We start from the raw sequence: 57,671 nt of genomic DNA on the forward strand, positions 1-57,671 counted from the left end.
TATTCAATAAATCCATAAAGACCCTTATGCTTGAACATGCTTTTCACTTCGTTGACAAGGTTGTTTTCCACGTACGTGAAAAGAATTTTCGTTCTCAAGGGGCTTTGGTAAAACTTGGCGCCATCAAGGTAGACGAATATCCTGCTCCGGCAGACCCTAATAGTATACAATATGAATATGTTCTTTCCAAAACGACATGGGAGGCATAACTAAAGTTTTTGCACCAATAATTTGCAAAATCGACAACAATAAATTACTTTTGTTGCATTATTAATAAAAATGACTTATTCATTCACATACCACATGCATAACCATCATCGCCGTTTTGGCGATATGTAATATGATGTGTTTCTACGTGAAGCAATATACCCCAAGTTATCTTTCTTTTATTAATAGTTTTAACAAAGTAATATCTTTTTTAAACCCGCATGATACGATAAGTTACAGTTCGCTCATGCAAGCTTCTTAGCTTCAAAACATATTTGGATGAAAAATCTAAAAATCGCTATACAAAAATCAGGCAGACTTAACGAAAAATCTGTCCAATTACTCAAAAACTGCGGACTTGATTTCGAGAATTATAAAAGTTCCCTCATCACCACCGTTAATAATTTTAGTCTGGAAATATTATTCCTGCGTGATGACGATATTCCAGGGTACGTTGCCCAAGGCATCGCCGACTTAGGTATTGTCGGCGAAAATGTCATTGACGAAAGCCAAGCTGAAGTAACCTATCTACAGCGCTTAGGTTTTGGAAAATGTACCTTAAAAATTGCTATCCCAAAGGATTCTGAAATACAGGATTTAAAAGACCTCAACGGCAAATCCATAGCGACCTCTTACCCTGTTATCCTACAACAGTTTCTGGATGAATATCAGATTCAGGCCGATATACAAGGCATATCGGGTTCAGTAGAGATTGCTCCGGGATTAGGCTTAAGCGATGCTATCTGTGATATTGTATCAACTGGAGGTACTTTAAAGAGCAATGGATTAAAACCTTTTGCCGACGTACGCCGTTCGGAAGCTATCCTTATTGGTCGTGAAGGTCTGGAAGAAGACCCTATTCTTTGCGAATTGCTACAAAGGATTCAGTCAGTCCTGCGTGCAAAGGAAACCAAATATGTCGTATTAAACGTAGAAAAAATCAACTTACCGCAGATTACCGAAGTCCTACACGGTGTGAAAAGCCCTACAGTTGTACCTTTAGCGGAAGAAGGTTGGGTAGCGGTACATACCGTCATTACAGAAGACGATTTCTGGGGTAAAATCAATACATTGAAGGCAGCCGGCGCGCAAGGAATCGTCGTGATGCCTATCGAAAAAATAATTTTGTAAACATGCTGACCTCCTACATCTATAGCCAGCTTCAAGAGAGCGATATACAACGGTTGACTGCCCGCAACACCGATGATACGAATGCCATTCAAGACACCGTATTGCAGATTATCGACAGTGTACGAAACGAGGGCGATGCCGCATTGACAGCATTGGCAGCTAAATTTGACAAGGTCAACCTCGATCGGTTATATTTAGACAAGGAAGAAATCGAAGAATTGGCCATGACCATCACACGCGATCAACAGCGTGCCTTAGAAATAGCCTTTCAGAATATCCATAAATTCCACAGCACACAGCTACGCCGTGAGCGCAAAGTAGAAACCATGCCTGGTGTTAGTTGCTGGCGTGAAGTGCGCCCCATTGAAAAAGTGGGCCTATATATTCCCGGTGGTTCAGCTGTGCTTCCCAGCACGTTATTAATGCTTGGCGTACCGGCGCGTATCGCTGGCTGTAAGGAAATCGTGGTTTGTTCACCGCCACAATCCACTGGCAAGATCAATGGGTTTGTTGCCTATTGTCTTCACTTGCTCAAAATTGACAAGATTTATTTAGTAGGTGGTGCACAAGCGGTAGCAGCCATGGCTTTCGGTACGGAAAGTATCCCTAAGGTTGATAAAATATTCGGACCGGGCAATCAATTTGTCACCAAAGCTAAAAGCCTGATGCAAAGCCTGACCAATGTCAGCATTGATATGCCTGCCGGCCCATCAGAGGTCTTGGTAATAGCTGACGAAAGCGCAAACCCGGCCTATGTTGCTGCCGATTTATTGGCACAAGCCGAACATGGCCCTGATAGTCAGGCCGTATTGGTTGCCACATCTGCAACTATTGTGCAGGCCGTCAACGATGAATTGGCTAAACAATTAGCTATACTACCCCGTGCTGAGATAGCCAAAATGGCTATAGCCAACTCTTATGCCGTCATAACGGAAAACCTTCAGGATGCCATGGCATTCTCCAACAACTACGCGCCGGAACACCTAATCTTGGAAACCGACCAGTGGCAAACACTCACACGCAGTATCATCAATGCAGGATCGGTATTCTTAGGACACTTGACCCCCGAGAGTGCGGGTGATTATGCTTCGGGCACGAATCATACTTTGCCTACATCGGGTTATGCACGCTCCTACTCAGGAGTATCCGTAGACTCTTTTGTGAAAAAGATTACTTTTCAACATATTTCTGAAGAGGGACTCCAACAAATCGGATCTACAGTGGAAATCCTTGCCGAGTTGGAAGGTTTGCATGCACACAAAAATGCGGTAAGTATCAGAAAGTAAAAAAACTACTGGGGCATGCGACGCATGCCCCAGTAGTTTAACAGCAATTATATTGCACAGGAATGTAAAATTAGCTAATTTTGCACCTTCATTTACCAAACTTTGTAAGCACATACTTGTTCTAACAACTAAGTGGTAAATTTTATAACAAACGTACAGGCTCATTATGGCAGACTATCAAAAACATATCGTCGTGGTTGGCGGCGGTTTTGCCGGGATAAACTTCATCAAATCCTTAGGCAAAAATCCTCCCTTCCAAGTGACATTGGTGGATATCAACAACTACAACTTCTTCCCACCGCTTATCTATCAAGCAGCTACCGCTTTCATCGAAGCATCGAATATCAGCATGCCTTTCCGTAAAATGTTCAAAAAACACCAGAACTTTTCCTTTCATTTAGGAAAACTATTGAACATCCACCCGGAAAGCAATACGATCGTGACCGATACAGGCAATTTAACATACGATTATCTGGTATTAGCAACAGGGACGGAAACCAATTATTTCGGTATGGAAAATGTCAAGAAAAAGGCTTTCCCGATGAAGAACATCACCGATGCCTTGGCCATCCGTAACAAATTATTGCTTAATCTTGAAGATTACATTCAACATCCAGAAGATCCGAACCGCGACGCTTACCTCAATATTGTAGTAGCTGGTGGCGGTCCTTCCGGGGTGGAAATATCTGGGATGATTGCGGAATTAAGTGAACGCGTTGTGAAAAAAGAATACCCTGAGTTAGCAGGTTTGACACCAGTAATTCATTTGGTAGACGCGGGACCTGCCCTATTAGGCCCGATGAGTAGCGTTGCTCAAAAAGAAGCTAAAACTGTACTAGAGAAGCTGGATGTGAAAATCACTTTGAATGTTGCTGTTAAGGATTATGTCAATGATACGGTGATTTTAGGTGATGGTACCGAAATCAAAACCAAAACATTAATTTGGACCTCGGGCGTAATTGCGCGTGAATTACCGGGACTTCCTGCAGACAAGTTTGGCCGTGGTCGTCGTGTGTTGGTTGACCGATTCAATACAGTGAAAGGTTACGATAACATTTTTGCAATTGGCGACATCTGTTATCAAGATACGGATCCAAACTATCCAAATGGACACCCTCAATTAGCACAAGTAGCCATGCAACAAGGTGTTTTATTAGCTAAGAACTTAATTGCCAAAGATCGTGCTTTAGTTCTCAAACCTTTCAGTTACTGGGATAAGGGAAGTATGGCTATTATCGCCCGCTACAATGCAGTGGCCGATCTACCGAAATTTTCGTTTACAGGCCTTTTCGCTTGGTTTACCTGGTTGCTTATTCACCTTTTCCCAATTGCAGGTTTTCGTAATCGTTGGAAACTATTAGGAAACTGGGTGTGGTCCTTCTATTCGGCGAACTCTGGCCTGCGCTTGATCGTTCGAAGCGAGCGTAAACGTGATAACAAAGAAGTTAGAACCAATATACCTGGTTAATATAAAAAGGGGTGTGTAAAAAGGTTCTCGAAACTTAAAAACGCGTCATTGCGAGAAGCACAGCGACAAAGCAATCTGTGTTTTTGACATCATTCCCGCCTCAGGCGGGACTTCGTTACCTCGCAATGACGACGATGTTTAGCTTTTTAGACACCCCTTACTTCTTTGGATTCGCTCTCTTACGCCCTTCTTTCACTTGTCCTTCGATATCCTCTTTGTAGCCGGATTCTTTTTTCAATTTCTTAGTTTCCTGTTTATCTGGCACTGTATTTTTGGATGCTGTTTTGTTTTTTCCCTTTTTCATCATTATAATCGTTTTTTACTTAGAGAACCATTTATAAGAGGCTTTTGTTTGTTCTTGATAGATATAAAGAAATAATTTTCGTACCTTTGTAGCCTACAAATACATAACTGGGGTCGACCGGAATTGACAGGATAGCGATGGTTATGTAAGCATGCAGTGCGTTGTTAGTAGAGCACTTTAATCTGAACTTTCAACTTTATAACTGGCGAAGAAAACTACGCCTTAGCTGCCTAAGTTAGACTTAGCATAGCTATTTGTCCCGTTAGATCCTGTTCTTTGGTCTAACATCCGGGGCATCGAACAATAGAACTGGTCCCTGTGATTTTGCTAAGCAGGGATGAGAAACAGCAAATACGGAGAAAGGTACAGGTAAGCGACTCACCTTCCCTCTCCCGACAATTCAAGAGAAGCTAAGCATGTAGAAAGCGTAAATCATACTATGTTTGGACGAGGGTTCGAATCCCTCCGGCTCCACCAAAAAGGACATCTTTTTCAAGATGTCCTTTTTTATTAAGAGGGATGAGAACCCGATAAAAGGGTTCGATTCTGAGAAGGTTTAGGGTAGTGTGCGGGAATTGCGGGGCTAAACCAATCCCTCCGGCTCGTATTCACTTACTCCACAATAACATTTATACCAACCATATTCGCCTTATATTTAATCTTTTCGATCAGTCCGTAGTAACTCCAGTTACGTAGCAAGAATTCATCTTCTTTAGCGACTTCTTCTTTATTGGTTTGATTCACTAATAGCAGTGTACCCGCTTCAGTCTTGACACAGATATCTATTAGACGACGGCTATAGAGATGCAGTCGACTATCGACATAGCGTTTTTCCTTTTCGCTAAAATGCTCCAAACTTTTCAGCTTCTTCTTGCGTCCGTGACCACCTTTGTTAAATGCCGCAGCTTTTTGTATTCGGTGCCTCGCGGCCTGTATGGCCATTCGACGGTACAGAAATTCCTCTTTGTTTCCTATTTGAAAATTATCCTTGTCGATGGTTACGGTGATCGGGTGTTCGACCGAAAGCGAGGCTTCCGCAATGATATGTTCTTTGAGGTCATGCTGCTTCTTTGGCAGTTCGAGTGCCAATAATAAGAATATTTTACCCTTCACAATTTTGATGGAACTGGTGCATATCTTGATTTGCCCCACTAAAGCTCTTTGTAATAGAATTCTTTTATCAGATCGATCTTTACCAAGGTAAGTACGGAAAGGGATTTTGAAGAGTGTCAGTTTGAAATCCCGACCTTTCTCGTCATTACTCAGTTTCACCTGATCTCCACCGAACGGAATTGGCATATCTTTCCTATAATTGCGCAAAGACTTTTCACCCTTCCAATAGGCTGTTCGATCTGTGCTATAGGCCTTATTTAACGTCATGTTCATGGCCGAAATAATTTTCGACGGTAGTTTCCCTTTAAAATACAGCGATAGTATCCGATAAGTGGTATTCATTTTCGAAGAAGTGAAAATACCATCGGGATCTTTTTTAAAGTCTGCCAGTTTTACCTTGACATCATCGCGTAGATAGATCAGATCCTTGATCTGTTCTTGTACATATTGATGCGTCATCACCATGTTGGCACCACGGTAGACCATATCTTGCCATTCGAACAGTTGTTTGAAATAAGCCGAGCGCTGTTCTTTCTCGTCGCAATCTAGATAGATTTGCACTTTACGTGTTAAAATGATGGTATCTTTTTCCATAGTTTTATCTTTATGCGGTTTTCTTTGCTGTTTTTATTTTGGCATGTGCCTGTACAAAAAGCTTCTTGACCGTGGACGGATTGAGCTGTAATGCTGTTGAGATTTGCTCGAAGGACAATCGCAATTCGTAACGCATGTGAAAAATTTCTGCCTGCTGCTCATCAAATTCCCCCTGCAGCACTATCTTAGTAGGTCTATTCATCATCTCCATTTTTTGCGAACTATTGAATACAGCACGCAAGGTATCGATCGTTTTCTCTACCTGTAGGCTGACTTCGTAATCCGAAATCCCGCCGAGATAATAGGCGATACGCTCGTAGTTAAAGCTGTATTTTAAACAGAGTTTGATGAATAATTGCTGTTGTTGGTTAAGACTTGGCAAAAGGCTGCTCAGTTGATCCAGACGCTGCTGTTTTTCTTCCTCTAATTTATCCAGATAGACCAGGTCCATTTCCTCCTCTTCTTCCATTTCGTAACCGAGCAGAAATTCCTGATAATCCTCGATTGCATCCAAGCGGAGCAGACTTCGGTGAAATCTATTTCGTGTTTTATTGTAGAAAGCATGAATTGCCGATCTGACCTGTGCTTTTAAGAAGGTAAGTATATCCTCAATATCTTTAACTTGGTTGCGGAACAGCCATAACCGCAATAATGCTTCCTGAGCGATGCTTTCTGCTACACAGTCATCTTGCGTTGCACGAAATGTTCTTGCGAAAAGATAGCCGTAAAAACGCTGGTAGAAAAAATCCAATCCTCGTTCGTCTCCTTGTCGTAGCAGAGCGATATGCTTTTCTGTTTGCTGTTGTTGTAAAGTTTTGTTCATAATCAACGTTTTGGTTAATTACCTACACAGATCCCGGCCGGCTCTGACGGATTTTTTGGAAAACCGAGATCCTGTGATAGGTTTATATTAAAGCTGAATAGAACATTGACGTTATTGGTGTTGATTGAGTTTTGATCGACTTCGCAGCAAGACATTATGCAATATGTTCTAGTATATGCCTTTCTTGACTAATAGCTTGACCACATTTAATGTGTATGTATACTTATTCTTTTACTTTTGATGATTTTTCGCAATGACTTAAAATAATTGAGGATGGTATTATTAAAAAAACCACCGTCGTGTATAATCTATTTTATTCTAATCAAAAACCGACCTCTTTTTTATATTTTTTTAAAGGCTTTTCTAATGATGTGACACGGAGAGAGCCCAATTGTGTATGATAACTTTATGTTTCCCGATAGGGAGGCCACCCTTTGTATATACGAATGCATTAACCTACCGTCTATTGCACATAAATAGTATTTAGTGAGTGACTATTGTCCTCACCCTACGGCGTCACAAGCAGCCTCAAAGTTGTTTATTTATGGGTCGTACACGTACTTTCTATACAAAACCATATTCACTTAAAAATCGACAGGAATGACAGGAAGTCCGCTAATGTGTTTCTTTTGTTCGAGATAACGCGAGACATTGCGTATACGGTGTTTTGAAAAATATATGCAAAAACTTAAGGTTGTACGAAGTATTGCAATCCTGCTTATACAACAAGTTTATCAAGAGGCTTTGCTATATTCTCAATCTTAAATAGAGCCCACCTATGTGCTTCTTTTTGCTATCACAGTCGATCCGCAAAATCTATGTGGTACCGTCAAGAACGTTGTATATTTTGATAAAAGAATTTAGTGAGTGACTATTGTCCTCACCCCACGGCGTAACAAGCAGTCTCGTTATATTTATTATCTCAATCAAACCCTGTTTCGTTGTAATTACCATACACTACAAGACTCAATAAGTGATTGTGAATACTTATCATGCGATACAGTCGCATATCTGATAAATCCTCTTTTCAAACGAGGATGAGTGAAGTTCCTAAACTAATAAATGCTCCTATCTTCAACCGCTTTATATATCCTAATTTTCAAAAAAGTTCGTTCAAAATCTGACAGAAAGCCCGCCATTGTGTTTTTTGTTAAAGCTAACGAGGAACGCTTTGAATATACTCTATCGTAATATATGCCTGCCCAAACAAGGTCGTTAGATAGATTCCTGCTTACAAAGCAAATTTATCAAGAGGCTTTGCAGTATCTTCAATCTTAAATAGAGCCCACCATTGTATTCATTTCAAAACTAAATAGGAGTCTATTTGCGAAGACTATCGAGTACAAGCGCAAGGACATTGTATATTTTGACAAAAGAATTTAGTGAGTGATTATTATCCTCACTCTACGGCGTCACAAGCAGCCTCGTTATGTTGTCTTAATGTTTTTTAATTTTTCATTTTGACTTTTCAATTTCAATACCAATACGTCAAAGAACATCCAGCTATTGCTGTTCGTTACAATAATCCGTAACTTTAGACCAAAGTTATTTCATTACATATTATTTTCGGGTATGGTATTCTACCGATTTACCGGTAAAAAACCAGTCCATAATTTTCATTAATTATGAATACTATTTTTAAAGAAAAAAACGAAACCATGCATATCGGTCATAATATAAAACGCATCCGTGAGATCCAGGGAATCAAACAGGAAGCTTTCGGTCAACTTTGCCGCAATAGGTATTCTCAGCAGCGGATATCGGACTTTGAAAATATGGTCGCTCTGGACGAACCTCTTTTAGAAGAGTTGGCCGCTGCCCTAGGAGTAACACCTGAATTTGTGAAGTCTTTCAAAGATGAACATGTAATTTATAATATACAGCATAACAACAATTCGACGTTCAGTGATAACTCAATAGGCCTAAACGCACAACCCACCTTTAACAATGATGGTTCGGACAAACTGGTAGCACTGCTTGAAAAGTTTATTGAGGAAGACCGTGTCAAGACACAATCCATTGCTGAGCTAAGCAAAGCTGTATTGGATCTCACCAATGAGGTTAAAAAAATGAAAGAAGGGAAATAGATTTTTCTCATTCTAATGTTCACTAAAAAGGTGTGTTCAGCAGGAATGAACACACCTTTTTAATGAACGGTAACTGTATTATCAAAGTTCGAACGTGTAGTTTTATTGAAAAGTTATCTTCCCAATGCCTTACGACGTTCGATTTCGGCCTGTAAACTTTGGAACCAAGCTTGATATACCTGAGGTTCATAGATCATTTGCTCTTTTGTATCCTTATTGACTTGTCCCCAGTAACCGCTACGGCTTGACTCAGCACCTTCATACAGGGTAATCTTCACTTCCGTCACGGTTTCATTTACTTCTTCCACATAGAACATAGCTTTGGATGTATTCGCATCTTTGGAGCTACCCCATAAGGCGCGTTGCATATTGGCGTTTTTATTTTCTATACGCTTGCTGGCGTTGATTAGACCTGTTTCCTTATCGGCGCGATCGACGATGTAGCTTTCCGACTGTAGCAAACTGATAACTGATTTAAAGACAATATCTTGGTCAGATTCGAATTGTTTGGTGGTCATCATCTTTACCTCTGCAGGCGATCTGGTAACCATTTGCGTTGCACAGGAGCTGAATAGCATGATGACACACAATAGCGCAATAATTTTCTTCATTTTCATATGTATAAAATTTGATTTTTTAATGGCCATATGGATTATCCATCTTTTATTCATCGGTGTTTGTGTTTTTCAAACATGGATATTTCATATATGTTTTAAGGTTAATAAGCAGTGGATACCACGGAGTAATCCGCAACAACATCTTTTTCATCGAAGGTGATAATCAGATCAAAAGATTTGCTACTGCTGCTTTGACTGGCACGCTGCCCGGCAAAGAAGTCGGTTGATCCCGCTTTATGTTCAACAGACATCTTGTTGTAGCTCCAAACTTCACGGTTCGATTTGTTTTTTGAAACGAGATTCGGTGAGCCGAATAGTTTGAGGATCTCATCTTGTGTTGTTTCACCTTTGACAACTTTACTTTTGACCACGCCTATGGTCAGGTTACTTTTTTCAGCAGCTCCATCCGAGCCATACTTATAACTGTTGCATGCGCCCAGCGTTAAAATCAATAATCCTGAAAGTAGTGTTTTATACATCTTTTAAAATTTTTGCAAACATATTCCCTTCATTCGAACAAACATTACGTGTAACCGTAAGGAATGTTATTCCCTGATGGTTAAACTTGCTACAAAGTAAATGTTGTCGTATGCATCCTATGTACACAGGTCAGTAATCAACTGTGCACATACAGTGCACACAAAAATTGTATCTTCGCATATAGACAATAAATTAGTCAATGGCCACCAACAAACACGCAATTATCCGCTACGAAGCTTTAGATAGATGTTTCTCGAATAGAGGACGCAAGTTTTTTATCGACGATCTTATCCAATATGTATCGGAGGCGTTAACCGACTATACCGGCAAAGATTCTTCTATTTCCCGTAGACAAATCCTGAAAGACATGGACTTTATGCGCAGTGAAGCCGGTTTCCGCGCGCCGGTAGAATCTTGTAAGGAAGGAAAAAAGACCTACTACCGTTATGCTGATAGGAACTATTCATTGGCCATGCAGCAGATCAATCCAGTCGAAGCCGATCTGCTCAAAACGACACTGGATATGTTGGGAAGATTTAAAGGTTTGCCACAGTTTGACTTTGTTCAGGAACTGGCATTAAAACTCAAAAAGAGTTTTCAATTAGAAGATCTGGATGAATGTATTTTTTTCGACCAAAACGAATACTTGAAGAATCTCCACCTTTTAGGTGATTTGCTTAAATTCATACAGGAGAAACGCGTGTTACTCGTGCATTATAAATCTTTCAACCAGGATCAAGAAGAAGCTTTTTTGATTCATCCGTACTTTTTGAAACAGTACAATAAGCGGTGGTTTCTTTTCGGGCAGCGCGACGGCTTTGACTCTTGGACCAACCTGCCTCTTGATCGTGTGATTACTGTTGAAGCAACAGAAGGTATTGAATTTATTCCTCGGACGGAAACACATGACGACTATTTCGAAGATGTTATAGGTGTCAGTAAGCCTATTGGCGCCCAATGTCAGTTCGTCAAAATCAAAATTGAAAAATCGCTTTGGCCATATATTGAATCCAAGCCTTTGCACCCCTCTCAAACTGTAGTAGAACGTACGGATACCTATACGGTGATTCAGTTAGAGGTACTGCCGAATTATGAATTTTATGCTCAGATACTGGCGCTTGGGTCTGCAGTTGAGCTCTTAGAACCTATGGAGGTACGAGCTGTAATTCGTCAAAAACTAGAAGAAAGTGTTGAGAGATATATGAAATAATATCAGCTGTGCACATTGAGTGCACAGATTGCTTAGACCTTTATATCAATATGTCAAATGCAAAATTCGAAGTATTTGTGAGCTCTAGGAATTCACAATACTATTTTAGGTTAAAGTCCGGTAATGGTGAGATTATTCTCGGCAGTGAGGGTTATGTATCCAAACAAGGTTGTTTAAATGGGATTGCATCAGTCAAAGCCAACGCCCCATACGATAGCCGGTACGAAAGGAAAGATAGTTTTCAGAACTATACGTTTAATTTAAAAGCTATCAATGGTGAGATCATTGGACGTAGTGAAAACTATGTTTCATCTGCGGGTAGAGAAAATGGAATAACAGCGGTTAAACGAGATGCTCCTGTCGCTAGGATAGACGATTTAGCTTAATTAAGACTTGTCGTCTTCAGCGTAGTCGAAATGTATTTTAGCCTTTCTTACAATCTTTGACTACGCTCTGACAATAATTTGCTTTACGTTATAAACTAAAAAACAACTTATTTCTATGAATAGAAAAAGAACAGTATTTCTACTCGGCGCCGGCGCTGCACTAGATTGGCACAATGCACCAACTACCACATCACTAACAAATTTTCTTAAATGTGCAGGTCCTAAGAATGGTAAAGGAGAGTATATAACAAAATATATTTTTGATTATTTCAAGGATAAGTATACGGAAGAGTTGAATTTTGAGGGACTAATCGACATCGTCGAGCAGTGTCTGCAGTTTTGGTCCACAAAAGATTCTTCTTGCACTATCGCCAATTCGCTTATTCGTCCAGATGACGAATTTTGGAAAAATACTATCGATTATAAATATTTCAATCCCGAAAGAGATTTTGGTGGTGACCGTCAGCAGACTGAAGAATCTAAGTTTTTCGCAAAGTTGCTGATAAATATATTAGACGGAATTTCAGACAAAATACTTGGCTACAGCTTTTTATACGTATAATAAAAACAAAATCATTGAGGAGCAAGAGAATGCTGAAATCGTACATCTTGCAACCGAGTACATAAAGAAATTAATAAAAAACAACGTTTTACGTATTTATTCATTAAACTATGACCGCGTCATGCAAGCTGTATTCCAGGAAGCAGGCGTTAAGGTTTTTCAAGGCTTCATACCCGATGATATCGTGCCTAAAGAGGGCAATCAGTCACAATATCCCGATACAAAAAGGATTTTGACTTCGTTTGATGAACATTGCATATACCATTTACACGGTAATATTTACTGGAAACCGGACAACGTTAATCCTAATGGTTTAGATGGCTATAGTTTCCACAATGTTTATTTTCCACTTATACTTTCGAATAACGGCCACCAGCATTTCACTACGGAAAAGAACAAACCTCTTTTTCTGTCCAATATTATAACAGGATATAGTAAGGTTCAACGAACTAACCTTACACCTTTTAAACAGATGGCATCTGCTTTTGACATCGACTGCCATACAGCTGATGAAATCGTAATTGTAGGCTATTCTTTCGGCGATGATCATATCAACGACACTATTCGACAGGCCAAAAAGGCAAATCCACTACTCAAAATAATTATTATAACACCTGCAAGTAGTAAAGAATGTCAAAAACACTGGCAACGGAAAGTTCTGTTTGAAATTCTGTCACATATTGCAAGCATAAAAGATTTTGTCTTTGAAAATCAATTAAACTCAGTACATTCAAAACAATATTATACGACGATATACTTTCAAACCTGGAAGGAGTATATGGTTTCAAATCTTCAATCACATCCATAATAACAGCATTTTCAGTATATTTGGTAGCAATTGAAGAATATCAATCCAATAGAGAATATGGCCAGATCCAATTTCCAATTTTTAGAAGAAGAATATGCCTTGCTTTATAACTTAGCACAGGCTGCCGAGTACAACCTATATCAAGATCCGGCGACCTCCTTATTTAAGTTGCGTCAATATGGAGAATATATGGCCAAGCAGATATTCGAAACGTACGGAATGGAATTGCCAGAAGACACGAAATTTCAGAACCTTGTATATGTTCTGAGAAATCAAGGTATTCTTCCAAGTAATGTGATCGACCATTTTACCATTCTTCGTAAACAAGGCAATGATGCTGTCCATGAATATATAGGCACCACAGAAGGAGCTACATCATCACTTTTTTCGGCTTTTAAGTTAGGGAAATGGTTTTATGAGTCGTACTCCGTAAAAAATAGAGATATTTCTGCATTCCGTTTCAGTAAGCCGGAAAATCTAGATACCCGGCATGCCCTACACATCTTAGAGGAAGAAAATAAGGTCTTAAAGCAACAATATGAAAAGGCCATTGCAGCGCATAAACCAGTCAGTCTAGAGGAGCAACAAGCTTTCACGGAACGTGCCAAACGATCTGCGAACAAGCTTGATATGGACGAGGCGCAGACACGTGAGCTTATTGATGTTAATCTACGCAAGATGGGATGGGAAGCAGACACCAAATTGCTAAATGCTAAAACCCATAAAAGTCAACCAGAAAGAGGTCGTAATATGGCCATTGCGGAATGGCCCGTCAAAGGTGGCTATGCAGACTATGCACTATTCATTGGGACTAGTCTGTATGGTGTGATCGAAGCTAAAAAATATGGTCAGGATATATCTACTAATCTGGATCAAAGTAAACGCTATGCATTAAATATTGTACCTCAGGAAGGAGTCGATATTTTGGGCGATTGGGATGGCTATAAAGTACCGTTCCTCTATTCCACCAATGGAAGGGAATATCTGCAACAGATAGCGACCAAAAGCGGTGTTTGGTATTTGGATGTTCGTCAAAAGTATAACAATTCCAAATCCATCAAAGGATTTCACAGCCCGGAAGATTTGCAGAAGAAATTCGAGCAAGATATCGCCCTTGCTAATAAAAAACTTAAAGAGAATTCCCTGGATTTCTTACAGCTCAAAACAGGACTTAGCCTGCGTGATTACCAGATTAGAGCAATCCAAGCTGTTGAAAATGTGATTGTCCATCATCCAGATATAAACCGTGCTTTATTGGCTATGGCTACCGGTACAGGTAAAACCCGTACCATCATTGGTTTGGCTTATCGACTGATACAGACCAACCGTTTCAAACGTATTCTTTTTTTAGTCGATCGGACACTCTTGGCCAAACAGGCTTTAGATGGATTTAAGGATTATAAAGTGGATGATCTGAAAAGCTTTAGTGATATATACCATATTGATGGATTGAAAACAACTTGGCCGGATATCGATAGCCGCATTCATTTTGCGACCGTACAAAGCATGGTCAAAAGGCTATATCATAACGATAGTGAAGATAAAGCTTTGAGCATAGACGCCTATGACTGTATTATCGTGGACGAAGCTCACCGTGGCTATTTATTGGATAAAGAAATGGATGATGAAGAAATCTATTTCAAGAATCAGGATGATTATGTCAGCAAGTACCGTCAGGTGCTGGATTACTTCGATGCTTTCGCCGTCGGGTTAACGGCCACGCCTGCATTGCATACCACGGAAATTTTCAACAAACCGGTATTCAACTATGGTTTACGGGAGGCGGTGTTAGACGGTTACTTGATAGATCAGGATCCGCCAATCAAGATTACGACCAAGCTGTCCGAGGAAGGTATTGTCTGGGAGAAGGGTGAAAAACCGACTGTATACGACAAAGAAGGTAACCAGATTGTAGAGCTAGAAGAATTGGAAGATGAGCTGAAGTTCGATGTTTCTGGTTTCAACAAGCGTATCATTACCGAGAATTTTAACCGCACGGTACTCCGGGAACTGGTGAATCATATAGACCCCGATGGTGAAGCGAAGACCTTGATCTTTGCGGCCACAGATGAGCATGCGGATATGATCGTCAAAATTCTTAAAGAAGAATATTACGAAGCGGGTATCCCGGTACCCGACGATGCGGTAGTAAAAATTACCGGAAAATCGGATCAACCGGAAGATAAAGTAAAACGGTATAAAAACGAGAAATATCCCAATATTGCTGTTACCGTGGATTTGTTGACCACCGGTATCGATGTGCCAAAGATATGCAACTTGGTGTTTATGCGTCGAGTGCGCTCGCGCATCCTCTATGATCAGATGATCGGCCGTGCCACACGGCTTTGTCCTGAAATCAATAAGGAAAGCTTTCGGGTTTTTGATGCGGTCAATTTGTACGAAAATATTAAAGATTACACCGAGATGAAGCCCTTAGTTGTTAATCCTACCGCTGATTTTAGAACCTTGAGTGAGGAGTTTCAACATATACAATCGGAGGATAGAGCTGCCCAACAAGTAGATCAGATCATCGCTAAATTGCAACGTAAGAAACGTGCCAAAGGTCTCGACACGGAAAAGGTAAAGTATTTTACCGGATCCGATTCTTTGGATGATTTTATAGCCAGCATCCGGGAAAAGCCCATAACAGAACAAATTGAACGGCTATCGGAAACGAACGAACTTTGGAAATACTTAGATGAATTCAAGCCGACTCCCGGACATCAATTCTACTCCAATCACGCAGATGTATTGAGAGATGTTACGGTTGGTTATGGAGATTCAGAAAAACCAGAGGACTATATCGAAGGATTCAAACAGTTCTTAGAAGAAAATCAAAATAAGATTGCTGCATTAAGACTCATTGCAACAGCCCCCACGCAGTTAAAACGTGCTGATTTGAAAGAACTGATCATATTGCTAGACACCAAAGGTTACACACTTCGAACCCTACGTGAAGCATGGAAAAATGTCAATAGGCAGGATGTAGCAGCCGATATTATTGCTTACATACGTACATTGATGCTAGGATCAGCATTGATAAGTAGAGAAGATCGTGTCAAACAGGCGTTTGAAAAATTGTACCAAGAGCAAAACTGGACGGTGCCTCAAAAGAATCTTCTTCAACGCATAGAGAAACAAATGATCGCTGAGGCTATCGTTACCGTCGAAGATTTAGACAAAGAACCTTTTGATGAAATGGGCGGCTTTGATCGGATCAATAAAAGATTTGAAAATCAATTACCGGATATCTTGCAAAGAATTTATACGTATCAATGGTTGGATATTAGTGGTTAGGTATCAGTGGTTAGTTGTTAGATGATATGAAGGAGAATAACATAAAAGACAAGAGTTTTGCGTTTGCGGTTCGTGTGGTACGATTGTATCAACACGTAACGGAGCAAAAAAGAGAGTATATACTTTCTAAACAAATACTTAGAAGTGGAACATCTGTGGGGGCTATGATTAGAGAAGCAGAGCATGGACAAAGCAAGGCAGATTTTATCCATAAATTTGCCATTGCTCAAAAAGAGATAAATGAAACAATCTATTGGTTAGAGCTTCTAAAAGCGACGGATTACATAAATGAAAGTCAATTCAATAGTTTAAATATTGATGCCGTAGAATTAATTAAAATTATCACTACCATCATCAAAACCACCAAAAGAAATCTAAACACTAACAACTAACAACTTATCACTAATAACTAAAAAAGATGAGCGCAGAAGAAATTGCACAAAAACTCTGGAACCTCTGTAATGTCCTACGTGACGATGGAGTGACCTATCACCAATATTTAAATGAACTGACGTATATTCTGTTTCTGAAACTGTCGGAGGTGCGGAAGTTTGACCAGGAAATACCCGAAGAATACCGTTGGGAAAGATTTAAATCTATAAAAGATAACAAAGAGCTATACGATACCTATCGTGAATTGCTGGCTACCATCTCTGCGAAGACTGAGAATGCCACGATTAAGGAAATCTACACCAATGCATCAAGCATGCTACGTAAGCCGGTCAATCTACGTACGCTAGTGACAGCCATTGACGGGATCGATTGGTTTGAGGATACGGAAAAAGACCAGATCGCAACCATCTACGAGGAACTGTTAGAGAAAAACGCCAACGAAAAGAAATCCGGAGCAGGACAATATTTTACCCCTCGCCCGTTGATCAATGTGATGGTCGATCTGCTGGTTCCCGAGATCGGCGAACGATGGAACGACCCCGCAGCAGGAACTTTTGGTTTTATGATCGCGGCCGATCATTATCTGAAAGAAAAAACGGACAGCTATTTTACCCTCACAGATAAAGAGAGACGGTTTCAAAAGCACGAGGCCTTTACCGGTTGCGAACTTGTACAGGATGCCCATCGTTTAGCTTTGATGAACGCTAAACTGCATGGTATCGAATCGCCCATAGCACTAGCAGATACACTTAGCCAGGAAGGTGAAGCCTTTAAAAACTACGATGGGGTATTGGCAAATCCACCCTTCGGAACAAAAAAAGGAGGTGAACGGCCAACACGTACGGACCTGACATTCCTCAGCTCAAACAAGCAGCTGAACTTTCTGCAACACATCTACCGCTCCCTTAAAAAAGACGGTAAAGCTCGGGCGGCCGTAGTATTACCGGACAATGTGCTGTTTGAAGATGGTGACGGTTTGAAAATCCGTCGTGACCTGATGGATAAGTGCACGCTCCATACTATACTGCGCTTGCCTACGGGTATATTTTATGCGGCCGGTGTCAAGACGAACGTTTTGTTCTTCACCCGTGGCAAGACCGAAACCGGAAACACTAAAAACGTATGGGTGTACGATATGCGTACCAATGCACCTAGCTTTGGTAAACGCACGCCATTCACCCGTGCAGCATTTGCCGATTTTGTAAAAGCATATACTGGCGGTATTTCTATTGATGAAGTCAAAGACAATTGGCAAGGCGATATCGATGAAACCAAGCGTGCTGAAATAGCCGAAGAAGATAACCGTTGGCAAGTATTCACTCGGGATGCTATTGCAGACAAAGGAGATTCGCTGGATATTGGGTTAATTGCAGATAGCTCATTGAGCAACGGCGAGGATCTTGGCGAACCGATTGATATTGCTCGTGAAGCTATGCTTGAACTGCAAGCAATCAACAAAGAGTTAGAGGATTTGATAAAGGAGTTGAGCTGATGGAGAATACATTACCGAAGGGGTGGGTGGAGACCGAATTGGGAAATATCTCGATAATCCAAAGTGGTGGAACTCCATCCAGGGGGAAAAAAAACTATTGGGATGGTGACATTCCTTGGGTAAAAATATCGGATATTAAGGGATTTTATGTCGATTATACCGAGGAATTTATAACAGAAGCAGGTCTGAAAAACTCGTCTGCACGTGTTTTTCCAAGGGGAACAATTCTCTTCACAATATTTGCAACTATAGGTAAGATAGGAATTTTAAACATTGATGCAGCTACTAATCAAGCCATTGCAGGAATTACTCCCATCAAACAGATAAACCACAAATATTTAGTTTATATTCTTGTTGAATTATCACGAAGTTTACAAGATGTAGGAAAGGGGGTAGCTCAAAAAAACATTAACCAAACCATTTTAAAGAATTTACAGATCCCCTTTCCTCCTCTCCCCGAACAAGAACGCATAGTCGCTAAGCTCGACAAACTCTTTGCACAGCACGAGAAGATAAAAAAAGCGCTCGACCGCATTCCGCAATTGCTTAAAACCTTTCGGCAGCAGGTGTTGACGCAAGCAGTCACCGGAAAATTAACGGAACAATGGCGCGAAGGGAAGGAGTTGGAGGAGTGGAGAACTTGCGAGCTAAATTCTGTATTGAAAGAAAAGGGAATATTTGACGGCCCCTTTGGCTCTAATTTGAAAACAGAAGATTATACAGAGTCAGGTGTTCGAGTTGTCAGATTGGAAAATATTGAGCAGCTTGTTTTCTTAAATAACAAGAAAACATACATTTCATTAGGCAAATATGAGTTGCTGAAGAAACATGAAGTGTTTGAAGGAGATATTATATTTTCATCTTTTATTGCAGACAAAATACGAGCATGTATTTTACCGTATACAGGTGAAAAAATGATAGCGAAAGCAGACTGTTTCTGTTTAAGACCAAACTATTCACTGATTGAAGGACGGTATATGATCTATTTACTTGTCAGTCCGCCTACGTTTGGAGATCTGGCTCGAGAGACGAGAGGAGCAACTAGGCCCAGGATTAATACAACTATCTTGAAAAAGCTAATAATCTCACTTCCGTCGCTCCAAGAACAACAAGAAATTGTTCGTCGAGTGGAAAGCCTATTTGCCAAAGCTGATGCCATCGAAGCTCGCTATCAAAAACTAAAAGAAAAAATAGAAGCTTTACCGCAGGCCATCTTACACAAAGCTTTCAAAGGCGAGCTAGTTCCTCAACTCCCTACTGATGGCGATGCTAAGGATTTGTTAGCGGCAATTATGGCGTTGAAGAAAGAGGTGAAGGGGAAGAAGTGAACGTAGAGGATATGCAGAAAATAATTTGTCTGTCGTGTTTCGACAGGGTTTATCCTGACGAAGGAAGGGCTCAACATGACAAACAATTTCGCTCAACGTGACAAACGGCGTGTCACCCTGAGCCTGTCGAGGGGTGAGCACTTCATCAAGTCGTTATTAGCTCAGTCGAAATACAGATCTAAAACAGGAAAATAGAGTACATCAAAACAGTGTCAGAAATATTTTGCAGATGATTACTAAAGAAATGGTATACAGGCTGGTTAATAAGCGAAAATTACGGGAGCACGTGGGATGCAGGTATTTCAAAAAATATTTATTGGTAATCAAAGGTTCGCATTCCATTTTCTACAAGAATTACTATGATTGGAGAAAGGTCTGTAAAGAATATCGAGATGTGGATGACGCTGTACGATTCAATGACGCTTGGAGATGGCGAAAACAAAAAGCCATAATTCGTTCATTTCATAATCTGATCGTTGCTTTTCGTTCATATCTTGAACATATCAAAGGTTTTGTGAAAAAAGAGCATACGAGTGATGAGTTTAGGGAATACATAGGTGGTCAATTAAGTGTTTTTGAAAATGATGAATTGACAAATTTTGTTGTTGTTTTACGAGACATGATGGTTCATCGGCAAATTTACCCTTTGGTCTCTAAGGGAATTCTCAAAGACAATCATAAAAATAGAGAGAAGGACATGTATCATTTTCAAAGTATAAATCGAGAAAAAGTCGAAGAATATGTTAATTCTTCGATCCGTGACAAAATTAAAAAGGAAATAGTAACCACTTTTTTGCAAGCACAACCTCAAGATATCGATATCGAATCAATATTGGATCAGTATTTCATAGGAATAAACACACTACATCGTGAAATTATCTTTGGGTATATTTCTGCGTTTAAAGATGCACTTATGGTGTTTTCTGACGTAGCAGCTGTTCATCTTAAAGATTTCAATGATAATGACCCAATCAATCGACTGCAACTAAGGTATTTGCAGTTTATGCTGCATAATCATGAAAGATTTTGTCAATCAACTTCTACAGATAAATCATGAGCAAAACCATTCAAATACAAACACGATCGGTCATTGACTTTGAGAAGCTGTATGATTTTCTGTGGCAGTCAGACAAATCCGTTGTTGGGATAGGTCGTTCGCCAGATATCGTGTACTTTTACTGCAAAGGTTACTCTACCCGTGGTATTGACGTCTCCAAAGAAGATACAGGTTATCACGTCCGACTGACGACATTGGCCAATCCTGCGGACTATAAGTTGGCAAATAGTGTCGTACTGTTCTTTCGGATAAATAATCTAGACGCAGTTGTGAGGCTTGCCGATAACATAGTGGAATCCGTAAATGTTTTCTTGACAAATGAACTAATGGGTTACTTCAAACGGGATGCGGAGCTGGTCTATCAGTTAGCGAATCAGCATCAAACAGCCATAACCTTGTTTGCTGCTAATCAAGAATATTATCTAGGTGAGTATGCATTTTCCAAGATAGATATGGAGAAGTCAGATTGGGAAATACGCACCGAGAAACTCATACAGCAGGTATTGTACAAGTTACCTAAAAGCGAAAGTGACCATGTCATGCAGATTGGTGAAGGTGAAAATACTAAAACGGCCAAACTCGTTACTGCCGATGTGTCCTATGTCTTAAAGAAATATGATACACTCTTGTTTAACAAAAGTAAGGATAGCAATCAGATGCATGATTTGTTATTTCTGACCAATGACATCCTTAATGATAACTTGCCGCCATCTTGGGAACGTATAGACGACCACACTATTGTCGCACCTGCATTGGGATGGGAGGCGTATTTGGAGTATGTCAAAAGAATGACTCCTTTTCATCAACCTGAATTATTTTAATCTATGACAGAAGAAGAAAAAAATGCTTGGGCAAAGGCCTTTCAATATGCCTTCCAATACCTTGACGATAATCCATGGGATCCATTAAATAATCCAAAAAATTATGCAATCGAATTCAATGGAAAATATTATCCAAATAAACAGATATTAAAATATGCGGAGGAATACTTACAAAAGAACTTTCCAGAATTTCTAGATGTCCCACGTTTAAGCGGAGGAAAACCGATCAATGATTTCTTAGCTAGTAAAGGTGCGAATGCAGTGACATTGAAAGTTACGAATGAAAGCGTAAACGAGTTACAGAAATTATTTGACACCTTTAATCCAATGATTTATAATCTTGGTTGGTACTCCTTGCTAAAGAAATATACTGATATCATGCAGCAATTAAAGTCTGAGGTAGTTGCGAAAGTGATCACGTCCTATGAAATATTGAATCAACGTTTCAAAGAGCTTGCTGAGGATAACAACGATGATTTTTTAGATCGGTATCTTTTTATAAAAAAAAACGGACTAGCCTCTATAAGCCAACAAGTAATCAAAATCGATAATCGGGATCAAATTAGGTCTGCTGTAAACGAAAGGTTCAGCCGTTTAGAAGAAATCCTTTCCTCTATCGATAAGAGAAAGGTATATAATTTGACTCATAAATTGGTTAATCAGAATGCTTTGGCAGTGCTTCAGCGATTTACTCGAGCGATGTTTCCTAATGAATTTACCTCTATCGACGCTAGCAATCATTTTACTGTGCTAAAGAAAATTTTAAGAAATCAATTTGGCATCAAACTCAAATCAAAAGACAGCTTCGATCAACAAAATGAAGTTCTTAGCCTTATTGATTATACAGATGTATATAAAGCCCAAATGTTTTTTTGGGCGTTGAAGTCTGGAGATATTCCATCAAATAGTTCGGCAGAAATAAAATCACAAGAAATGAACCACCCTCTCAATCAAATCCTTTTTGGTCCTCCGGGAACCGGAAAGACCTATAACAGCATAGACAAAGCCGTAAACATAGCAACTGGTCAATCAGGAACTCACGCCGAGAATAAAGTTGAGTTTGATCGACTACGTAAAGAAGGGCAGATTGAGTTCGTTACCTTCCATCAAGGTTATTCCTATGAGGATTTTATGGTCGGCATAAAGCCAAATACAGACAGGGAACAGTTAACCTTCAAACCACATAAAGGGATTTTCTATAGCTTGGTCGAGCGGGCAAAAGCAAATTATATTGCGCATAAAGATCAAAAGCAGGAATTAACATCTTTCGACACTGTCTTTGAAAAATTGATTGCACCACTCGAAGATGGACAGACCATTGAGATACCGATGAAAGGAGGTAACCCTTTAAAAATTACGAAGGTGGAAACGTCTGGAATTATTCGCTTTATAAAACCTGGAGGGTCAAGTAATACTACTTTGAATTTAGATAATCTACGTGAATATTTTAATAGTACAAAGAAATTCAACGGTGACGGTTTGGCTACCTATTACGAGCCAATAGTTAAGCATCTAAAAGAACGCCAACAACCGGTAGCGGTACGAACGGCGTTGAAGAAGTTCGTGATCATTATTGACGAAATCAACCGTGCCAATATATCGAAAGTCTTTGGTGAACTGATTACCCTGCTCGAAGATGATAAGCGTATGGGAGCGGAAAATGCATTGTCCTTAACTTTGCCGAATGGTGAAACCGATTTCAGTATTCCTCCTAATGTACACATCATCAGTACGATGAATACAGCCGATAAATCCATTGCACTGGTAGATATTGCACTTCGTAGGCGTTTCGAATTTGAAGGATATTACCCAGATTATAATGCGCTTGCTGAACCCTCGTTAACAATCTTACAAAAGATTAATGAAGCCATCTATACACGTAAGAAAACGGCTGATTTTCTAATCGGACATGGTTACTTTATGAAAGGAGAACCACTGGATACGATTTTGATCAAAAAGATCATTCCCCTACTGATGGAATATTTTTCCGGACGTACAGAAGAAGTAAAGGAAATTTTAAAAGCTGCAGATATCAACGCTGAATATAGTACGTTGAATTATAGGTGGCATATCCATGCTATTACGATCGATGAAACGCATAAGTAGCTTCGAATTCGGACAGTCTTTTGGCATTACTTCCAGAAAGGAATTGGAAGGTTACCTTCATGCGGTTTGGAATGCCCATTATAATTACGAAGAAGAGAGTGCAATCTCGGAAAATATAACAGAGAATATCCAATCTCGACAAGGTATACTTCGCTTTGATGGGAATACAGCGAGAGCACGAAATTTCATTGGGTTTATTCAAAGCGAACACGAATCCATAGAGATATATCCAAAAATATTCCGTGAGGCTAATATGGAGAAGAGTATGATGCTCAAACATCTCTTTTATTGGTTTGACTATTGCCGAAAATGGAAATTTCCTTTCACAGACGTAAACCTGAGTAACTTACAAGATATCGATCTACCGGAATTGATTCTAAATTTGATTGCCAATCAGCTATACGAGGTTATCTCCACAAATCCGATTTCACTTTATCAGGACATGGAAGAGGCTATGCTGAAACCAAAAGGCTCGCTAAACTTCACTCGATATATTTCAAATAGCATGGCCAACGGTAATTTTCATGTATTAGAATGTGACCATCAACCCATGGAATATGATAATCGGCTTAATCGGACGATTAAATATGTAGCACGGTTGTTACTGTCCAAATCCCGATTTCCCGAAACCCGTCAGAAACTCGAGGATATTATTTTTATATTGGATGAAGTGGAAGATCAAGTTTGCCGCTCCTCTTTTTTAGATCATGTTCCGATCAGTCCATTTTATCAGGAATACCAAACGACGATCGGGCTTTGCCGAATGGTATTAGAGCAACATGTCTATAACCATCATTACGAAGATTCGAAACATTGGTCTTTGCTTTTGCCAATGGAATATGTATTTGAAGATTTTATTGCAGGATTTTTAGAACGGCATTTTTCGGCGGATTGGGAAGTAAAATATCAAAAATCGGATATGTTTCTGACAGACGAAAGGGTATTTCAGATGCAACATGACATTTTCTTAGTCTCTAAGAAAGATAATTCGATTAAAATTATCGTCGACACCAAGTATAAGTTGCGAGGTAACTTCAAAGATGACAAGAAAAAAGGGATAGCGCAAAGTGATCTTTACCAGATGACATCCTATGCATTCCGAAGAGGTTGCTGCAATGTACTTCTCTTATATCCCAATCAATCTGACGAGATTAAAGAAGATAACGGATTCCATATAAGTTCCGGCTTAGATGATAAACACAAGATAAAGGTCGTCGCGGCAGAAATTCCATTTTGGTCGCGTAGTGGTTATCAACATATAGACAGTATGCTTCACACATCTTTGGCAACTTTATTAGCTAATTTCTCAGCTTCACAAACTCTAAATACCTTCTCCCAGCATCGGTAATCTTATATGTTGATTGGGGTACATTGTAATGTTAGGATTGAATGACCTTCAAAAATTATCATCATTATTGCCTTCCAATGAGATTCTTTCTTGCATTGTTAAAAGTATATTAGCGAGCTTAACTTTTAGACTTTCCTCAAAATCATCCTCGTAAATAATGGAATAAATCAGTTCACCTAAAAAATCCTTATCAATTATTCCATCCGCCACACAAACAGCAATATTTTCCATTTCTTTAATAAATCTCCCTACAACGTAGTCGAATCCATTAAGCTCGAGAAACTGTGCTCCAACAGCTATTGAGGCTCTTTTATTTCCGTCTTGAAAAGCATGGAATTTATTTATCGAAAAAACCAGGTGTGTTAACTTATCCTCAAATTCAGGATAATAGTCGTCGTTCGTTATCTGATAAATTACACTTTCAAGATATCCGATATCTTTTAACCCTGATAAACCACCAGAAATCTCAATGACTTTGTCATGCACTCTTACAATATCATCAATATGGTTAATATAGATTAGATTCATTACCTATCTTTTAATCGTTTAAAGACATCCCTATTTTGATCCAATCTTTTTTCAAGTGCCATACTTTGTTCTCCGAGAAACTTATCAAAGTCTTCCTCAGATATTTCTTTCACGTACTCTTCGAGTTTACTGTGTAGTGCATCACGAAATACTAGATCTCTGCTGGCCATCTTGGATCGTGCATCTTCTATAGAAGCTTCCATCATGTCTTCCGCTCTAATAGCAAAATCGTTAAATAATTGATGTGCCTCTGATAATCTCAATTTTTCACCTTTATCGTGATAAGCTCGTTCTAATTCTTTCGCAAAAGCATTTTCATAATCTGAAACGACCCGTAATATTTCACTATAAAATGTTGAACGAACGCTATCTTTTGCTCTCAGTTTTAAAATTTTCTTGTATTCCTTAGCATCTTCCTTAAAAATGCTTTTATATACCTTATCTGTTAGCTGGCTATATTTGAAGCTGTTTTTTTCAATAAAGGAATCAATCGCATTAGTAAATTTCTCTCTGTACGAAAATTCATCCAGTGCTGCAGGAAGATATTGCTCCTCTCTCTGATTAATAAACTTTGTGTGTCCTCCGACACGTTGATTTAGTATATCGATTATTATATCTAAAATGAGTGATCTTACTTGACGAGCGCGTTCAGAATCGGTTAATAACATTCCTATGTTGAGAAAAGCTTTAAAAGTGAATAATCCCAATGAAGGGGATGTAATGATGCTCTCTTTATCCTTTTTAGATAAAGTTGAATATGTGCTCCCCTGTATAACTTGCTTAAATGCTCTTAGACGGTCACCAGACACCACCTCGTAACCGCTGGCGCTTAATTCATCTTCATTTTGTGCTAATAGCCGCTCAATTGTTCTAGAATCGACTTCATAAAAGTACTCCAGTTGACCTTTCGTAAACCTAAATTTCTTCTCAAACATTACTCCCTCAAATCCGATAGCCTTATAAATCTCCGGAATTGCCAAGTTGTTATTAAGAACATTTTTTCTATCAATTATAGAAGTTGTTAAATCTTTTTTTGACATTAGTTTCCTTGTGTATATGGGAGGGTTACCGACATCAATGTCGGTAACCCTCTTATTTTTTAAGATAAAGTGCTGTTTTACAAAACTTTAGTTGTCTTGTTTTTTTCAACAACCAACTGTTTACCGATTCTATAACACGTTGATAAACAATACGTACCTCTTGTTTAGCGCAAACAAGCATAGAATATTGATTTATTTACTTTTCAATCATGCTAAAATTACAGAAAAATACTCATTTTTTGAATTCCAATTAGTTATCTTGAAGTTATAACTTTCAAATACATCTGAGTGGATCTTGCCTCTTCCGATATAACCTATTTTCTCAACATTTCAAAGGTCGCGAAGATATATTTTCCTTAAGATGAGGCAGGAAAATAAAAGCAGGCACATGCTAGCCTACAGCTATGATCCATACTATAGTTTATATCTCTTTAGCTTTTTTTGTTATAATACAACAACTCTTTCTTTTACCTTTTGTGGTACGATAAGACCCAATTTTTAGGTCTTATCGTACCACGATTGGTAATGACACTGTTATCCTCAGTTTATAACGGAATAGTAAATAAAGGGAAGGAAATAAGGCATTCGTCGTCCTCCTTCAGCAAGTATGTCGCCAATCCAAATAGACCCTATCCATGAGTACTCAATTCCAAAAGCATTGGGATAGCGTCTATTTGCCCTTCGGGTGCTGCGCAGATTGTCACCATCCATGCAGTTCAGTTCGTCCTCCTCATAGGCGGCTACTTTGTCTGGCGTGGAGCTGTATTCCATTTCATTCCATGTAGCACCACGCCATCCACCGCCGCCTCGAGTTTGGCTCGCCTGCAGGTCGCTCGGGCTGCGGTGGCCATAGGCAGGCCAACGCACAGGTCGCAATCTCCTTTTGCAAAAAATAACGCCAATCCGATAGGCACTACACACCCTTCACAATCCCGACACAGTGTAGAGCCTATTCGCCCTTCGGTTGCTACGCAGATTGTCATATTTTTGCATGGCCAGTCGATTGCTCCGGCAAGTGATTTCGTCCTTCCATGGAGCTGTCCTGCGGGGCGCCTTCATTACGCTAAGCTTCATTATCGGCTACGTTATCCAGCACCATTCAGTCCTCCATCACTTGCTTTTCCCTATGCATGCCTAGTCCACCTTGTGTAGGCGAGCTTTCGGCTGTCACCATTTTTGAGAGTACCCACAACAAACCCACAACATCAAAAATATCGCCAGCCAAGCTCACCTACATACGCCGTCCCCCGGTACTTCGTACCTCTTGGTTCGGCACCCTCGCTCCACTCGCAGGCGGCTCGCGAAGCTTGGTAGCTGGTCCGCAATCCGCTACGCTCATTGCAGCCAGCTACCAGCCGTTAGCAGAAGAATTAAGTTTGCGATTAAAAAACTTCAGACACTAAATATAACGGCACATAAAAAATCAAAAAAGGAAAGTAAGATAATGCCAGATGGCTAAACAGCAAGGTCAAGGACGAGCTTTTCCAAAAAATCTCCATCCTCTGGATAGTATTTTTTGGAAAAACCTTGCTTTATTAGCCAACCGATCATTGAAGAACCACTTTCTTTTTTTCTTTTTTTTCTTTTGGAATGAATCTATTCTTGGGATTCAAAATATGCTTGACTTTTCTCATTATCAAAACGATTTCGTAAAAGCATCTTCTCGATAGGATCTTGTATCGTTTTAAAATATTCATAAGTCCTCCTAAATTCTCTTAGGTAACCGTGAAAATGCCTATTGATTTCTAAATCGACATCTGAGTCTTTCTGACCGTAAATATCCCTCAAAAACTGCTCAATAACGAACATCATATCCCATGCTTCATTATATGTTGGGAATAACTGACTGGTCAATTGCTCAACTTCTGCATCAGTATGGGCATAATGCTTGTCACGGAGAAACATTAATTTATTAACTATCCCAGTTTGGCATTTGTTATCGATTAGCTGTAATATCGGCCTAAAGCATTCCAGTTGTATGTCCGTATCAATATTTCTATTAAGAATCTTATTATAGAGCTTACCGATCCCAAAAGACTCTCTATACGAAAGAATTTTAGTTATCTCTAGTACAAATAAGATCCAGCACTTATTTGAAAGAGTGCTATAAGTCGAGGTTCTTCGACCAACTAAATAATCTAAAATATCCAAATCACACTTAAAGGGCATATCTATGTCAAATTTTTCTAAATAGCCTTTCGGAGTTTGAATAAGATGTGCCTCTCCTAAATAGATCTTCGCTTTATAATAAAGCAAGTAAATTTTCCCCAGTATAATATCAAACTCTTTTTCCATATACTCTAAAATAATAAAAGCCCGGCAATCGCCGAGCTTTCTAATGAATAAAGCCACCACAACTTTATTTTTTCCTTTTCGTCAAATGCGCGAGTAGTAAAGATACAAAAAAACTAACCGTCGCGCCAATAATTGCCAGTAAAACGGTACGGAAAATATCGCCAATAAGCAATGATGGAAAAATTCCCATCAACAGACCACCGCAAGTTCCCATACCTACTGCTGATTTATTCATCGGGAGCCTCCTTTGAACCTTCCGGCTTATCTTTGTCAACTACCGTAATCTGGCTAATGGCAGACAACACACCACCTGCCACGGTCAAATAACCGCCGACGGTCACCACAGCAACCGGGAGTGCCACTGGAGCCGTGACAATTGCGCCACCAACTGCCGCTACGATCAAACCTATACTGCGCAGCACCTTGAAAAATTTGGGTGTAGGTGCCTGAGCTCTTTCTAAAACATTCATACGTTCTCCTTTCTTTCAATAACCAATACAACTTCCTGTTCCTGATCCAAAGCAGCGTAAACAGTCTCTTTCAACTTTTCAAATGCGACTCTTGATCTTATCCCTTTGCCGTCCCCTGTCAACTCGCTAACAGGCGCAATACATCCACGCAATTCTTTCTCTGCATTATTCGCCGGATGAAATAAAATGGCACTTCGCATCGGTACATCTCTTACCAGAATGTGCCATCCAAATCGTTTGCTGTATCGCTTGGCCAATGGGTAAGTTCCTTCAGGAATACAGGAAATGTTACGGACGTTTTCGCGCCAAGGCAATTCAATGGCACAACACTCCAAGTCACCACCAATCCAAATCTCACCATTAGTACCTCGGTCACCGTACGTCCGCAACAATTTCACCACCAACATTATACACCAGTATCAACCAACACCAAACTCAATGCATTATATGCGCCATTGTTCAACGCGTAGAATGTTCCATTGACTTGTTGCAAGAACTCAATCCCGAATACCAAGAACAACGGTTTTGTAGATTCCTCCACACCGATATCGTTGCTTAGGCTGATTGCTCCGCTAGCCGTATTGTCAAACGCAATCTCTGCAGAAGAGCTTTGTGCCAACGCAAAATTTTCATTCTCAAAATCAACTTCAACACCGGCAGAGATCAGACGAAAATGCGTCGTGCCTCCCGGAGCTACAATTTGACTGTCTGGGACAAAACTGGCCACGTTCACCTCCAACACGCCGGTTGCACGACCGATTGTCGTGGTATATGGAGCATATACCGTCGCACTCAAGCGGGCATTTCCGTTGAAATCAAACCCCTGTAACAGGATTAGCTCTCCATCCAACACATTTCGCAATCCGCGATTGCTAACCTGGTCCGCTTTGATCACCTGCATCATGGACTTCACCAAGCGTGAGATCATACGCGAATCCTGCGTTTTGTTCAGCACAGGTCGGATTGCCGTACACAAGGCCTTGCTCGCTTTGCCCGCTCGCGCAAATTCCGCGGCGTTCTCTCTCGTTCGTTGAAACTTCGGATCGTTATGAAAACGTTCCTTATCGACGCCTCCTTTTTGTCTGGCCAAATAGCCATCCTTACTCTTGTAAAAGGTAATATCCCCGATAGTACCCTTCAATTTAATAATACCTGATTGTCTTGCCATATCACACTCACTTTTAAACTCACCTTTGCTGCAGCTAATCAGTGATAACAGGTTAAAATTTGTGATAATAAAGCCCTCATAAAAGGACCGGCGTACCAAATGGCGTTAATAGACCATCATGGTCAAATACTTCCTAAGAATATTTCGTAAATTGCAACAAAGAAAACCAAAGATTCCACCTCAACTTTATGCCAACTTGTTACCAAGTTGGGCATCAGAATGATGAACAGCTGCGCTACCTTATCTTAATATCAATCGGGTAGATAAAGCGTACATAAAGTATAGAAATGAGAAGAATCTGTATTTATCCGAAGGATATAGCACGTATCACCGGCAAGAGCTACCGGCAGAGCCTGCGTATTTATAATACCATTAAAAGAATACGTGGCAAACAAGCACACCAATTGCTTAGCATGGAGGAAGTCTGTGAATATTTAGGTTTGGATAAAGAGCAGATAAAGACGGTGATTTAGACAATCGATCAACTATATTTCTCCCTCAACTCCAGCTTCTTGATCCGTGATGTAATAGCACCTTCTTTCCTTTCGAAAATATTAGCCAGTTCCTTGACAGTCTTTCCTTCACAAAACAAAGCCTCCAGTTTTTCATCGTCTTCGGTCGACCATGGTCGATAAGCTTGTGGATGCTGTTCACGGATATCGTCTAAAGTATAGCTTTTTCTTTCACTTTCCGGATCGGTCAGCTTTTCCAGTTTTTTGATAGCCCGATTAAATGCCTTTTTGAAGTCTTTGATATCCTCTTCAAAGATCAATATATTGTATTTTTCGAAGCCATCGTCAGTGCGCTTACTTTCCGAAACGGAAAGATATAGGCTTCCATTTTCTGATCTCTTTACATCAAAGAAATAAGTCCGGTTTCCTTTAGTGACTTTATCAGTGAATAGTTCGTTATTGTCCATTAGTATAGATTTAGCATATACAACACGGTTATCTTTTCAAATTTAATAAACATATTCAAAATAAATACACCTAACAACCTCAAATAATGATAGTTATTCATTTAAATTACAGGTTCATTTCGTATATTTGTATAGCAAAAGGAAATAGGGAATATAGGTTGACAGTTTTTGCGAGACCCTAGCGAGACCTCGTAAAAGTGATGCTTATAAACGATATACTATCAGTGAGTTACGGAGAAAGTTCTACACCCTCCGGCTCCACAGAACAGTCTGTAAATCAGTATTTTACAAGATTAACACCCAAAACTACACCCAGTTTTGGGTGTTTTGTTTTAGTTTATAATGATTTTTTCACTAAATGCTTATTAATTGCAACTTTAAAAAAGATTGACCTATTGATTATGATACTCCCTATTTGTTGGACAACTTTTTACTAAACTAAGATATAATTACGATACATTTTTAATTTCCTGATAGAACTTTTCATCGGGTGTTATCCTTCCTAGTGATTTGTGCCTTCTTTCGGTATTGTAAAATAAGACGTACTCCTTAACCTGCTTGTGATTAGAAAGTATAGATAACATTTCCTGAACTCGATCATGAATACTTTCACTTAGTATAGTATGTGCCGATTTTCCAGCTCCGTTACTAGCTCCGTTACTAAATTGTATCAAATCATCTAAGGTGTTAAACGACAACACCGTAGCTCCGTTACTAACTCCGTTACTAATTCCTTGGTGAGCAGGTAGAGTGGCTAAAAAGTAGTTCCGGTCTTGATCAGTTTCAAAGATAGGATCCGGAGAGCCATTTTTCTCCATAGCATCATAAATAGCAGGGAACCCAGTGCCTCTACCTTCCGTCAGCTCTAATTCTTTTAGAAAATCTCCGATCCGTCGATTACGATATTCTCTAGCAACAATTCTGCGTTGAGTGCGTACAACATGCGCATCTACAGGGGGAACGGGTCCAGGGTAACTTAATACTTCAATCTTATCCGGCCAGACCTGTACTTCAATAGGACTTCCCAAATCATAACTTTTATGATAAACAGCATTGGATAACTCAAAACGGTCATTTGAATTCCGTGAGTAAGGATCTCCAAATTCATAAACTTACATTTATATAAACAAAAATGTTTATATTTATTCTATGATTAAGCGATTCGAAAAATATAAAGGCATACATCCGGGAATTGTTCTTGAACGCGAATTGAAAAAGCGGGCGATTAAGCAGCGTCCCTTTGCATTGTCTTTAGACGAACATCCACAGACGTTTAATGCTATAACCAAAGGCAAACGCGGGCTTAGTACAGCCCTGGCATTAAAAATTGAGAGGGAACTAGGTTTGGAAGAAGGTACATTGGTCATTCTACAGGCTTATTACGATATCCAAAAGGTCAAAGAAAAAGAAATTCAACCCACGCCAGATATGTCCGTTCTCAGTACATCACTTTTTTGGGATACGGATATCAACAAGATAGATTGGCAGAAGCAGTACCGTGCGGTTATCCAACGTGTCTTTGAACGTGGCAACGAAGATGAGAAAGGAGAGATAACGCGTTTTTATGGCGTAGAAAAAGTAAGGCAGGCTTTAGAAGAGTCTAAAGCCAGAACTCCATACACCATTTATAAACCAAATTAATAGGGATGAGCAGTTTATTTTATGGTACCGTTACGGATTTATTGAAAGATTCGGTGATGACTTTAATGAATTGCGCCACATTGAAGCAATTTCGACTGGTTGGTGGTACTGCTTTAAGTCTGCAGATCGGTCATCGTATATCAGTGGATATTGACTTATTCACTGACGCACCATATGGCAGTATTGATTTTGAAGAGATCGATGATTTTATAGAAAATACATTTCTATTCCATAATCATTACTCCGGGCTTAATCCAGCCATGGGCAAGTCTTATACTATTGGTACAGATAAGGACAATGTCGTCAAGTTAGATATTTTTTATACCGATTCGTTCATACAGCCTGCCTTGGTAGTAGACGGCATTAGATTGGCCACGATAGAGGAGATTATTGCCATGAAGGTCGATGTCGTTCAACGGGTTGGCCGAAAGAAAGACTTTTGGGATCTACATGAGCTGTTGACTAATCACGATATCCAGGCTACGATAGCATTACATCAACATCGCTACCCTTACACGCATGACGCTGCCCTCATTTTAAAAAAGCTTTACAGATTTTAGGTTGGCGGACGATGAATTTGATCCCGTATGTTTACGAGGCAAATACTGGGAGTTTATAAAAGAAGATATTGTCGAGGCTGTTGAACAATACCAAAACACATTCTAATAATCTGATACAGACATGTCTACCTATGTCTTTTAAGTTTTAAATTGTATTTGTGTAGCTCTATTTAATTTGCAATTTGAACTATTGCTTAAACACTTACCTCCACTGGCTTATTCCTCATCTCATACTAATCATCCAAAATACTATTATTTATAAACGTGGTTTCACCCTTAGTAAAACTGCCGTGATCCTCATGGATATGTCCGAATATATGGTATTTAGGTTTTACTTGATAAACACGCAATAATAACTCTTCGCCCCCTGTCCGTTTTCCGTAAACGGTTTCATCCAAAATACCAAAGGGCGGACCATGCGTGATTAATATATCGGTATCATCGGGAATCAAATTCCAATGTTTCTTTATTTCACCCCCTCGATTCCGATTAAATGCCCAGTCGTTAAACCACGATGTGATAGGTGATCCCCATATGTTGATACCCTCTATTTCTACGCCGGAATCATTGAGATAGGTGATATCATCATTCCATGATGGGTAATAAGAACCATTTCACTTTGAATCTAAGTCATCTCCCAGAAGTTCGGGATCGAAATCTTCTACTTCCTCGAACAGATTCGCCATTTCTTCATTCAGTTCTGAATAGTGTTCGATTGCCTCATTCATCATGTCGTAGTATTTCGATTCCTGCCGCTTGACGGCACTTAGCACACCTTTGAAGTCATCCAGGTCACGGTCAAAGGATACCATGTCTACGGCACACTCCTCGTATCTTTTGAACACCTCGTCGAACTGCGGAAATGCCACATCGTTCATCCATTGGTCGTATTCGAAAATATAGTCGTCATACGCATAGAATGCTTCTGTCTCGTTTATCAGTTCATCTATGAATCCCAGCAAATGCTCATTGATTTTAGACAGAAGATCCTTAAGCTGTGCCCACACCGTTTCTTTCTCCGGATTTTCAGGTATCATCACCTTCAAGTGCTTAAACTTATCCTTAGCCTGTCTAAAAAGTTCCTCGGCATCTTCGATCAACAGTGTAAAAGGAAAAGCCCGTCTCCTACCCTGTTGGATACGCTGTTGGATTTCCCACATGCGGTCGTGAAGTTCCCGGAAAGATTCCAATGCTAAGGTTTCAAACTCCGGAGCCTCTTTGGCAGGGTCAAAGCGCAGGATTATCGTCCGCAATGGATGGGGGGTGGATCTGGTTTCTGTCTTCTTCATGATAGTATAAAAATAATGAATTTTTAATTAAGGGGAAAGCCATTGCGCGACTTTCCCCTTCTTTGGATCATACGGCAATAGCTGTAATGATATCGCTGTAGTTCGGTTCAGTATCCGTGCCGATATACGTTACTCTAAATTCGTAAAATTGCATCATTTCAAGATCACGGATTTCCAGCACCGACTTGGTATGGAGAATGGAAGTCCACTCTTCCGTTCCTTTCACACGGTACTCATATCTGTAGAGACGCGCATGTTTCCAAGCCTTGACACGAGCACGGAGCTTGCCTGTGCCCACCTGTACATTCTCAATACGTAGATTTTCTGCCTGTGGTGTCCTGCCGATACGGTTGGTTTTAGGGCTGCTCGGAATGAACCCCGCAGCCACGATCAATTCAGCGTCTCCCTTTGCGATGGAATCCACATACTGGGATAATCTGTAGATAGCTTCCTGCAATTCCCTGCCGGCCTTCCCTTTGATGATCACCGCGCGCTTGTCTCTGAAACTCGCTTCGGCATAAGCTTCCCTATACGTGTTCAGCAAGCTTTCGAACGTGGGTAGATCAGGTACAGGGTTTGCAAAAAGATCTACATTCTGTGTCATCTTTAATAAGATGCTCTCCGCATAGCGCAGCATCCCGGCTGCGTCAGTGCTTTTAAAATTTGGTTTTGCCATTTTTTTGACATTTAAGTAAAACAAATATTTAATTAACTATCACAAAGATGGGCTGGAAAAACGGTCAAAAATTGTAAATATGTGCCAAAATTCAGCATATCGAAAAAATCTTTTGGCACGATTTTACAATTTTTCAGGTGGCTTTAAAGAGCATTATTAAGGTAAAAAACTGGTTTTAAACTATATTCAGCACTGTTTTTAGCTTGAATAACAGCTTAAAATGTCAATAAACAAACTCTAGAGTTTCTGTTGCAAACGTTATCTTTTTTGTCGTGAACGTTAACGTGTCCGACAAAAGAGATAACGTTTGCCTTCTACTCCATAGCTTTTGCTACAGACACGATGACTTCTCAAACAGAAAAGGTAATGTTTCTTTTGCAAACGTTAACGTATATGACCTACACGTTAAGGTTTTCAATGGAAAAGATAGCATTTCTCTTATGAACCTTAACATTTATGAGATACACGTTAACTTCTCGAACAAAAAAGATAGGGCTTTGGCTGTAAATGTTAACGTTTGCGTTGTACAGGATAACTGTTCTAATGAAAGAGTTTATGAGTCCAGCAAATCCCCTCTCGCATTTTTTGCCAAAAAAGAGAGATATATTTACCCCTCAACTTGAATGGTTAGCCACTATTAGATTTAAGCATTTTACGTTCCTGTCGAGGCGTACAATGGAAGACCCTTTTATATTGTGTGATAAAGTGGCTAGCATCAAAAAAATGCAACATCCCTGCAATTTGATCGATTGACAGATCGGCCCGTCGAACCAGCAGTTCCCGCCCTTTGTGCAGACGGACCGTGAGAATGGTAGCATTCAAAGACAACGGCCTACCCTCAAAAACACGGCTAAGTGTCCGTGTGGAGCAATGGAGTGCTTTAGCTATCGTTTCACGGTTGAGTATTTTCTCCTGACAATTGTCCCGTATAAAGGCAACAGCTCGGTAATAAAGCTGAATGTTGGGTTCTTCTTTTATACGTTGCATATACTCCTCCACCCGCTGCACATAGCTGCTGTACAACTGTAAGAAAAGATGTCCGATGTGGTAGACTGTAGAAAAAGAGCCCATGGTGATTTGGGAGAAAACTTCTAATAACCGTCGGTCGGGACGGGAAATAGGAACAGCAGGTAATGCTTCTCCCTCTACTTCTTCAAAATGATGGCGAAGCGATGGGAACTCTGCCAGAAGCTGTTGCTTGGAAGCTGCAGAGAGACCGAGAAATAGCGCCCAGTATTTTTCAGCCGAAAGGGTAAACTGTGTTACACTACTGCTGGTCGTAAATGAAAACAGGCTATCCGGTTCTGTTGCTCTCCCTGTTGAAAATACGGTCTTTCCTTGAAACTGAAAGCAAAACCATAATACATCATCGCCTGGACAAAGCAGAGCAAGGCTGGTCACATCTTGAAGCCTTCCTTTGGACTCACAGAGAACAAAATCCTGAATCTGGTATTCTATGACAGAAAGTTGTCCACCAGGCGTATGTCTCTTGGCATTTTGCAACCTACCAAGATACATGCTGCTAAACGCATCCCGGCGTATGGGTTTTGAGGAAGAAGCCTCTTTCCATAAGTTGAAAATATGCTGCGACATAATCCCTGGTGGTAATTGATAACCTAAGATAGGAATTTTTTAGCTGAATAGGTAGGATTTAGGCTTTTCGTATTTCCAACAAAAAATCATCTTCTTGTTCGTATAAAAATCATGGCAATAGCTGTGGTAATCACACCAAAAACAAATGCAAAAATGGTCGAATTGATGGCGTAGTTTTTAAAATTAAAATTTGCTTCGGCTTCCGCTGTGGTTTTATAATACCCGATCTCTACTGAACGCTTGATAACATTGGGAAAATACTCCGGTGTAATGACGTAAGAAATAACCCATTGCGTTAAAGGACTTAATAATGCTATAAAGGCCGAAAGGATAATTCCCGAAACCAATCCCTGCTTATAACCCATTTTCCCATGATAAAAGTTCCTCTTTTTATCTTTGAGTGCCAAAACCATGAACCAAATAGCCGGAATAGCAAACAGGTTCGTCAAATAAAGATGGTAATCGATGTATTTCCCATGCAATCCACATAGATTTTCCAACAACATCCAAAGTAAGGTCATTATGGCAAAAAAGATTGCCCATTTGATTTCTATTTTTACATTTTTCATAGTCTGATATATTATTTAGGTTAGTTTAATTCAATAGCGAGTTGATTGCTATAATCTTTACATGTTATACGTTCTGGATTTCACTCCGTTCTGCAACCACATTCATCATGTTCAGCAATATACTTTATGGTTTCGATGCAGAGTTCTTGCAAAACGTCAATATCAATATCAGCAAGCTTTTTCATATAAATGCAGGCCTTGCTTATTTTAACCTTACCAAGAGTCGGTAATATCTCCTTACTCCTATCCGTTGGAGAATAAATATAAAGAGAAAATGCAGCCTTTCTAGGGGAAAACCCTAAAATCGGCGCATCGCCTTCATGGCCACTCGCATATTTATAATGGTAATTCCCAAAGCCGATAATGGATGGTCCCCACATTTTAGCTTCAAAGCCAGACCATGCTGTCAATAGGTCGATCAATTGAAAACTATCCGCTTTTTTGTGTTCATTTTCTACGAAGGAATTTAAAAATTCACTTACGTCCTGCCCTGTGTATGTTGTCTTAGCCATAATCTCACATTGATTATTGCCTTAAAATCTTTTCCATCTTCCTGCCCTTAGCCAATTCGTCAATCAGCTTATCCAGATAGCGGGTTTTTCTCGTCAATGGATTTTCAATTTCTTCTATCCGATAACCACAGATCACGCCTGTTATCAGATCGACATTGGGGTTTAAGGTTGCACGCTCAAAGAATGTTTCAAAAGTTACTTTCTCATCAATAAGCTCTTGGAGTTTTTGCTCATCAAACCCTGTAAGCCATTCTATCACTTCATGTAACTCCGCTATAGTTCTTCCTTTACTTTCCACTTTAGTGATATAATGCGGATATACCGACGCAAACGTCATCTTGGCTATCCGTTCATTGTGTTTTTCATTTTCTTTCATACGGCGTATCGATTATAGTTAGTTGCACTGATTATAAAAACAAACTTACATAAATTCATTGTATATGTAATCCAATTAGGGTTAACACATCATAAATTGTTTTTAATGGGATTTGTGTTGAGGTATAATGGAGGTTTTATTTCGACAATTGTCGATTCTTCCCATCGCACAGCCTTTCCGTCCTTCGCCGGGACAAGTCGTCAGTTATCCATGATTGTCTATTTTCTTATGGAATAGATGATTGCACAGCCCCCGGTATTTCCATTGTCTTTCCGCCACTTGGATGGAACGGAGAAGCGCTCTCGCACCTTTGCGGCGTGTACTCAAACATACTGCGATCAACCATTTTATTAAAGACTTCCGAAGTTTGTGAAACTTCGGTGCCTTAACTAAATATAAAGTATTTGTTTATATGGATAGAGCGTTGAAAAAAATCCTTCCCTCTACACAACAGTCTATCGCGACGGACCAAGGACAGACGTAGCACCCCACCAGTTCATGAAAAAGTTATCTGCAATCAAAGCCCCTATTTACAACTCCATGATAGATTTTATCTCATATTTTGTTCGGGATTGTGATTCTTCTCCTCCATATATCAAATGCAAACGCATATTCTCATATAGTCCTTGGATATAATCCAAGCCCTTGAAATAGCTTGACTGTATCGTCTTGCCCGATTTTATTTCCATCGCATCAAGCTGTAGGCCTGTCTCAGCGATCAAATCTACTTCATTGCCCGAGGTATCCCTCCAAAAATAAAAATTTGTTTTAGCACCGGTGTTAAGGCTATTTTTGGACATTTCGGCAATGACCAAGTTTTCAAAAATACTCCCTTTGGCAAAATGCAAGTCTAGATCTTCAACACTTCGAATACCCAACAGGTAACATAGTATCCCAGTATCATAAAAATAAATCTTTGGCGTCTTAACGATTCGCTTGCTCAAATTTGTATGGAAAGGCTTCAACCGAAAAGCTATAAACGATGTTTCCAATACCGTTAGCCAAGAATTGACCGTTTTATTATCAATCCCAAGTTCATTGCCAAGACTACTCTGGTTATAGAGTTGTCCAACCCTGCCAGCCAATAATTGAATAAATTTCTGAAATAGGTCGAGATTTGAAATATTTTTCAACAAACGTACATCACGCTCTATATACGTTTTGATATAGTTATCATAATAATCTGTAGCCGGTATATCTTGTGTTATTTTTCGAGGATAGGATCCTGAAAGCGCATATTCTTCCCATTTTTGCGGAGCATAATCCGTGTTTTTAAGCTCGTTCATCGAAAATGGCAATAGCGTAAACAAAGAAACCCGACCTGCAAGAGATTGTGAGATCTGCTCCATCATCAAAAAGTTTTGTGAACCCGTAATGATGTACTCTCCATTAATCTTACGTTCATCGGTGACGACTTGCAAGTACGAAAACAGTTCAGGTACATTCTGGATTTCATCAATAATAGCCCCGTCACTATATTTTTGTAAAAAAGCTAGGGGATCGTTTTTTGCAAATTCACGATCTGCTAAATGCTCCAGATTAACATATTTGTAATCCGGTCTGATTATTTTGGACAAGGTGGTTTTGCCCGATTGCCTCGGCCCGGTAATAGCTATTATTGGATATTTATCCAATAGTTCCTCTACCTTTTTTGACAGTTCACGACGAATCATTTTGTAAATCTAGGAATCCAATTCCTAATTAGCAAGAAAAACATCGCCTCTCTGGAATAAATTCCAGCTCAACAACATATATCGACCCGCCACAGAGGGTCTCAACAAAACCAATCCGCGGTGGGTTTAATCTGTCTCAATCGTAAAGCTATCCATAATCTGAATCCCCAGTTGTCCTACACGGACATCACAAGGATTGTCTCTCCTACCCAAGAAGTATTGCACCACCTTCCGAATCATAGGTTCTTGCACATGTGGTAGCAGAGGAAAAGCATAGCTATCACTGCCATTTGCTGTCTCTACGACAATAGGGCTATTGTCAAAAAAAGAAAACGTTATTTTCCCGTTCACTCCATATATCTCACAGCAATCAGCATCATAGGCCGTATCAAAGAACCAACTCCCTTCGAATAGTACATCCTTTTCGAAAAGAATCTGCCCCGACACCTTGTCTGCACTAGAATCAGACACCCCTGTATAACGCAATGGAGTACCAAACAATGACAACATCAAATCAATCTGATGAGGCGCCAGATCATGAAAAAGCCCTCCGCCCGAAATCGTAGGGTCGGTTCGCTAGGTTTCCTGATCGGTCATTTTCTTTTTTGCAGTGACCAATCGTACCATCTTGGATTCACCGATGATCTTGGATTGCAGGAGTTCTTTTATTTTCAAAAAATAAGGCATTTCCCGACGGTAGTGAGCGACCACGAGTTTCCCGTTATATTGCTCCACCAGTTCAACCAATGCTTTGGCTTCCTCTTGGTTCATGACCATAGGCTTTTCGACATACACCATCTTGCCCCTCTTCAGTGCCCTCTCGGCATAGTCCAGGTGTGCATACGGTGGTGTGGCAATATATATGGCATTCAACGAGTCATCACGCAACAGCTCGTCGGCATCAGTATACCAATATGGCACCCTATGCCGCTCGGCATAGTCCGCAGCTTTCTGTGCATCACGGCGCATCACCGCCACTAATGCGGATTGTTCGATTTTATTGAATGCCGGGCCACTTTTCACCTCCGTGACATCTCCGGCACCGATCATACCCCATCTTATCATAGGATAAATATAAGGGTTAAAGTGATAAGTAAAAAGTAAGAAGAGATAGGTTGTTATTGAAAGATATTTCAGCAGGTAATTGTAGATTTAGGAATCCAATTCCTTCTCGTACTCGTTTGAAACGAGTATGCAATTTTAAGTATCCTCTCTCCATGCTCCTTTCCTTTTAGGAAAACAACCTCGGATTCTAATTCTCCACTTTCATAATGTGGAGGTTTTATTAAAAAAATAAGTTGCGTTTGCCCTGACAACCCCACCCTTACCTTTTCACTTTCAATTGATAGATTGTGCTTTCATGCACATCATTATCCGGATCATCGCAAAGCAAAAAGATATGTTCTTCTGCGGTGGAATGGTACAGCGTAATCCCTTCAAATTTATGCTTGTCTGATATAGTTTCGGTTTTTTCCAAGGTCAGATCACCCGCATTGATTATACCGATCTGCGAGCCACTCACCTTCCCATCTTCATAACTGGAATTTCCTCCTTCCGCTGCCGCTAAGAAATAAATTTTGTCCTCCACCAATGTAGCATCCGTAAAACCGGCCGTTTGACCATTAATTTCCGGTAGCTTTATCGGAATAAAGGTCGGTATCGTTTTCCCATCTTTCTCTACGAGCTTAATGATACCATTCATCTCGTTTGGTCCATTTCCTCGGTTGAACAACAATAGCCCATTGTCATAAAAAACAGCACCTTCTATATTAAAATCATCTTCTCCAATATGCAAATGCTCACGTAGATTACCATACGTTTCCTTATTCTCATTTTTACCGATATAAGAAAGGTCATCTGGATTTACATCAAACACTAAGCTCCGGTTAGGTTTCGACCCCGAGGAAAATAGAAGATAGATACCTTCCTGATGCATAGCTATAGCCTCTATATCAAGCTTATCTTTCTTTTGCACCTGTTCATTCTGCCCATCCATATCCAGCAGCAAATGCCTGTCCAACTTATGCGACGGAATATGGTATTCATAGAGATAGTTGCTATTGTCCGATACGATATAGAGCTTATCGTCCTTATAAGACAAACCCGATGCTGCGCCTAATCCTGTTATCAGCACAAAAAATTCCAAGATAAACTTCATTTTTGAAAGATCATTTATTCCCAACAAAAGTAAACAAATCAACAAAATTCCCTCAATTTTTAGCATCTTGCTCTTATTAATAACTACAACGGATATGATAAATTACGATAATAGGCGCTTCATAGCGGTAAGCAATACTGACAACGGTGAAACCTCGTCCGAAACTATCTTTCATTACAAACAAGAAAACAATATTATTACAGCTCATTATGCGGGTGGAAAAATCGTTTGTGGGCATCTCCTAGGGCTGGTAGATGAACAAGGGCATATTGATATACGTTATCATCAGATGAACAAAGAAGGCCAATTAATGACCGGCAGGTGTCAATCAACACCTGAAGTATTGCCCAATGGAAAAATAAGACTACATGAACAATGGCAATGGACTTCCGGTGATTGTTCTTCCGGCACTTCGATTATTGAGGAGATGGAATAAAAATTGTCCATTTTATATACTTTGTAGTTTATTATTTTGCATATCTTTAGCTATACAATAAACGTATTATAGAATAATTCATGCATAAATTGACCTTATTCCTGGGCTGCCTGATGTTCTTGGCATGCCAAAGTACACAAAAAAACACCAGCGATGACTCTGCTGCAGAGCAGAATCGACAAGACTCTCTCCAAAAAATAAAGGAAGCAGAAAAGGAGGCAAAAAGAGTAAAGCCAAAAACGGCATCGGATATTAAACTGACCAAGGATTTATCTTATGATAAATATACTTTGGAGGAAAGCTATCCCTACGAGGATACGGTTCGTGTATTCCAAATGGAAAAAATCAAGGAATATCTGGCTTTCGTAGAGAACTTCCAGCAGCAGCCTGCTACCTACGCCGTGCTCCAAAACCACAAGAATAAAAACAAGGAGGCTCCGCTGGTGAAAACATTTAAGCGGAATGCGTATAAACGTGTTAGCGATACTTTAGGAACAGAGCGTTACCAGTCTATCCCCCTATACATTGTAGATGAGAAAGAACAACCTACCCTCTATGGACCTGATGGTTCATTGGTCAAGCTTTTGAGCAGTGATACGATTGATATGGTACGTGTAGAAGGAGTCTCCTTTGAAGGAAAATGGGATATCCCAAAACGCTATGTGAAAACTATTGGCGACAGCGTTACCTTTCATCGGATAGCATTTGTGGACGTAACGAACCAAAACATCATGACCGTAGAACGGATAACCGAATCGGAATGGGCAATACGCAGTATGAACAAAGCCACAACAGGTGTACACAAACCACCTTACGCACATGAAACACCCACAGGTATGTTCGTAGTACAGGAGAAAAAATCAAAAATGTACTACCTGAAAGACGGCACAAGCGACATTGCAGGTTACGCTCCCTATGCAAGTCGATTTACCAACGGTGCATATATCCACGGTATTCCTACCAACAATCCGAATGCTGCCATTATTGAGACCAGTTGGTCTTTGGGTACTATTCCCCGTTCGCATATGTGTGTCCGAAATGCGTCCTCGCATTCCAAGTTTTTCTACGATTGGGGCAAGACTTTCAATGCTTTGGTTATTGTTATTGACTGATTTTTAGGTAATTTAACATTTTAACAATCAAATTATTACTAACTTTGCACTTGGATTAAAGATTTTGTGATTATGCGCGTTTTATTATTGGTTGTTCTGACTTCGTTATTCTTAAGCTATGTACCTTCTCATTTAAGCTCCAAAACTTCAACTGAAAACAAAGAAACACCCCTCAAACCTAAAGTAGAAAAATCCCCTGCAGAGACATTATACGAAAAGCTTCAATTGGCTAATATGCTCAAGTTTGAAGCTTTTGAAGAAGCGTTGCAGGGCTATTATACACTCAACCCCAAGAACAAAAATATTCTGACGGTTATTGACTTCACCTTACCTTCTACGGATAAAAGAATGGTAGTCATTGATATGAAAAACCAAAAAGTGCTTTACCATACCATTGTATCGCATGGTAGGAATTCAGGTGAAAAATATGCGACCTCGTTTTCCAATCGCCATGGTTCTTTTCAAAGCTCATTAGGATTTTATTATACGGAAAATACCTATCAAGGAGGTAATGGCTATTCTTTGCGGTTGGAAGGATTGGAAAAGGGAATCAATGATCAGGCAAAAGCGAGGGCTGTCGTTATTCACGGTGCTGATTATTGTAGTGAGGACGTTATCCGGTCTACAGGGAGGTTAGGAAGAAGCTACGGATGTCCTGCCCTACCTCGCAACGTAACCAAGCCCATCATCAATACCATTAAAGATGGCACATTATTATACATCTATGCGAATAACGCTCAATATGCTGCCAAAACGAAAATCTTAAGTCCAGCTTCACGCGGTTTATTGGCACAGCATGATGACCTGGATGAAAATAGTCAATTGAATTAAATTGTCATACCGAAGATACGAGGGATCTGTTCCGAATATCATATTACTATATAGTCTTTAACTATGCCTCGGCTATGGCGAGATGACAAAAAGAAGAAGGTATCTAAAAAGGTTCGTAAACCGCAAAAACGCGTCATTGCGAGAAGCGTAGCGACAAAGCAATCTGCGTTTTTGACATCATTCCCGCCTCAGGCGGGACTTCGTTACCTCGCAATGACGATGATGTTTAGCTCTCTAGACAACCCCTACAGGATATAAAAAATCCCGATGCTACCACATCGGGATTTTTTATATAAACGCTATACCTTACAATGAAGCGATAGCATTATTTAAAGTTTCCGAAGGACGCATAGCTTTAGTAGCTAATTCATCTTTCGGGAAATAATATCCACCAATCTCTTGCGCTTTACCTTGTGCTCCAATCAGCTCCTCGTTGATTTTCGCTTCAGCAGCTGTAAGTGTATCGGCTAAACCTTTGAATTTAGCTGCAAGATCTGCGTCTTTGGTTTGTTTTGCCAATTCCTGTGCCCAGTACAGCGTTAAGTAAAAATGCGACCCACGGTTATCAATCTGACCTACACGGCGTGCTGGCGATTTATCATTCGCTAAGAACAATGCGTTCGCTTCATCCAATGCATCAGCCAACACTTGTGCTTTCACATTGTTTTGCGTCTGCGCTAAATGTTCTAAAGACGCTTGCAGTGCCAAGAATTCACCCAACGAATCCCAACGTAAGTAACCTTCCGTTACAAACTGTTCTACGTGCTTAGGCGCAGAACCACCAGCACCCGTTTCAAACAATCCACCACCATTCATCAAAGGCACAATAGAAAGCATTTTCGCGGATGTTCCTAATTCTAAAATCGGGAATAAATCCGTTAAATAATCACGCAATACGTTTCCTGTTACGGAGATAGTATCCTCACCTTTGCGGATACGGTCAATTGAGAATTGCGTAGCCTCAACTGGTGACAGAATGCGAATATCTAAACCAGTTGTATCAAACGCTGGAAGGTATTTATTTACTTTTTTGATAATCTCTCGGTCATGCGCACGGTTTTCATCCAACCAGAATACTGCAGGTGTATCGGATAAACGAGCACGGTTAACGGCCAATTTAACCCAATCTTGGATAGGTGCATCTTTGGTTTGGCACATGCGGAAGATATCTCCCTCTTCTACTGCTTGCTCCATAAATACATTGCCTGTAGCATCTACCACACGGATAGTACCTTTAGCCGTCGCTTGGAAAGTTTTATCGTGTGATCCGTATTCCTCGGCTTTCTGCGCCATCAATCCCACGTTAGGTACTGAACCCATCGTTTTAGGATCGTAAGCTCCGTTGGCTTTACAGTCAGCAATTACCGTAGCGTATACACCTGCATAGCAACGGTCAGGAATAATAGCAATAGTGTCCTGCTGCTTACCTTCTTTGTTCCACATCTGTCCGGATGTACGAATCATAGCTGGCATAGATGCATCAACGATAACATCTGAAGGTACATGCAAGTTGGTAATACCTTTATCAGAATTGACCATTGCCAGATCAGGACCATTCTCGATGGCAGCTTCGATAGCAGCTTTGACTTCAGCTTCTTTGGCATGCCCTGCAATTTTCGCATAAACCTCACCCAAACCGTTATTTTTATTGATACCAAGCTCTTTGAAAAGCGCTCCATATTGAGCAAAAACATCTTTGAAATACACTTCTACAATTGCTCCAAAGATAATAGGGTCGGAAACTTTCATCATGGTAGCCTTCAAGTGTGCAGACAACAATACGCCTGCTTCTTTTGCCTCTTGAATAGCCTGCGCAACAAAATCTTTTAGCTTTGATACGCTCATAACGGATGAATCGATTACCTCGCCTGCTTTTAAGTTGGCTAAGCCTTTCAATTCTTTAACTGAGCCATCTGCACCCACAAACTCAATTTTGAATTGCGTATCGCCTTCTACAGTGATTGATTTCTCTGTACCATAAAAATCTCCTTCACTCATGGAAGCTACCTCGGTTTTGCTATCTGCAGACCAGGCACCCATGCTGTGTGGGTTAGCTTTGGCGTAGTTTTTAACTGCTTTTGGCGCTCTACGATCTGAGTTACCTTCACGCAAAACAGGATTTACTGCTGAGCCTAATACTTTTGCGTAAGTCGTTTTAATAGTTTCTTCGTCCTCGTTCTCCGGGCTATCCGGATAGTTTGGCACGTTATAGCCTGCTTTCTGTAATTCAGCAATCGCGGCTTTCAACTGCGGAATAGACGCCGAAATATTGGGCAATTTGATGATATTTGCTTCTGGGGTTGTAGCCAATTGTCCTAATTCAGCCAAGGCATCTACCGTCTGTTGTTCCGGCGATAGGTAGTCATTAAAGTTGGCCAAGATACGTCCGGCTAAGGAAATATCTTTTAATTCAACATCAATATCAGCAGTCTTAGCAAAGGCCTGTACAATAGGTAAAAACGAATAGGTCGCCAACAGAGGCGCTTCATCTGTTTTAGTGTAAATGATTTTGGATGACATAGTTTTCTATTGAAATATTTCTTAATGTTCAATGAATAAATCAGCGCGCGCGTTGCATACGCTAATTTTAAAATTTGCCTAAAGATACGGAATTGAAGATAAAAATGGAAGTGAGATACAGGAGTAAGATAAAATCATCGAAAACTCGTCATTATTTTCATTCACTAAACAGGTTAAATGTTCTATAATTTTTTTAATGGGATTTGTGTTGAGGTAAAATGGAGGATTTTATTAGTTAGCTTTTGTCCTCTATGCCGGACAGGCATGGTACTTTTTTAGAAAAAGTACCCAAAAATCGTCGCGGAAAAGCTTTGACCAGATGGAGAGTGCAAAAAAACATCTTCCTACATGGTCAAAACTTTTGATGCGTCCCACATCCCCGCACTTATCCTGCATCGAGAATAGTTTAAGGCGACACTTTCTGTTAAAGAGTGGTTTGTGCGAGTACAGTTTAGACTTCCGAAGTTTGGCAAACTTCGGAAGTCTTCAATAAAACGGGGGGTGCGAATAGGTTTGAGTACACACGGCAAAGGCGCTAAAGCGTTTCTCCGTTCCATCCAAGTGGCGGAAAGACAATGGAAATACCAAGGGAGTGTGGGGAGGGGAAAGGCATGGAAACTATTGTCCGAAGCTATCCAAAAAGCTTCGGACAGTTGTTTCAGCCTTGTGAGGTATTTCCTTTGTGTGGGATGGAATTGTGCGAGAGGCCACCTCGGATGGGACAAAGGGTTTTTGATTCCTTTTTGCCCTACAAAAAGGAATGCCTTGTCCCGGCGAGGGACGGAAAGGCTGTGGGATGGGAAGAATCGACAATTGTCGAAATAAATCCTCGGTATATTTTTATTATAATCAGTAATCAATTACAAATTTTACTTTCGTATTTTCTTCGTCTTGATTTTTTTACCCACAGAAGCTCTTCCTTTGTTATATTGTAATTCCACAGGTACAATTCCTGCTTGAATCATCCCTATTTTTTTAGCAGCCTCTTTAGATAGGTCGATCACTCTTGATTTAGAGAACGGTCCTCTATCGTTAATCTTCACAACCACCTTCTTGCCATTCTTCAGGTTCGTTACGGTCACCTTGGTGCCAAAAGGGAGCGTCCTATGTGCGGCGGTCAAAGCATTTTGATTGAACCGTTCGCCACTAGCCGTTGCTCTTCCGTGAAATTTATCTCCATAATAAGAAGCGTTTCCTCTCTCTCGCATTTCCCCACCAGTTGTGCGTAGTCTTGGTGAACACCCTGCAAGAAGCAAAACACCTAAAAAAAAGATTAGAACCTTACCAACCAGCTCTTTTTTCAATATCTGCTTCTCTTCTGTTGGTTTTGTCAATTCAACTTCTACCATTTTATAGTTTTTTTTACATAACTTCTATTACAGTCCCCTCTTCTAAAGGGTGAGACACACAGATCAGACAGCGACCGTTTTCTACTTCCCTGTCAGTCAGCACCTCGTTATAATCCATACGCACAGAACCGACTGTACATTGCGACATACAGGTGCTGCACATCCCAGATTTGCAGGAATAAGGTAACTTAATCTTATGCTCTAGTCCCACATCCAGCACGGTCTTATTATAAGGAATGGTTAATGGATAGGTTTCTCCTTGAAATTTTAATGTAATATCATAAGCACTCATATCCACCTCTTCTTCTTCCCTTTCATCATCGTCTTCTTCCTCTTCTGGAAAATGAAAAGTTTCTTTGCGGATATCCGTATCCGGAAATCCCATACCTAATAAGGTAAAGCGCACCAAATCCATATAAAACACAGGACCACAGGTATAAAATATAGCTGCTCTATTTTCCGGCAAATGTTGTTGTACAATACGGATAAGGTATTCCCGGTTTAGACGGGCATGAAGCAGATTTTTGGAATTGGAGAATATCCACACAATTTCCAAGCGTTCGGGATACTTCGTTTGCCATGCGTTAAGTTCCTCATAAAACAATGTGCGTTCCTTAGAACCATTGCTATAAACCAAAACGATTTTAGTTTTCTTTTCAGCAACCAAAGCGGTCTTAAGCATCGCATAAAGCGGTGTAATTCCTACGCCTGCAGCAAAAAGGAATATCGTACGCTCGGCCTCCTGCTCAGGTTCGTAATAAAATAAGCCTTGCGGTTCTAATACATCAATAGTATCTCCTACTTTGACTTTATGGTGCAGCAAACGTGAAATCTCACCATTATCGACCCGTTTTACCGTAATTGCCAAGGGCTCATCTACCGCTGGCGAAGAACTAAAGGAATACGAACGTCTTACTTCCCGTTCGCCAAATGTAAAGGATAAAGTTAAAAATTGACCGGCCTTAGGTTTTGGATAGTTCCCTGACAAATCTTTAAAGCTAATCGTAACATTGTCATTGGGTTGATATAAAATGTCGGTAATCTCAAATTTGTACATATACTAAAGTAAAAAATAAAAATTAAAAATCCCGGCAATAAGCTACTGCCGGGATCTCTACTATCTAAGTTCAGATGTCTACTATCTCGTATCTCAATACGCGCATCTCACTACAATTTACGTTTTACTTCTACTTGTTCGTATGCTTCCACAATATCACCTACTTGTATATCGTTAAAGCGGTCAATATTCAAACCACATTCGTAACCTTGTGCGACCTCTTTCACATCGTCTTTGAAACGTTTTAAGGAAGCCAGCTTACCGGTATGGATAACAACACCCTCACGGATTACGCGAATATCGTTATTACGGTTGATTTTACCTTCACGAACCATACATCCGGCAATTGTTCCGACCTTGGAAATCTTGAATGTCTCGCGAATTTCCACTTCGGCAACAATTTTCTCTTCGAATTTAGGTGCCAACATACCTTCCATAGCCGATTTCAATTCCTCGATAGCGTCATAGATGATAGAGTACAGACGAACATCGATTTGCTCTTGCTCAGCCAGTTTTCTTGCACCTTGTGTAGGACGAACCTGGAAACCGATAATAATCGCATCAGAAGCCGAAGCTAACAATACATCGGACTCGGAAATAGCACCCACTGATTTGTGGATAATGTTCACTTGGATTTCATCTGTCGACAGTTTCAATAAAGAGTCGGACAAGGCCTCGATAGAACCATCCACATCACCTTTCACGATAACGTTAAGCTCTTTAAAGTTACCGATTGCCAAACGACGACCGATTTCATCCAAAGTAATATGTTTCGTAGCACGCATACCTTGCTCACGCTGTAATTGCAAGCGTTTGTTGGCAACCTGACGTGCTTCGGATTCACTTTCTAATACATACAACTTATCACCTGCCGTTGGCGCACCGGACATACCCAAGATCTGTACCGGAACAGATGGGCCAGCCTCTTTCACGCGCTCTCCACGCTCATTGGTCAAAGCTTTTACTTTACCGGAATGAGAACCAGCCAAGATTGGATCACCAACACGTAATGTACCACCTTGTACCAATACCGTTGTCACGATACCACGACCTTTATCCAATGCTGCTTCAATTACAGAACCTACAGCACGTTTTTTAGGATCGGCTTTCAGCTCCAATAATTCTGCTTCCAACAAGACTTTCTCTAAGAGAAGATCTACGTTTTCACCTGTTTTTGCCGAGATTTCCTGCGCTTGGTATTTACCGCCCCAATCTTCCACCAAGATATTCATAGCAGAAAGTTGCTCACGGATTCTATCAGCATTTGCTCCCGGTTTATCCACCTTAGTAAAGGCAAATACAATCGGCGAGCCTGCTGCCTGCGCGTGGTTAATTGCCTCTCTTGTTTGTGGCATCACCGCGTCATCTGCTGCAATAACGATAATAACAATATCCGTTACCTTCGCACCACGGGCACGCATCGCTGTAAAGGCTTCGTGACCTGGGGTATCTAAGAACGTAATCTGGCGACCATCATCCAATTTCACCGCGTAGGCACCGATGTGCTGCGTGATACCTCCGGCTTCACCTTTGGTTACATTCGCTTTACGAATGTAGTCAAGCAAGGATGTTTTACCGTGGTCAACGTGTCCCATCACCGTTACGATAGGTGCACGAGGAACTAAGTTTTCTTCTGTATCCGGTTCTTCCAGTTCAGTGACTTCTTCATCCTCCGGTTTGATAAATTCTATTTGATAGCCAAATTCATCTGCTACAATGGTCAATGTCTCAGCATCCAAACGTTGGTTGATAGACACAAACATACCCAAACTCATACAGGTCGAGATAATCTGTGTGACCTGTACATCCATCAAGTTTGCCAATTCATTGGCCGTAACGAATTCCGTTACTTTTAGGATTTTGGATTGTGCTGCTTCTTCCATTGCTGCTTCTTCAGCTGAAAGGGCTATATCATCACGTTTTTGACGGCGCAGTTTAGCACGCTGTGCAAATTTACCTGATTTACCAGCTCCGCTCAAACGAGCCAAAGTAGCTTTGATTTGGTCTTGTATTTCTTTTTCTGAAGGTTCTTCCTTCGGAGTTTCCTGCTGGCGACCTTTACCTTTATGGTCATGACGACCCCCAGCTGGGCGATTAGCGTGATGACCTCCGCCGGCACGGTTTCCTTGCTGGCCTCCGCCCCCTTTATTGAACCCACCTCTGTTATCCTGACCACCTCTGTTTTGTCCACCATCGGTAGTATTTGAGCTAACAGGATTATTTGGGTTTTTATTTGTTCTTTTACGCTTACGCTTATTGTCGTTGCCAGTAGCATTCGACGAAGACGCAACCGGTTTGTTCGAACGTTCTACAGGAAGTTGGATTTTCCCAACAACTTTTGGTCCCGCCAACGTTTCCGAACGCGCACGGATTACAGCATCTTGTGGCTCTGCTTCAACTACTTTTTGCTGTGGTTCAGGTTTTACTTTTTCCACGGATTCTTTTTTGGCTTCCACCTTAGAAGAGGATTCTTCTACAGGAGCCTGTACAGGTTGTTCTTTTTCAGGTTTTGCCTGTTGTTCTTCTACTTTTTCAACCTTTACTGGCTCAGCAACTTTCGGTGTTTCTACTTTCGGTTCTGCGACAACTTCAGTTGGTTTTATTTCTTCTTTTTTAACAGGTTTTGAAGTAGGCTTTACCTCTTCTTCTTTTTTCTCTTCTGCAACAGGTGCTACAGGAGCCTGCTCTGCTGTTTTTTTACTTTTGCCTCTATTCAAGCTATCCAAATCGATCTTACCCACAACTTTTAGTGGGCTATCTTCTTTTTTCGGAGCTTCTTCCTTTACCTCTTTTTCAATAGGTGATGGTGTTTCTGGAGCAGTAGTATCTTTTACAAGAATTTCTTGTGTCTCAGCAGGACGGTCTTCTACGAAGTCTTCTTTAAATTCAGTAGGATTGGCACCACCTGTTCCAGCAGCCGACTCTTCGCGACGAATTTTACCGATAACAATCTGCTTCGCTTCGTCTTTGACGATTTTGTCTCCTTGAAATTCTTTTAATAGAACAGCATACATGTCCGCTGACAACTTAGTGTTAGGTTTTGAATCGACTTCAAAGCCTTTCTTACCTAAGAAGTCAACAGCCGTACCTATCCCAATGTTAAGTTCTTTTGCTGCTTTTAGCAAGTTTATGCTCTTTCCTTCTGTCATTTATTATTTACCTTCTATTATATTATAGTCTTACAAAAATATGTTTTTTTACACTGAAAAAACAATTTAACAACAATTGTTTTTTCAGTGCTTTGCTAAGCAAAATCTTATTCAAATTCTGCTTGTAGGATTCGAACAAGCTCACGGATAGTATCTTCTTCTAAATCAGTACGTCTTACAAGTTCTGATTCCGTAAGTGCCAATACTGATTTAGCAGAATCCAAACCAACGCGTTTCAGCTCATCGATGATCCAGCCATCGATTTCATCTGCAAATTCTTCGATATCCACATCCTCCTCTACTTCATCGTTTTCACGGTATACATCGATTTCGTATCCTGTCAATTTACCTGCCAACTTGATGTTGTGTCCACCGCGACCAATTGCCAATGACACTTGATCTGGTTTCAGATAAACAGCTGCTGTTTTATTTTCATCGTCAATTTTGATCGATGAGATACGTGCAGGGCTCAATGCACGGGTAATGTACAAGGAATTGTTGTGCGTAAAGTTAATCACGTCGATGTTCTCATTGCGCAATTCGCGAACGATACCGTGGATACGCGAGCCTTTCATACCTACACACGCCCCTACTGGATCAATACGGTCGTCATAAGACTCAACTGCAACCTTAGCACGTTCTCCCGGTTCACGAACAATCTTCTTGATAGTAATCAAGCCATCAAAAATCTCAGGCACCTCCAATTCAAACAAACGTTGAAGGAATTCCGGCGCTGTACGCGAAATGATAATTTTCGGGTTATTATTGTTCATATCCACTTTGTGGACTACCGCACGGATACTATCTCCTTTTTTGAAATAATCGGCAGGGATTTGCTCCGTTTTCGGCAATATCAATTCGTTCCCGTCTTCATCCAATACAAGGATTTCCTTTTTCCAGATTTGGTAAACCTCTCCGACTACCAATTCTCCTTCACGGTCTTTGTATTTTTTGAAAACTTCGTCTTTCTCCAATTCAAGGATTTTGGAAACCAACGTCTGGCGAGCGGCCAAAATAGCACGACGACCGAAGCTTTCTAAAGTAATCTGCTCGATATAATCGTCACCTACTTCTAAATCCGCGTCATACTGATGCACTTCCGACAACTCTATCTCCAAATCATCATCTTCAGAAAAGCCATCCTCCATCACCACACGTGTTCTCCAGATTTCCAAGTCACCATTATCGGGGTTAACGATAACGTCCACATTCTCATCTGTACCAAAACGCTTACGTATCATACTGCGGAATACCTCTTCCAATACAGTAATCACCGTGGGGCGGTCAATGTTTTTAAATTCCTTAAACTCTTGAAAAGAGTCAATCAAATTGATATTGCTGCTCATTTTTATTTAAATGAAATTAACACCTTAGTTTCTACGATATGTTCAAATGGGATTTCAGCCGTTTGCAAAGTAGCTTTTTTCCCTTTTTCTTTTACTTTTTCTTCGATAGTAATGCCTTGCTCAGTAAGGGCTATCAATTTACCTTCGCGCTTATCGGTCTCGGTTGTCTTTACCCGCACCTCGCGTCCGATATTTTTATAGTATTGCCTATGTGATAATAGTGGCGTATCAATACCCGGAGATGATACCTCCAGACGGTATGCCCTATCGATGACATTTTCCTCTTCCAAGTGAAAACCAACGTGACGGCTAATCTGCACACAATCGGCAATGGCAATACCCTGATCGCCGTCCACTAAAATTTCCAACACACCGTTATTGTGCATTTTGATGCGAACGATGAATAAATCTTCCCTATCGGCGATTTTCTCCTCAACTAATTCACGAACTCTTGCTTCTACTTGCATATTAAATTTCGACAAAGAATTAAAAAAGGGGGCATAACATGCCCCCTCTTATTCAGATAGTACAAAGGTACAAACTTTTTTTCAAACAAGCAAATCACTGTTATTTATTGTCTACAACAGCGTTAATTTGTTTCTGCATCTGTGCCATCATGTTGGTTAATGTTTCCATTGTCGGTTCAGGAGTTGGTTCAGGAAGTTCTGTGCTGATGAACGCCTTCGCCTTCCAGACTTCAAGGATGTCATCGGCAGCAACCCAATACGGCTCGTAGACTTTATTATCAGAAACAAGCTTCAATCCCTTATCTTCTTTAAACTTAAAGGCTATTCGTTTATAAACCACGCCATCTTCTTTGGAAATAACAACATAGGTTTGTCCAGGCTTAATATTATGCCAGTTTTCGACATATTCACCGATGACAATACTCCCGGACGGAAGCGGCAACATGGAATCCCCTTTTATTTCAAATGCCCGATAAGTACCTTGGTTAAACATAGGCAAGGAAAATTTCGGTAATTCCGCGACATATTCCGGATCGCCATAGCCATTCAAATATCCGGCACTGGCTTTCACCGGCACTAATTCGATATTCTCACGATCGTCACCATCTACCGTTACACTCAGTATACGAAGGTTAGAAGCATTGCTTTTCGGTGTAGGACGCCATTTCTCATCAATCACATCATGCGCCAACTCATCCATGGTTAAATCGTAATAAGAAGCTATCTTCTTTAATAGTTCATATTTGGGCTCGGCTCTATCCTCTTCATACGCCCCCACAGACGCCCTTTTAATCTCCATGACATCAGCAAACTGCTGTTGAGTTAATCCTTTTTTCTTCCTTAAGAATTTAAGGTTTGAAGCTATGTTTGACATAAAATTTCAAATAAAATTTTTAAATACTAAACTTATTAGTAATATTGTGCCAATAAAATTAGTAATAAAGGTTGAAACAACCAAATATGTTAGTATAAAAACGTAAAAAACATGGAAAAGCACATTGTTTATATCATCACAGACAGCAACCGTACGTATCTGGAAGCAGGATACTGCAAAGACTTAAATACGAGAATGCAGGAAATAAAAGATGCTGCTTCGGTCATGTTTACCCAGATTGCTAAGCTCAACAACGTTGTGCATGTCGAAGAATTTGACACATTTGAAGAAGCCCAGCGCCGCAAAGTCCAAATACTGCAGTTCACCCGCATGCAACGTGAGCGGCTTGTTCGCCTAAAAAACCCGAACTGGCTCAATCTACACGCTGCCCACACCCAGCCTGCACAAAAAAAAGTCGTTGTTTACGCCTCTTAGCGAAACAACGACCTTAACAACCTTATCCACCTCTCTACTACATCAACCGCACTTTGTCTATGTTGGACTACCAGCCCGGCATAAAGTTTAATCCGAATGTTCCAAACTTCGTACGGGAGGATACAAAAGGAATAGCATAATAAGGTTCTAATATCATCGCACCAAACAGATTCACGCGAAGCGATACCCCCGCACTGAATATAGGCACACGATAATTCGTGTCATATCCCATAACCTGCTGATTATTTTGATCCATAACGGGACTCCCATCTTCATAATATTGTGGCACCAAAGGTTTTTTGTCCAAGTTTCCTACAATTTTATTTCCACCATTCCACGCCAATCCGGCATCAAAGAACAGGTTGAGGTCTGAAAACAAGAAATCGGATTTAACAGCTGCCAGTTTCTCCGGTCCGGTAAACGGCAAACGGAGCTCAAAGTTTCCTACCGCAACCCGTGATCCCATCAAGTCATTGAAAGAAATGTCTCCTACTCTGTCCCGGCTTAGATTATCATAACCGCGCACAAAGAATGGATAACCAATATAATTACCGCGCAAACGGTTCTCATCACCTCCTGAACGGATATATGAATACACACGTGCGGCCACGGTCACCGGCTTAAAGCGCAGGTATCTCCGCAGATCGACAGTATATGTCGTGAAGCTCAAATCGCCCATATATTGCCCGGCAGCAAGACGATAGCGAAATCCTTGTAATGGGGCTGCCAAACCAAAGATAGAATTATCGCCCACAAAAGAAGCGCTAACCTGTTGCAACATCAAGGGATCCAAATTCCCGAAACCAAGTGCACTGGCTTCTTCATTAGACAACTTGATGCGTTCGACATAACCATAACTATAGTAAGGCTGACGCCATTTTTCAACACTATAACCATAGCGTGCCAATGCACCACCGACCTCAAACCGATGATGGCGGTTGAAAGGATAAGCTATAAAGGCATCTAACTGCGTCTCAAACTGACGAATGAGATAATCATTGACTACAGGTTCCTCACCGCCTCTTCCCAAATCTTCCATCGCATAGGATCTAAAACCTGTTCGGTATGGAATGTGGGAAAATGAACCTCCCCAGTTCCAACGGCTTTTCTGATTGATGTAAGCGATCTGCCCACCAAAATCCTGTACCTGACCATTGATGTTCAAGGTAGAATAGATTTGGTTATAGCCTAATATATCTGAGAAAATACCAAATATACCACCTGCCATTCCTGCACCATACCTTGAACCTACCGTCATCCCTACGCCCGAATTAGCCAAATAATCCAGCTTGAACTTCGAACGATAAGGAACCGTATTAATTTGTCCCTCGCCAATACGTCCATATACATTAAAGTTCTGTAGATTGGTATTGACGACATTCACACCACGGTTTATATTTGGCGGCAACATCGCTGCTGTAAAATCAGACACGCTCGCATCAATTGGCTTTGCTTCAAAATCCGATGCATGGGCTTTGTATATATTGTATTGATTACCTTTAAAATAAGAATACACAATATCATCTCCACCAGAAATGCTCATCGCAGGCGAGTATTCGGTAATACCACTTATCCCGGTAAAGAAATCCGTCATCTGCTCGACCATTCCATTATCCAACGAATAGCGGAACATATTCCGGAATCCATCTCCATTTGACAGGAAGTAGATGGTCCGACCATCTCCTGAAAAATGTGGGTTCAGATTGTTTG

58 protein-coding genes, 1 other RNA gene and 1 pseudogene (2 of these 60 running past the window's edge) are annotated in these 57,671 nt (G+C 40.4%); 26 read left to right on the top strand and 34 right to left on the bottom strand.

Annotated features, from left to right (window positions below; genetic code table 11):
- The 4 genes from BM375_RS00785 to BM375_RS00800 form a co-directional block, all read left to right on the top strand.
- Positions 1 to 209 carry the 3' end of a GNAT family N-acetyltransferase gene (locus BM375_RS00785; protein ID WP_093363261.1) on the top strand. 313 nt of this gene lie to the left of the window's left edge, so 209 of the gene's 522 nt are visible here — the last part of the coding sequence; the start codon falls outside the window, past its left edge; its stop codon occupies positions 207 to 209.
- 277 nt (positions 210 to 486) lie between these two features.
- Positions 487 to 1,338 carry an ATP phosphoribosyltransferase gene (gene hisG, locus BM375_RS00790; protein WP_093363262.1) on the top strand — a complete coding sequence of 284 codons (852 nt, stop codon included), beginning with the start codon at positions 487 to 489 and terminating at the stop codon, positions 1,336 to 1,338.
- Positions 1,339 to 1,340: 2 nt separating this feature from the next.
- Positions 1,341 to 2,624 carry a histidinol dehydrogenase gene (gene hisD / locus BM375_RS00795; RefSeq protein WP_093363263.1) on the top strand — a complete coding sequence of 428 codons (1,284 nt, stop codon included), beginning with the start codon at positions 1,341 to 1,343 and terminating at the stop codon, positions 2,622 to 2,624.
- A 166-nt stretch (positions 2,625 to 2,790) separates the two neighbouring features.
- Positions 2,791 to 4,092 (top strand): NAD(P)/FAD-dependent oxidoreductase, encoded by a 1,302-nt coding sequence (locus BM375_RS00800; RefSeq protein WP_093363264.1) that lies wholly within the window; start codon positions 2,791 to 2,793, stop codon positions 4,090 to 4,092.
- A 157-nt stretch (positions 4,093 to 4,249) separates the two neighbouring features.
- On the opposite strand, the gene BM375_RS17080 is transcribed toward BM375_RS00800, so the two are convergent.
- Positions 4,250 to 4,399 carry a hypothetical protein gene (locus BM375_RS17080; RefSeq protein ID WP_170852548.1) on the bottom strand — a complete coding sequence of 50 codons (150 nt, stop codon included), beginning with the start codon at positions 4,397 to 4,399 and terminating at the stop codon, positions 4,250 to 4,252.
- A 106-nt stretch (positions 4,400 to 4,505) separates the two neighbouring features.
- Here BM375_RS17080 and ssrA point away from each other — a divergent pair.
- Positions 4,506 to 4,873, top strand: a transfer-messenger RNA (tmRNA) gene (gene ssrA, locus BM375_RS00805).
- Between the two features lie 135 nt (positions 4,874 to 5,008).
- Here ssrA and BM375_RS00810 read toward each other — a convergent pair.
- Together BM375_RS00810 and BM375_RS00815 are read right to left on the bottom strand one after the other, a co-directional pair.
- The gene (locus tag BM375_RS00810) at positions 5,009 to 6,103 is read right to left on the bottom strand and encodes a hypothetical protein (RefSeq protein ID WP_093363265.1); all 1,095 of its coding nucleotides are present in this window, start codon (positions 6,101 to 6,103) and stop codon (positions 5,009 to 5,011) included.
- 10 nt (positions 6,104 to 6,113) lie between these two features.
- Entirely contained in the window at positions 6,114 to 6,926 is an 813-nt protein-coding gene (locus tag BM375_RS00815; protein ID WP_093363266.1) for an RNA polymerase sigma factor, read from the bottom strand.
- A gap of 1,625 nt (positions 6,927 to 8,551) precedes the next feature.
- On the opposite strand from BM375_RS00815, the gene BM375_RS00820 reads away from it, so the two are divergent.
- The gene (locus BM375_RS00820; protein WP_093363267.1) at positions 8,552 to 9,013 is read left to right on the top strand and encodes a helix-turn-helix domain-containing protein; all 462 of its coding nucleotides are present in this window, start codon (positions 8,552 to 8,554) and stop codon (positions 9,011 to 9,013) included.
- Between the two features lie 113 nt (positions 9,014 to 9,126).
- Here the strand turns inward: BM375_RS00820 and BM375_RS00825 are convergent, their stop codons facing one another.
- Together BM375_RS00825 and BM375_RS00830 are read right to left on the bottom strand one after the other, a co-directional pair.
- Entirely contained in the window at positions 9,127 to 9,624 is a 498-nt protein-coding gene (locus BM375_RS00825; RefSeq protein WP_139227466.1) for a hypothetical protein, read from the bottom strand.
- Between the two features lie 107 nt (positions 9,625 to 9,731).
- A complete protein-coding gene (locus BM375_RS00830) occupies positions 9,732 to 10,109 on the bottom strand; it encodes a hypothetical protein (RefSeq protein WP_093363269.1) in 378 nt (125 codons plus the stop codon).
- A gap of 200 nt (positions 10,110 to 10,309) precedes the next feature.
- On the opposite strand from BM375_RS00830, the gene BM375_RS00835 reads away from it, so the two are divergent.
- The 12 genes from BM375_RS00835 (at position 10,310) to BM375_RS00890 (ending at position 24,918) form a co-directional block, all read left to right on the top strand.
- Positions 10,310 to 11,320, top strand: a complete 1,011-nt coding sequence (locus BM375_RS00835) for a helix-turn-helix transcriptional regulator (protein WP_093363270.1) — start codon at positions 10,310 to 10,312, stop codon at positions 11,318 to 11,320.
- 50 nt (positions 11,321 to 11,370) lie between these two features.
- Complete coding sequence (locus BM375_RS00840) at positions 11,371 to 11,706, top strand: YegP family protein (RefSeq protein ID WP_093363271.1); 336 nt, start codon at positions 11,371 to 11,373, stop codon at positions 11,704 to 11,706.
- A 115-nt stretch (positions 11,707 to 11,821) separates the two neighbouring features.
- Entirely contained in the window at positions 11,822 to 12,268 is a 447-nt protein-coding gene (locus BM375_RS00845) for a hypothetical protein (RefSeq protein WP_093363272.1), read from the top strand.
- Positions 12,243 to 13,076: an SIR2 family protein gene (locus BM375_RS00850; RefSeq protein ID WP_093363273.1), complete on the top strand. Its 834-nt coding sequence runs from the start codon at positions 12,243 to 12,245 to the stop codon at positions 13,074 to 13,076. The genes BM375_RS00845 and BM375_RS00850 overlap by 26 nt, the downstream gene beginning before the upstream one ends.
- A 57-nt stretch (positions 13,077 to 13,133) precedes the next feature.
- Entirely contained in the window at positions 13,134 to 16,373 is a 3,240-nt protein-coding gene (gene hsdR / locus BM375_RS00855; protein WP_093363274.1) for a type I restriction-modification system endonuclease, read from the top strand.
- Positions 16,374 to 16,399: 26 nt separating this feature from the next.
- Positions 16,400 to 16,765, top strand: a complete 366-nt coding sequence (locus tag BM375_RS00860) for a four helix bundle protein (RefSeq protein WP_093363275.1) — start codon at positions 16,400 to 16,402, stop codon at positions 16,763 to 16,765.
- A 26-nt stretch (positions 16,766 to 16,791) separates the two neighbouring features.
- Positions 16,792 to 18,258, top strand: a complete 1,467-nt coding sequence (locus tag BM375_RS00865) for a class I SAM-dependent DNA methyltransferase (RefSeq protein ID WP_093363276.1) — start codon at positions 16,792 to 16,794, stop codon at positions 18,256 to 18,258.
- The gene (locus BM375_RS00870) at positions 18,258 to 19,586 is read left to right on the top strand and encodes a restriction endonuclease subunit S (protein WP_093363277.1); all 1,329 of its coding nucleotides are present in this window, start codon (positions 18,258 to 18,260) and stop codon (positions 19,584 to 19,586) included. Before BM375_RS00865 ends, BM375_RS00870 begins: the two co-directional genes overlap by 1 nt.
- 229 nt (positions 19,587 to 19,815) lie before the next feature.
- The gene (locus BM375_RS00875; RefSeq protein WP_093363278.1) at positions 19,816 to 20,643 is read left to right on the top strand and encodes a hypothetical protein; all 828 of its coding nucleotides are present in this window, start codon (positions 19,816 to 19,818) and stop codon (positions 20,641 to 20,643) included.
- Positions 20,640 to 21,464 (top strand): hypothetical protein, encoded by an 825-nt coding sequence (locus BM375_RS00880; protein WP_093363279.1) that lies wholly within the window; start codon positions 20,640 to 20,642, stop codon positions 21,462 to 21,464. The genes BM375_RS00875 and BM375_RS00880 overlap by 4 nt, the downstream gene beginning before the upstream one ends.
- A 3-nt stretch (positions 21,465 to 21,467) precedes the next feature.
- Entirely contained in the window at positions 21,468 to 23,570 is a 2,103-nt protein-coding gene (locus BM375_RS17270; protein ID WP_212611596.1) for an McrB family protein, read from the top strand.
- Complete coding sequence (locus BM375_RS00890; RefSeq protein ID WP_170852550.1) at positions 23,554 to 24,918, top strand: McrC family protein; 1,365 nt, start codon at positions 23,554 to 23,556, stop codon at positions 24,916 to 24,918. The genes BM375_RS17270 and BM375_RS00890 overlap by 17 nt, the downstream gene beginning before the upstream one ends.
- Positions 24,919 to 24,966: 48 nt before the next feature.
- Here BM375_RS00890 and BM375_RS00895 read toward each other — a convergent pair whose 3' ends face one another.
- From BM375_RS00895 to BM375_RS00905, 3 genes are all read right to left on the bottom strand, one after another.
- Complete coding sequence (locus BM375_RS00895) at positions 24,967 to 25,446, bottom strand: type II toxin-antitoxin system death-on-curing family toxin (protein ID WP_093363281.1); 480 nt, start codon at positions 25,444 to 25,446, stop codon at positions 24,967 to 24,969.
- Complete coding sequence (locus tag BM375_RS00900) at positions 25,446 to 26,486, bottom strand: DNA-binding protein (RefSeq protein WP_093363282.1); 1,041 nt, start codon at positions 26,484 to 26,486, stop codon at positions 25,446 to 25,448. The genes BM375_RS00895 and BM375_RS00900 overlap by 1 nt, the downstream gene beginning before the upstream one ends.
- A 540-nt stretch (positions 26,487 to 27,026) precedes the next feature.
- Entirely contained in the window at positions 27,027 to 27,257 is a 231-nt protein-coding gene (locus BM375_RS00905; RefSeq protein ID WP_139227467.1) for a hypothetical protein, read from the bottom strand.
- Between the two features lie 42 nt (positions 27,258 to 27,299).
- Between BM375_RS00905 and BM375_RS17085 the strand changes: the two genes are divergently transcribed.
- On the top strand, positions 27,300 to 27,638 hold the full coding sequence (locus BM375_RS17085; RefSeq protein ID WP_170852551.1) for a hypothetical protein: 339 nt from the start codon (positions 27,300 to 27,302) through the stop codon (positions 27,636 to 27,638).
- Positions 27,639 to 28,082: 444 nt separating this feature from the next.
- On the opposite strand, the gene BM375_RS00910 is transcribed toward BM375_RS17085, so the two are convergent.
- The 5 genes from BM375_RS00910 to BM375_RS00925 form a co-directional block, all read right to left on the bottom strand.
- A complete protein-coding gene (locus BM375_RS00910; RefSeq protein WP_093363284.1) occupies positions 28,083 to 28,781 on the bottom strand; it encodes an AbiU2 domain-containing protein in 699 nt (232 codons plus the stop codon).
- 64 nt (positions 28,782 to 28,845) lie between these two features.
- Complete coding sequence (locus BM375_RS17090) at positions 28,846 to 29,016, bottom strand: hypothetical protein (protein WP_170852552.1); 171 nt, start codon at positions 29,014 to 29,016, stop codon at positions 28,846 to 28,848.
- A complete protein-coding gene (locus tag BM375_RS00915; protein ID WP_244525783.1) occupies positions 29,009 to 29,203 on the bottom strand; it encodes a hypothetical protein in 195 nt (64 codons plus the stop codon). Before BM375_RS00915 ends, BM375_RS17090 begins: the two co-directional genes overlap by 8 nt.
- Positions 29,204 to 29,247: 44 nt before the next feature.
- Entirely contained in the window at positions 29,248 to 29,658 is a 411-nt protein-coding gene (locus tag BM375_RS00920) for a DUF5675 family protein (protein ID WP_244525784.1), read from the bottom strand.
- Positions 29,658 to 30,419: a hypothetical protein gene (locus BM375_RS00925; RefSeq protein ID WP_093363559.1), complete on the bottom strand. Its 762-nt coding sequence runs from the start codon at positions 30,417 to 30,419 to the stop codon at positions 29,658 to 29,660. Before BM375_RS00925 ends, BM375_RS00920 begins: the two co-directional genes overlap by 1 nt.
- Before the next feature lie 287 nt (positions 30,420 to 30,706).
- On the opposite strand from BM375_RS00925, the gene BM375_RS00930 reads away from it, so the two are divergent.
- Positions 30,707 to 30,892, top strand: coding sequence for a hypothetical protein (locus BM375_RS00930; protein WP_093363286.1), 186 nt, complete (start codon positions 30,707 to 30,709; stop codon positions 30,890 to 30,892).
- Between the two features lie 8 nt (positions 30,893 to 30,900).
- On the opposite strand, the gene BM375_RS00935 is transcribed toward BM375_RS00930, so the two are convergent.
- Together BM375_RS00935 and BM375_RS17275 are read right to left on the bottom strand one after the other, a co-directional pair.
- Entirely contained in the window at positions 30,901 to 31,338 is a 438-nt protein-coding gene (locus tag BM375_RS00935) for a DUF3276 family protein (RefSeq protein ID WP_093363287.1), read from the bottom strand.
- Between the two features lie 449 nt (positions 31,339 to 31,787).
- On the bottom strand, positions 31,788 to 32,366 hold the full coding sequence (locus BM375_RS17275) for an ATP-binding protein (RefSeq protein ID WP_093363288.1): 579 nt from the start codon (positions 32,364 to 32,366) through the stop codon (positions 31,788 to 31,790).
- A 121-nt stretch (positions 32,367 to 32,487) separates the two neighbouring features.
- Here BM375_RS17275 and BM375_RS00945 point away from each other — a divergent pair, with 121 nt between their 5' ends.
- Together BM375_RS00945 and BM375_RS00950 are read left to right on the top strand one after the other, a co-directional pair.
- The gene (locus BM375_RS00945; RefSeq protein ID WP_093363289.1) at positions 32,488 to 32,979 is read left to right on the top strand and encodes a helix-turn-helix transcriptional regulator; all 492 of its coding nucleotides are present in this window, start codon (positions 32,488 to 32,490) and stop codon (positions 32,977 to 32,979) included.
- 5 nt (positions 32,980 to 32,984) lie between these two features.
- Entirely contained in the window at positions 32,985 to 33,539 is a 555-nt protein-coding gene (locus BM375_RS00950) for a nucleotidyl transferase AbiEii/AbiGii toxin family protein (RefSeq protein ID WP_244525785.1), read from the top strand.
- Between the two features lie 233 nt (positions 33,540 to 33,772).
- Here BM375_RS00950 and BM375_RS16950 read toward each other — a convergent pair whose 3' ends face one another.
- The 11 genes and pseudogenes from BM375_RS16950 to BM375_RS01005 all read right to left on the bottom strand — a co-directional run bounded on the left by BM375_RS16950 (position 33,773) and on the right by BM375_RS01005 (position 42,385).
- Complete coding sequence (locus BM375_RS16950; protein ID WP_139227469.1) at positions 33,773 to 34,120, bottom strand: metallophosphoesterase; 348 nt, start codon at positions 34,118 to 34,120, stop codon at positions 33,773 to 33,775.
- Between the two features lie 33 nt (positions 34,121 to 34,153).
- Positions 34,154 to 34,828, bottom strand: a complete 675-nt coding sequence (locus tag BM375_RS00960; protein ID WP_093363291.1) for a hypothetical protein — start codon at positions 34,826 to 34,828, stop codon at positions 34,154 to 34,156.
- Between the two features lie 67 nt (positions 34,829 to 34,895).
- Entirely contained in the window at positions 34,896 to 35,504 is a 609-nt protein-coding gene (locus tag BM375_RS00965) for a hypothetical protein (protein WP_093363292.1), read from the bottom strand.
- Between the two features lie 627 nt (positions 35,505 to 36,131).
- On the bottom strand, positions 36,132 to 37,097 hold the full coding sequence (locus BM375_RS00975; RefSeq protein WP_093363294.1) for an AraC family transcriptional regulator: 966 nt from the start codon (positions 37,095 to 37,097) through the stop codon (positions 36,132 to 36,134).
- Positions 37,098 to 37,183: 86 nt separating this feature from the next.
- Positions 37,184 to 37,666 (bottom strand): DUF4199 domain-containing protein, encoded by a 483-nt coding sequence (locus BM375_RS00980; RefSeq protein ID WP_093363295.1) that lies wholly within the window; start codon positions 37,664 to 37,666, stop codon positions 37,184 to 37,186.
- A gap of 80 nt (positions 37,667 to 37,746) precedes the next feature.
- Entirely contained in the window at positions 37,747 to 38,178 is a 432-nt protein-coding gene (locus tag BM375_RS00985) for a DUF1801 domain-containing protein (protein ID WP_093363296.1), read from the bottom strand.
- 13 nt (positions 38,179 to 38,191) lie between these two features.
- Positions 38,192 to 38,554 carry a DUF2200 domain-containing protein gene (locus BM375_RS00990; protein WP_093363297.1) on the bottom strand — a complete coding sequence of 121 codons (363 nt, stop codon included), beginning with the start codon at positions 38,552 to 38,554 and terminating at the stop codon, positions 38,192 to 38,194.
- Positions 38,555 to 39,084: 530 nt separating this feature from the next.
- Positions 39,085 to 40,227 (bottom strand): ATP-binding protein, encoded by a 1,143-nt coding sequence (locus BM375_RS00995; protein WP_093363298.1) that lies wholly within the window; start codon positions 40,225 to 40,227, stop codon positions 39,085 to 39,087.
- A gap of 126 nt (positions 40,228 to 40,353) precedes the next feature.
- Positions 40,354 to 40,791, bottom strand: a pseudogene (locus BM375_RS17390) (Gfo/Idh/MocA family protein); the annotation flags it as partial.
- Positions 40,792 to 40,803: 12 nt separating this feature from the next.
- Positions 40,804 to 41,292 carry a Gfo/Idh/MocA family protein gene (locus tag BM375_RS17395; protein ID WP_244525787.1) on the bottom strand — a complete coding sequence of 163 codons (489 nt, stop codon included), beginning with the start codon at positions 41,290 to 41,292 and terminating at the stop codon, positions 40,804 to 40,806.
- Positions 41,293 to 41,551: 259 nt separating this feature from the next.
- Positions 41,552 to 42,385, bottom strand: coding sequence for a DUF6929 family protein (locus BM375_RS01005; protein WP_139227470.1), 834 nt, complete (start codon positions 42,383 to 42,385; stop codon positions 41,552 to 41,554).
- 94 nt (positions 42,386 to 42,479) lie between these two features.
- On the opposite strand from BM375_RS01005, the gene BM375_RS01010 reads away from it, so the two are divergent.
- The 3 genes from BM375_RS01010 (at position 42,480) to BM375_RS01020 (ending at position 44,764) form a co-directional block, all read left to right on the top strand.
- The gene (locus BM375_RS01010) at positions 42,480 to 42,821 is read left to right on the top strand and encodes an avidin-fold protein (RefSeq protein WP_093363300.1); all 342 of its coding nucleotides are present in this window, start codon (positions 42,480 to 42,482) and stop codon (positions 42,819 to 42,821) included.
- A gap of 80 nt (positions 42,822 to 42,901) precedes the next feature.
- Complete coding sequence (locus BM375_RS01015) at positions 42,902 to 43,933, top strand: L,D-transpeptidase (protein WP_093363301.1); 1,032 nt, start codon at positions 42,902 to 42,904, stop codon at positions 43,931 to 43,933.
- Positions 43,934 to 44,005: 72 nt separating this feature from the next.
- Positions 44,006 to 44,764 (top strand): murein L,D-transpeptidase catalytic domain family protein, encoded by a 759-nt coding sequence (locus BM375_RS01020; RefSeq protein WP_093363302.1) that lies wholly within the window; start codon positions 44,006 to 44,008, stop codon positions 44,762 to 44,764.
- A gap of 306 nt (positions 44,765 to 45,070) precedes the next feature.
- On the opposite strand, the gene BM375_RS01030 is transcribed toward BM375_RS01020, so the two are convergent.
- From BM375_RS01030 to BM375_RS01065, 7 genes are all read right to left on the bottom strand, one after another.
- On the bottom strand, positions 45,071 to 47,284 hold the full coding sequence (locus BM375_RS01030) for an NADP-dependent isocitrate dehydrogenase (RefSeq protein WP_093363304.1): 2,214 nt from the start codon (positions 47,282 to 47,284) through the stop codon (positions 45,071 to 45,073).
- An 869-nt stretch (positions 47,285 to 48,153) separates the two neighbouring features.
- Positions 48,154 to 48,633, bottom strand: a complete 480-nt coding sequence (locus BM375_RS01040) for a septal ring lytic transglycosylase RlpA family protein (RefSeq protein WP_170852553.1) — start codon at positions 48,631 to 48,633, stop codon at positions 48,154 to 48,156.
- 13 nt (positions 48,634 to 48,646) lie between these two features.
- The gene (locus BM375_RS01045) at positions 48,647 to 49,690 is read right to left on the bottom strand and encodes a ferredoxin--NADP reductase (protein WP_093363306.1); all 1,044 of its coding nucleotides are present in this window, start codon (positions 49,688 to 49,690) and stop codon (positions 48,647 to 48,649) included.
- Between the two features lie 110 nt (positions 49,691 to 49,800).
- Positions 49,801 to 52,839, bottom strand: coding sequence for a translation initiation factor IF-2 (infB, locus tag BM375_RS01050; protein ID WP_093363307.1), 3,039 nt, complete (start codon positions 52,837 to 52,839; stop codon positions 49,801 to 49,803).
- A 107-nt stretch (positions 52,840 to 52,946) separates the two neighbouring features.
- Positions 52,947 to 54,185: a transcription termination factor NusA gene (gene nusA, locus BM375_RS01055; RefSeq protein ID WP_093363308.1), complete on the bottom strand. Its 1,239-nt coding sequence runs from the start codon at positions 54,183 to 54,185 to the stop codon at positions 52,947 to 52,949.
- Positions 54,186 to 54,187: 2 nt separating this feature from the next.
- Positions 54,188 to 54,652: a ribosome assembly cofactor RimP gene (gene rimP, locus BM375_RS01060; protein WP_093363309.1), complete on the bottom strand. Its 465-nt coding sequence runs from the start codon at positions 54,650 to 54,652 to the stop codon at positions 54,188 to 54,190.
- Positions 54,653 to 54,752: 100 nt separating this feature from the next.
- Positions 54,753 to 55,526, bottom strand: coding sequence for an XRE family transcriptional regulator (locus BM375_RS01065; RefSeq protein ID WP_093363310.1), 774 nt, complete (start codon positions 55,524 to 55,526; stop codon positions 54,753 to 54,755).
- Positions 55,527 to 55,637: 111 nt separating this feature from the next.
- Between BM375_RS01065 and BM375_RS01070 the strand changes: the two genes are divergently transcribed.
- Positions 55,638 to 55,961 (top strand): GIY-YIG nuclease family protein, encoded by a 324-nt coding sequence (locus tag BM375_RS01070; RefSeq protein ID WP_093363311.1) that lies wholly within the window; start codon positions 55,638 to 55,640, stop codon positions 55,959 to 55,961.
- A 67-nt stretch (positions 55,962 to 56,028) separates the two neighbouring features.
- Here BM375_RS01070 and BM375_RS01075 read toward each other — a convergent pair whose 3' ends face one another.
- On the bottom strand, positions 56,029 to 57,671 hold the 3' portion of the coding sequence (locus tag BM375_RS01075; RefSeq protein WP_244525788.1) for a basic secretory protein-like protein. The gene runs 1,477 nt beyond the window's last position; 1,643 of the gene's 3,120 nt are visible here — the last part of the coding sequence; its start codon lies off the right edge, out of view; it ends in the stop codon at positions 56,029 to 56,031.

Origin of the sequence: Sphingobacterium wenxiniae (assembly GCF_900116225.1) — a bacterium.
GTDB lineage: Bacteria > Bacteroidota > Bacteroidia > Sphingobacteriales > Sphingobacteriaceae > Sphingobacterium > Sphingobacterium wenxiniae.

Coding starts and splice junctions, on each gene's coding strand:
- hsdR (WP_093363274.1), top strand. CDS start 13,134: ATGGCCAGATCCAATTTCCAATTTTTAGAAGAAGAATATGCCTTGCTT.
- BM375_RS00945 (WP_093363289.1), top strand. CDS start 32,488: ATGATTAAGCGATTCGAAAAATATAAAGGCATACATCCGGGAATTGTT.
- rimP (WP_093363309.1), bottom strand. CDS start 54,652: ATGCAAGTAGAAGCAAGAGTTCGTGAATTAGTTGAGGAGAAAATCGCC.
- BM375_RS00875 (WP_093363278.1), top strand. CDS start 19,816: ATGATTACTAAAGAAATGGTATACAGGCTGGTTAATAAGCGAAAATTA.
- BM375_RS00975 (WP_093363294.1), bottom strand. CDS start 37,097: ATGTCGCAGCATATTTTCAACTTATGGAAAGAGGCTTCTTCCTCAAAA.
- BM375_RS00890 (WP_170852550.1), top strand. CDS start 23,554: ATGAAACGCATAAGTAGCTTCGAATTCGGACAGTCTTTTGGCATTACT.
- BM375_RS00880 (WP_093363279.1), top strand. CDS start 20,640: ATGAGCAAAACCATTCAAATACAAACACGATCGGTCATTGACTTTGAG.
- BM375_RS00800 (WP_093363264.1), top strand. CDS start 2,791: ATGGCAGACTATCAAAAACATATCGTCGTGGTTGGCGGCGGTTTTGCC.
- BM375_RS00990 (WP_093363297.1), bottom strand. CDS start 38,554: ATGAAAGAAAATGAAAAACACAATGAACGGATAGCCAAGATGACGTTT.
- BM375_RS00895 (WP_093363281.1), bottom strand. CDS start 25,446: ATGAATCTAATCTATATTAACCATATTGATGATATTGTAAGAGTGCAT.
- BM375_RS17270 (WP_212611596.1), top strand. CDS start 21,468: ATGACAGAAGAAGAAAAAAATGCTTGGGCAAAGGCCTTTCAATATGCC.
- infB (WP_093363307.1), bottom strand. CDS start 52,839: ATGACAGAAGGAAAGAGCATAAACTTGCTAAAAGCAGCAAAAGAACTT.
- BM375_RS01040 (WP_170852553.1), bottom strand. CDS start 48,633: ATGGTAGAAGTTGAATTGACAAAACCAACAGAAGAGAAGCAGATATTG.
- BM375_RS00835 (WP_093363270.1), top strand. CDS start 10,310: ATGGCCACCAACAAACACGCAATTATCCGCTACGAAGCTTTAGATAGA.
- BM375_RS01020 (WP_093363302.1), top strand. CDS start 44,006: ATGCGCGTTTTATTATTGGTTGTTCTGACTTCGTTATTCTTAAGCTAT.
- BM375_RS01010 (WP_093363300.1), top strand. CDS start 42,480: ATGATAAATTACGATAATAGGCGCTTCATAGCGGTAAGCAATACTGAC.
- BM375_RS01015 (WP_093363301.1), top strand. CDS start 42,902: ATGCATAAATTGACCTTATTCCTGGGCTGCCTGATGTTCTTGGCATGC.
- BM375_RS00980 (WP_093363295.1), bottom strand. CDS start 37,666: ATGAAAAATGTAAAAATAGAAATCAAATGGGCAATCTTTTTTGCCATA.
- BM375_RS01030 (WP_093363304.1), bottom strand. CDS start 47,284: ATGTCATCCAAAATCATTTACACTAAAACAGATGAAGCGCCTCTGTTG.
- BM375_RS00925 (WP_093363559.1), bottom strand. CDS start 30,419: ATGGCAAGACAATCAGGTATTATTAAATTGAAGGGTACTATCGGGGAT.
- BM375_RS00870 (WP_093363277.1), top strand. CDS start 18,258: ATGGAGAATACATTACCGAAGGGGTGGGTGGAGACCGAATTGGGAAAT.
- BM375_RS01070 (WP_093363311.1), top strand. CDS start 55,638: ATGGAAAAGCACATTGTTTATATCATCACAGACAGCAACCGTACGTAT.
- BM375_RS00860 (WP_093363275.1), top strand. CDS start 16,400: ATGAAGGAGAATAACATAAAAGACAAGAGTTTTGCGTTTGCGGTTCGT.
- BM375_RS17090 (WP_170852552.1), bottom strand. CDS start 29,016: ATGAATAAATCAGCAGTAGGTATGGGAACTTGCGGTGGTCTGTTGATG.
- BM375_RS00960 (WP_093363291.1), bottom strand. CDS start 34,828: ATGAAGAAGACAGAAACCAGATCCACCCCCCATCCATTGCGGACGATA.
- BM375_RS00965 (WP_093363292.1), bottom strand. CDS start 35,504: ATGGCAAAACCAAATTTTAAAAGCACTGACGCAGCCGGGATGCTGCGC.
- BM375_RS17080 (WP_170852548.1), bottom strand. CDS start 4,399: ATGATGAAAAAGGGAAAAAACAAAACAGCATCCAAAAATACAGTGCCA.
- BM375_RS00840 (WP_093363271.1), top strand. CDS start 11,371: ATGTCAAATGCAAAATTCGAAGTATTTGTGAGCTCTAGGAATTCACAA.
- BM375_RS01065 (WP_093363310.1), bottom strand. CDS start 55,526: ATGTCAAACATAGCTTCAAACCTTAAATTCTTAAGGAAGAAAAAAGGA.
- BM375_RS00830 (WP_093363269.1), bottom strand. CDS start 10,109: ATGTATAAAACACTACTTTCAGGATTATTGATTTTAACGCTGGGCGCA.
- BM375_RS00815 (WP_093363266.1), bottom strand. CDS start 6,926: ATGAACAAAACTTTACAACAACAGCAAACAGAAAAGCATATCGCTCTG.
- BM375_RS00910 (WP_093363284.1), bottom strand. CDS start 28,781: ATGGAAAAAGAGTTTGATATTATACTGGGGAAAATTTACTTGCTTTAT.
- BM375_RS00900 (WP_093363282.1), bottom strand. CDS start 26,486: ATGTCAAAAAAAGATTTAACAACTTCTATAATTGATAGAAAAAATGTT.
- BM375_RS00930 (WP_093363286.1), top strand. CDS start 30,707: ATGAGAAGAATCTGTATTTATCCGAAGGATATAGCACGTATCACCGGC.
- BM375_RS00825 (WP_139227466.1), bottom strand. CDS start 9,624: ATGAAGAAAATTATTGCGCTATTGTGTGTCATCATGCTATTCAGCTCC.
- BM375_RS00950 (WP_244525785.1), top strand. CDS start 32,985: ATGAGCAGTTTATTTTATGGTACCGTTACGGATTTATTGAAAGATTCG.
- BM375_RS00865 (WP_093363276.1), top strand. CDS start 16,792: ATGAGCGCAGAAGAAATTGCACAAAAACTCTGGAACCTCTGTAATGTC.
- hisD (WP_093363263.1), top strand. CDS start 1,341: ATGCTGACCTCCTACATCTATAGCCAGCTTCAAGAGAGCGATATACAA.
- BM375_RS00810 (WP_093363265.1), bottom strand. CDS start 6,103: ATGGAAAAAGATACCATCATTTTAACACGTAAAGTGCAAATCTATCTA.
- BM375_RS00845 (WP_093363272.1), top strand. CDS start 11,822: ATGAATAGAAAAAGAACAGTATTTCTACTCGGCGCCGGCGCTGCACTA.
- BM375_RS00820 (WP_093363267.1), top strand. CDS start 8,552: ATGAATACTATTTTTAAAGAAAAAAACGAAACCATGCATATCGGTCAT.
- BM375_RS00995 (WP_093363298.1), bottom strand. CDS start 40,227: ATGATTCGTCGTGAACTGTCAAAAAAGGTAGAGGAACTATTGGATAAA.
- BM375_RS00985 (WP_093363296.1), bottom strand. CDS start 38,178: ATGGCTAAGACAACATACACAGGGCAGGACGTAAGTGAATTTTTAAAT.
- BM375_RS01005 (WP_139227470.1), bottom strand. CDS start 42,385: ATGAAGTTTATCTTGGAATTTTTTGTGCTGATAACAGGATTAGGCGCA.
- BM375_RS01045 (WP_093363306.1), bottom strand. CDS start 49,690: ATGTACAAATTTGAGATTACCGACATTTTATATCAACCCAATGACAAT.
- hisG (WP_093363262.1), top strand. CDS start 487: ATGAAAAATCTAAAAATCGCTATACAAAAATCAGGCAGACTTAACGAA.
- BM375_RS17395 (WP_244525787.1), bottom strand. CDS start 41,292: ATGATAAGATGGGGTATGATCGGTGCCGGAGATGTCACGGAGGTGAAA.
- BM375_RS00905 (WP_139227467.1), bottom strand. CDS start 27,257: ATGGAATACAGCTCCACGCCAGACAAAGTAGCCGCCTATGAGGAGGAC.
- BM375_RS00920 (WP_244525784.1), bottom strand. CDS start 29,658: ATGTTGGTGGTGAAATTGTTGCGGACGTACGGTGACCGAGGTACTAAT.
- nusA (WP_093363308.1), bottom strand. CDS start 54,185: ATGAGCAGCAATATCAATTTGATTGACTCTTTTCAAGAGTTTAAGGAA.
- BM375_RS00935 (WP_093363287.1), bottom strand. CDS start 31,338: ATGGACAATAACGAACTATTCACTGATAAAGTCACTAAAGGAAACCGG.